The organism is Sphingomonas piscis (assembly GCF_011300455.1).
In the GTDB taxonomy this organism is placed as follows: Bacteria; Pseudomonadota; Alphaproteobacteria; order Sphingomonadales; family Sphingomonadaceae; genus Sphingomicrobium; species Sphingomicrobium piscis.
Genome location: NZ_CP049869.1, coordinates 1,528,705 through 1,572,500 on the forward strand (window position 1 = coordinate 1,528,705; position 43,796 = coordinate 1,572,500).

The 43,796-nt window shown below is 64.5% G+C and carries 46 protein-coding genes (2 of these 46 only partly in view); 35 read left to right on the forward strand and 11 right to left on the reverse strand.

Annotated features, from left to right (window positions below; translation table 11 throughout):
- Both lptC and G7077_RS07630 read right to left on the reverse strand, forming a co-directional pair.
- A protein-coding gene (gene lptC / locus G7077_RS07625) for an LPS export ABC transporter periplasmic protein LptC (protein ID WP_166411179.1) crosses the window boundary here: on the reverse strand, positions 1-567 show its 5' portion. It extends 72 nt beyond the left edge of the window; 567 of the gene's 639 nt are visible here — the first part of the coding sequence; its start codon is at positions 565-567; its stop codon lies beyond the left edge, outside the window.
- A gap of 5 nt (positions 568-572) precedes the next feature.
- A complete protein-coding gene (locus G7077_RS07630) occupies positions 573-1,196 on the reverse strand; it encodes a ribonuclease D (RefSeq protein WP_166411180.1) in 624 nt (207 codons plus the stop codon).
- Positions 1,197-1,412: 216 nt separating this feature from the next.
- Between G7077_RS07630 and G7077_RS14300 the strand changes: the two genes are divergently transcribed.
- From G7077_RS14300 to G7077_RS14140, 3 genes are all read left to right on the forward strand, one after another.
- Positions 1,413-2,246 carry a cold-shock protein gene (locus G7077_RS14300; protein ID WP_166411181.1) on the forward strand — a complete coding sequence of 278 codons (834 nt, stop codon included), beginning with the start codon at positions 1,413-1,415 and terminating at the stop codon, positions 2,244-2,246.
- An 83-nt stretch (positions 2,247-2,329) separates the two neighbouring features.
- Positions 2,330-2,692 (forward strand): GNAT family N-acetyltransferase, encoded by a 363-nt coding sequence (locus G7077_RS07640; protein WP_246167103.1) that lies wholly within the window; start codon positions 2,330-2,332, stop codon positions 2,690-2,692.
- Positions 2,689-2,868: a hypothetical protein gene (locus G7077_RS14140; RefSeq protein WP_246167104.1), complete on the forward strand. Its 180-nt coding sequence runs from the start codon at positions 2,689-2,691 to the stop codon at positions 2,866-2,868. The genes G7077_RS07640 and G7077_RS14140 overlap by 4 nt, the downstream gene beginning before the upstream one ends.
- Here G7077_RS14140 and G7077_RS07645 read toward each other — a convergent pair.
- Together G7077_RS07645 and G7077_RS07650 are read right to left on the reverse strand one after the other, a co-directional pair.
- Complete coding sequence (locus G7077_RS07645; protein ID WP_166411182.1) at positions 2,843-4,453, reverse strand: cisplatin damage response ATP-dependent DNA ligase; 1,611 nt, start codon at positions 4,451-4,453, stop codon at positions 2,843-2,845. The two genes, G7077_RS14140 and G7077_RS07645, sit on opposite strands and share 26 nt — an antisense overlap.
- Positions 4,454-4,495: 42 nt before the next feature.
- Positions 4,496-4,804, reverse strand: a complete 309-nt coding sequence (locus G7077_RS07650) for a hypothetical protein (RefSeq protein ID WP_166411183.1) — start codon at positions 4,802-4,804, stop codon at positions 4,496-4,498.
- 156 nt (positions 4,805-4,960) lie between these two features.
- Here G7077_RS07650 and rpmG point away from each other — a divergent pair, with 156 nt between their 5' ends.
- The 3 genes from rpmG (at position 4,961) to G7077_RS07665 (ending at position 6,011) form a co-directional block, all read left to right on the forward strand.
- Positions 4,961-5,128 carry a 50S ribosomal protein L33 gene (gene rpmG, locus G7077_RS07655; protein WP_037498456.1) on the forward strand — a complete coding sequence of 56 codons (168 nt, stop codon included), beginning with the start codon at positions 4,961-4,963 and terminating at the stop codon, positions 5,126-5,128.
- A 200-nt stretch (positions 5,129-5,328) separates the two neighbouring features.
- The gene (locus G7077_RS07660) at positions 5,329-5,565 is read left to right on the forward strand and encodes a choice-of-anchor E domain-containing protein (RefSeq protein WP_166411184.1); all 237 of its coding nucleotides are present in this window, start codon (positions 5,329-5,331) and stop codon (positions 5,563-5,565) included.
- Positions 5,562-6,011, forward strand: a complete 450-nt coding sequence (locus G7077_RS07665) for a PEPxxWA-CTERM sorting domain-containing protein (RefSeq protein ID WP_246167105.1) — start codon at positions 5,562-5,564, stop codon at positions 6,009-6,011. The genes G7077_RS07660 and G7077_RS07665 overlap by 4 nt, the downstream gene beginning before the upstream one ends.
- 17 nt (positions 6,012-6,028) lie before the next feature.
- Here the strand turns inward: G7077_RS07665 and G7077_RS07670 are convergent, their stop codons facing one another.
- Positions 6,029-6,415: a response regulator gene (locus G7077_RS07670; RefSeq protein WP_166412399.1), complete on the reverse strand. Its 387-nt coding sequence runs from the start codon at positions 6,413-6,415 to the stop codon at positions 6,029-6,031.
- A 48-nt stretch (positions 6,416-6,463) separates the two neighbouring features.
- On the opposite strand from G7077_RS07670, the gene G7077_RS07675 reads away from it, so the two are divergent.
- The 5 genes from G7077_RS07675 to G7077_RS07695 are packed head-to-tail and all read left to right on the forward strand — an operon-like array spanning position 6,464 to position 9,747.
- Positions 6,464-6,730, forward strand: coding sequence for a DUF3572 family protein (locus G7077_RS07675; RefSeq protein WP_166411185.1), 267 nt, complete (start codon positions 6,464-6,466; stop codon positions 6,728-6,730).
- Entirely contained in the window at positions 6,727-7,344 is a 618-nt protein-coding gene (locus tag G7077_RS07680; RefSeq protein WP_166411186.1) for an HAD family hydrolase, read from the forward strand. The genes G7077_RS07675 and G7077_RS07680 overlap by 4 nt, the downstream gene beginning before the upstream one ends.
- Positions 7,341-8,084 carry an SDR family NAD(P)-dependent oxidoreductase gene (locus G7077_RS07685; RefSeq protein ID WP_166411187.1) on the forward strand — a complete coding sequence of 248 codons (744 nt, stop codon included), beginning with the start codon at positions 7,341-7,343 and terminating at the stop codon, positions 8,082-8,084. Before G7077_RS07680 ends, G7077_RS07685 begins: the two co-directional genes overlap by 4 nt.
- 31 nt (positions 8,085-8,115) lie before the next feature.
- Positions 8,116-8,577 carry a RidA family protein gene (locus tag G7077_RS07690; RefSeq protein WP_166411188.1) on the forward strand — a complete coding sequence of 154 codons (462 nt, stop codon included), beginning with the start codon at positions 8,116-8,118 and terminating at the stop codon, positions 8,575-8,577.
- A 33-nt stretch (positions 8,578-8,610) separates the two neighbouring features.
- Entirely contained in the window at positions 8,611-9,747 is a 1,137-nt protein-coding gene (locus G7077_RS07695) for a GNAT family N-acetyltransferase (RefSeq protein ID WP_166411189.1), read from the forward strand.
- Here G7077_RS07695 and G7077_RS07700 read toward each other — a convergent pair.
- Positions 9,723-10,673 (reverse strand): isoaspartyl peptidase/L-asparaginase family protein, encoded by a 951-nt coding sequence (locus tag G7077_RS07700; RefSeq protein ID WP_246167106.1) that lies wholly within the window; start codon positions 10,671-10,673, stop codon positions 9,723-9,725. The genes G7077_RS07695 and G7077_RS07700 overlap by 25 nt on opposite strands.
- Positions 10,674-10,807: 134 nt before the next feature.
- Between G7077_RS07700 and G7077_RS07705 the strand changes: the two genes are divergently transcribed.
- From G7077_RS07705 to G7077_RS07770, 14 genes are all read left to right on the forward strand, one after another.
- Positions 10,808-11,710: an SPFH domain-containing protein gene (locus G7077_RS07705; RefSeq protein ID WP_425505273.1), complete on the forward strand. Its 903-nt coding sequence runs from the start codon at positions 10,808-10,810 to the stop codon at positions 11,708-11,710.
- Positions 11,710-11,904 (forward strand): type II toxin-antitoxin system antitoxin, encoded by a 195-nt coding sequence (locus G7077_RS07710; RefSeq protein ID WP_166411191.1) that lies wholly within the window; start codon positions 11,710-11,712, stop codon positions 11,902-11,904. Before G7077_RS07705 ends, G7077_RS07710 begins: the two co-directional genes overlap by 1 nt.
- A 44-nt stretch (positions 11,905-11,948) precedes the next feature.
- Positions 11,949-13,076 carry a flavodoxin-dependent (E)-4-hydroxy-3-methylbut-2-enyl-diphosphate synthase gene (gene ispG / locus G7077_RS07715; protein WP_166412401.1) on the forward strand — a complete coding sequence of 376 codons (1,128 nt, stop codon included), beginning with the start codon at positions 11,949-11,951 and terminating at the stop codon, positions 13,074-13,076.
- An 88-nt stretch (positions 13,077-13,164) separates the two neighbouring features.
- On the forward strand, positions 13,165-14,682 hold the full coding sequence (locus G7077_RS07720) for a UxaA family hydrolase (protein WP_206367605.1): 1,518 nt from the start codon (positions 13,165-13,167) through the stop codon (positions 14,680-14,682).
- 11 nt (positions 14,683-14,693) lie between these two features.
- Positions 14,694-15,038 (forward strand): L-rhamnose mutarotase, encoded by a 345-nt coding sequence (locus G7077_RS07725; RefSeq protein ID WP_281347023.1) that lies wholly within the window; start codon positions 14,694-14,696, stop codon positions 15,036-15,038.
- A gap of 55 nt (positions 15,039-15,093) precedes the next feature.
- A complete protein-coding gene (fucP, locus tag G7077_RS07730) occupies positions 15,094-16,350 on the forward strand; it encodes an L-fucose:H+ symporter permease (RefSeq protein ID WP_246167107.1) in 1,257 nt (418 codons plus the stop codon).
- Positions 16,347-17,177, forward strand: coding sequence for an amidohydrolase family protein (locus G7077_RS07735; RefSeq protein ID WP_166411194.1), 831 nt, complete (start codon positions 16,347-16,349; stop codon positions 17,175-17,177). Before fucP ends, G7077_RS07735 begins: the two co-directional genes overlap by 4 nt.
- 14 nt (positions 17,178-17,191) lie before the next feature.
- Positions 17,192-18,583: a mannitol dehydrogenase family protein gene (locus G7077_RS07740; protein WP_166411195.1), complete on the forward strand. Its 1,392-nt coding sequence runs from the start codon at positions 17,192-17,194 to the stop codon at positions 18,581-18,583.
- A 21-nt stretch (positions 18,584-18,604) separates the two neighbouring features.
- Positions 18,605-20,056, forward strand: a complete 1,452-nt coding sequence (gene uxaC / locus G7077_RS07745) for a glucuronate isomerase (protein ID WP_166411196.1) — start codon at positions 18,605-18,607, stop codon at positions 20,054-20,056.
- The gene (locus G7077_RS07750) at positions 20,053-21,360 is read left to right on the forward strand and encodes a serine hydrolase domain-containing protein (protein ID WP_166411197.1); all 1,308 of its coding nucleotides are present in this window, start codon (positions 20,053-20,055) and stop codon (positions 21,358-21,360) included. Before uxaC ends, G7077_RS07750 begins: the two co-directional genes overlap by 4 nt.
- Positions 21,361-21,401: 41 nt before the next feature.
- Positions 21,402-23,192: an IlvD/Edd family dehydratase gene (locus G7077_RS07755; RefSeq protein ID WP_166411198.1), complete on the forward strand. Its 1,791-nt coding sequence runs from the start codon at positions 21,402-21,404 to the stop codon at positions 23,190-23,192.
- Between the two features lie 54 nt (positions 23,193-23,246).
- A complete protein-coding gene (locus G7077_RS07760) occupies positions 23,247-23,801 on the forward strand; it encodes a retropepsin-like aspartic protease family protein (RefSeq protein ID WP_166411199.1) in 555 nt (184 codons plus the stop codon).
- Between the two features lie 26 nt (positions 23,802-23,827).
- Positions 23,828-24,730 (forward strand): DMT family transporter, encoded by a 903-nt coding sequence (locus tag G7077_RS07765; RefSeq protein WP_246167108.1) that lies wholly within the window; start codon positions 23,828-23,830, stop codon positions 24,728-24,730.
- Positions 24,730-25,044 carry a DMT family transporter gene (locus G7077_RS07770; RefSeq protein ID WP_166411200.1) on the forward strand — a complete coding sequence of 105 codons (315 nt, stop codon included), beginning with the start codon at positions 24,730-24,732 and terminating at the stop codon, positions 25,042-25,044. Before G7077_RS07765 ends, G7077_RS07770 begins: the two co-directional genes overlap by 1 nt.
- On the opposite strand, the gene G7077_RS07775 is transcribed toward G7077_RS07770, so the two are convergent.
- Entirely contained in the window at positions 25,034-26,602 is a 1,569-nt protein-coding gene (locus tag G7077_RS07775) for an amidase (protein ID WP_166411201.1), read from the reverse strand. The two genes, G7077_RS07770 and G7077_RS07775, sit on opposite strands and share 11 nt — an antisense overlap.
- Positions 26,603-26,744: 142 nt before the next feature.
- Between G7077_RS07775 and G7077_RS07780 the strand changes: the two genes are divergently transcribed.
- Positions 26,745-29,357 (forward strand): TonB-dependent receptor plug domain-containing protein, encoded by a 2,613-nt coding sequence (locus G7077_RS07780; RefSeq protein ID WP_166411202.1) that lies wholly within the window; start codon positions 26,745-26,747, stop codon positions 29,355-29,357.
- On the opposite strand, the gene ppa is transcribed toward G7077_RS07780, so the two are convergent.
- Together ppa and G7077_RS07790 are read right to left on the reverse strand one after the other, a co-directional pair.
- A complete protein-coding gene (ppa, locus tag G7077_RS07785) occupies positions 29,354-29,887 on the reverse strand; it encodes an inorganic diphosphatase (RefSeq protein WP_166411203.1) in 534 nt (177 codons plus the stop codon). The two genes, G7077_RS07780 and ppa, sit on opposite strands and share 4 nt — an antisense overlap.
- A complete protein-coding gene (locus G7077_RS07790; protein WP_166411204.1) occupies positions 29,884-31,791 on the reverse strand; it encodes a M61 family metallopeptidase in 1,908 nt (635 codons plus the stop codon). Before G7077_RS07790 ends, ppa begins: the two co-directional genes overlap by 4 nt.
- Positions 31,792-31,842: 51 nt before the next feature.
- On the opposite strand from G7077_RS07790, the gene hisS reads away from it, so the two are divergent.
- The 9 genes from hisS (at position 31,843) to G7077_RS07835 (ending at position 43,280) form a co-directional block, all read left to right on the forward strand.
- Complete coding sequence (gene hisS, locus G7077_RS07795; protein ID WP_166411205.1) at positions 31,843-33,090, forward strand: histidine--tRNA ligase; 1,248 nt, start codon at positions 31,843-31,845, stop codon at positions 33,088-33,090.
- On the forward strand, positions 33,087-34,166 hold the full coding sequence (prfA, locus tag G7077_RS07800) for a peptide chain release factor 1 (protein WP_166411206.1): 1,080 nt from the start codon (positions 33,087-33,089) through the stop codon (positions 34,164-34,166). Before hisS ends, prfA begins: the two co-directional genes overlap by 4 nt.
- Entirely contained in the window at positions 34,163-34,990 is an 828-nt protein-coding gene (gene prmC, locus G7077_RS07805; protein ID WP_166411207.1) for a peptide chain release factor N(5)-glutamine methyltransferase, read from the forward strand. Before prfA ends, prmC begins: the two co-directional genes overlap by 4 nt.
- A gap of 230 nt (positions 34,991-35,220) precedes the next feature.
- Positions 35,221-35,967 (forward strand): DUF4167 domain-containing protein, encoded by a 747-nt coding sequence (locus tag G7077_RS07810; RefSeq protein WP_166411208.1) that lies wholly within the window; start codon positions 35,221-35,223, stop codon positions 35,965-35,967.
- 81 nt (positions 35,968-36,048) lie between these two features.
- On the forward strand, positions 36,049-36,750 hold the full coding sequence (gene phoB / locus G7077_RS07815) for a phosphate regulon transcriptional regulator PhoB (RefSeq protein WP_166411209.1): 702 nt from the start codon (positions 36,049-36,051) through the stop codon (positions 36,748-36,750).
- Between the two features lie 117 nt (positions 36,751-36,867).
- Complete coding sequence (locus tag G7077_RS07820; RefSeq protein WP_166411210.1) at positions 36,868-39,570, forward strand: TonB-dependent receptor; 2,703 nt, start codon at positions 36,868-36,870, stop codon at positions 39,568-39,570.
- Positions 39,571-39,850: 280 nt separating this feature from the next.
- Positions 39,851-40,156, forward strand: a complete 306-nt coding sequence (locus G7077_RS07825; RefSeq protein ID WP_166411211.1) for a hypothetical protein — start codon at positions 39,851-39,853, stop codon at positions 40,154-40,156.
- Between the two features lie 129 nt (positions 40,157-40,285).
- Complete coding sequence (locus tag G7077_RS07830) at positions 40,286-41,773, forward strand: DUF4139 domain-containing protein (RefSeq protein ID WP_166411212.1); 1,488 nt, start codon at positions 40,286-40,288, stop codon at positions 41,771-41,773.
- A gap of 1 nt (position 41,774) precedes the next feature.
- Positions 41,775-43,280: a DUF4139 domain-containing protein gene (locus G7077_RS07835; protein ID WP_166411213.1), complete on the forward strand. Its 1,506-nt coding sequence runs from the start codon at positions 41,775-41,777 to the stop codon at positions 43,278-43,280.
- Here G7077_RS07835 and G7077_RS07840 read toward each other — a convergent pair whose 3' ends face one another.
- Positions 43,281-43,658: an acyl-CoA thioesterase gene (locus G7077_RS07840; protein WP_166411214.1), complete on the reverse strand. Its 378-nt coding sequence runs from the start codon at positions 43,656-43,658 to the stop codon at positions 43,281-43,283.
- Positions 43,655-43,796 carry the end of a hypothetical protein gene (locus G7077_RS07845; RefSeq protein WP_166411215.1) on the reverse strand. Its footprint extends 143 nt past the window's final position, so only the last 142 of its 285 coding nucleotides appear in the window; its start codon lies beyond the right edge, outside the window — the gene reads right to left on this strand; the stop codon is at positions 43,655-43,657. Before G7077_RS07845 ends, G7077_RS07840 begins: the two co-directional genes overlap by 4 nt.

A 43,796-nucleotide genomic window follows, 5' to 3' on the forward strand; every position in this document is an offset into this window, starting at 1 on the left:
AGCGCGAAGCCGGTCGGCGCGGAACTGCCCGAGAGTCATGCTGCCTTCGACCGGACCGTCGCTGACCGCCGTCCGTTCCTTCATGCTGACATGGAGATCGCGGGTCTGGATCCGGTAATCGTCCGGCCCGATCACGCGGACGGGACCGTCGACTGCAACCGTCTGCTGCTCGATATTGTAGCGGCCCTTGTTGGCGCCGATCAGCACCGGGCCTTGGGTCAGGCCCAGCCGCGCAAGCATCCCCGTGATGTCGACGATGGGCACGTTGGAACTGGGCTGAACCGCGCGATTGGCGCTGATCAGGAATTTCTGTCCCCTATTGTCCTCACCGACGTAGCGCGCCGATTCCACGCGCATCCGCTCCGGCGCATTCTCGACCTTTTTCTTGTCGAGGATGAAGCTGACGTCTCCGCTCCGGTCGAGCGGTGCAAGCGCCAGGAAAGCGACCAGTACGCCCACCGCACTCGGCAAGCCGATCTTGGCAAAGCGGACCAGCTTGTCGTGCCGGCTGCCCGGCACCGCCCAATCCTGCCGCTGCCGCCGTTCGCGGGTCGCAGCCTCAGACATAAGGGTCAGCCATCATGAGCAAAAATGTCCTGCTCGGGCCAGCCGGCAAGGTCGAGCATTGCCCGCGCCGGCAGGAAGTCGAAACAGGCCTGGGCAAGCTCCGTCCGCTCTTCGCGCTGCAGGCGCTCATCGAGCCGTTCCTTCAGCGCATGGAGGAATCGGACGTCGCTTGCCGCATATTCCTTTTGCGCGTCGCTGAGCTCGGGCGCGCCCCAGTCGCTGGTCTGCTGCTGCTTGGAGATTTCGTGGCCGAGCAATTCCTTGACCAGATCCTTGAGGCCGTGGCGGTCCGTGTAGGTGCGAACCAGGCGGCTGGCCGTGCGCGTGCAGTAAAGAGGCGCTGCCATGAAGCCGAGGTAGGCGCGCATGATCCCGATATCGAAGCGGGCGAAATGGTAGAGCTTGAGCCGGTTGGGATCCTCAAGCAGGGCGCGCAGCCGCGGCGCCGCATAAGTGCTTCCGCGGGCGAAGCGGACGAGATGCTCGTCGCCGTGGCCGTCGGACAGTTGGACGAGGCACAAGCGGTCGCGGCCGGGGATCAGGCCCATGGCCTCCGTATCGACCGCAATCGGCCCATCGGCGAACGTCACCTCCGGCCCAAGATCTTCTTCGTGCAAGTAAACTGCCATTCGCCAATACCAACCTTGTTCGGCCACCTTGATTGCGGCGCTTCTAGCCGCCGGAGCGGCGCTCCTGCCAGCCTTAGACGATGAATCACTAGAGCAGGCCCACTTTTTGCTGTAAGCGGTGAACAGTGCGTGAGCAGAATCGCGCACGACCGATTGCGCTTTCGGGCCCGGCGCGGTGGTTGTTTCGAATACGGGCACAAGGAAGTTTATACCGGCATGGGTTTCGATAGAGGGCGCAAAGGCGATCGTGGCGGTCGCGGCAGGGACAAGCGCGACGGTTTTGGCGGCGATGAGTTCGGTGGTGGTGGTTTCGGCGGCGACCGCGGCGGATTCGGCGGCGGCGGTGATCGCTTCGGCGGTGGTGGCGGCGGCTATGGCGGCGGTGGCGGCGGTGGCTTCGGCGCACCGCGCGGCGGCGGCTTTGGTGGCGGCGGCGATCGTGGCGGCTTCGGCGGCGGCGGCGGCGGTGGTTTCCGCGGCGGCGGCGGTGGCGGCGGCGGCTTTCGTGGCGGCGGCGGTGGCGGCATGCCCCCGCAGGTGGTCGGCGAAGGCAAGGGCACCGTTAAGTTCTTCAACCCGCAAAAGGGCTTCGGCTTCATCGTCCGTGAGGACGGCGGCGAAGACGTGTTCGTGCACATCTCGGCCGTCGAGCAGGCGGGTCTCACCGACCTTGCCGACGGTCAGCCGCTGGAGTTCACGCTAGTGGACCGCGGCGGCCGCATCTCGGCGACCAACCTCAAGATCGACGGCGAGCCGATGGCGGTTGAGCGCAGCGGCGGCGGCGCGGCTCCGGGTGGCCCCGGTGGTGATCGCGGCCCGCAGCGTCAGCTGACCGGTGAAAAGGCGAGCGGAACGGTTAAGTTCTTCAACGCGATGAAGGGCTTCGGCTTCATTCAGCGCGACGATGGACAGCCGGATGCATTCGTTCACATCTCGGCGGTCGAGCGTGCAGGCATGCCGACGCTCAACGAGGGCGATCGCCTGGAGTTCGAGATCGAGGTCGATCGCCGTGGCAAATATGCGGCGGTGAACCTGTCGCCGGCGCAGTAAGCTTTCGGCATTTCGGATAAGAGGCCCGCTGGAGCGATCCGGCGGGCCTTTTTTGTTGCGCTGAGTTGGTGCAGGCGGGGGGTATGAAGCTCGACCTTGCCACGCCCGCCGACATCCCCGTCCTGCACAGCCTTATCGAAAGTGCCTACCGCGGCGAAAGTGCGCGTCACGGCTGGACGCACGAAGCCGACCTGCTCGACGGGCAGCGGACGGACGAGGATGAGCTTCGAGACATGATCGGGGATCCCGCCCAGCATATCCTCATCCATCGCGGCGGCGCGGGAGCCGATGCCTGTATCGCGATTGCCGAAAAGAGCGATGGATTGGTCTACCTCGGCATGATCACGGTGGATCCGGACCGGCAGGGTGGCGGGCTTGGCAAGGCGCTGCTTCAAGGGCGGAAGATTTCGCGGTGCAGTCGCTTGGAGCATCCCGGGCGGAAATGAGCGTAATCGAGCGGCGCACCGAACTCGTGGCGTGGTACGAACGGCGGGGCTACCGTCTTACCGGCGAACGGCGGCCGTTTCCGGTCGAGGATCCGAGAGCGGGACTGCCGAGGGCGGACGACCTCGATTTCGTGGTGATGGAGAAGGCGCTCAGGTCGCCAGCTTCTGCAGGTTAGCTAGGAGATCGGCTTCGTTCGCCGGCTTGTCGTTGCGAATTCGGCTGACCCGGGGGAAGCGCATTGCCAAGCCGGATTTGTGGCGCTTGCTGGCGTGAATGGAATCGAATGCGACCTCCAGAACGAGCGACTTTTCGACCTCGCGGACGGGACCGAACCTCTTCTCCGTGTGGCTGCGGATCCAGCGATCGAGCCATTTCAGTTCCTCGTCGGTAAAACCGAAATAGGCCTTGCCGACCGGCGACAGCTCGCCGCCTTCTTCGGGCGGCGCGGTCCAGCAGCCGAAGGTGAAATCGCTGTAATAGCTCGAGCGTTTGCCGTTGCCGCGCTGGGCATACATCAGCACGCAGTCGGCGGTCAGCGGATCGCGCTTCCACTTGTACCAGAGGTTCGCCTTGCGCCCCGTGACATAGGGACTGTCGCGGCGCTTCAGCATCATGCCTTCGATGCTTTCGTCGCGGGCCTGGGCGCGGATGTCGGCGAGCTGGTCGAAGCTGTCGGCCTGGATCAGCTGCGAGAGATCGAAGCGGGCGGGGTCGAGGCGCGGCATGAAGGCTTCGAGCCGCGCGCGCCGCTCCGACCAGGGCAGCGGGCGCAGGTCGTCGTCGCCGTCGAGCAGGATGTCGTATAGGCGGACGAAGGCGGGATAATCCTGCCGCATCTTGGCGCTGACCGTCTTTCGGCCAAGCCGTTGCTGAAGCGCGTTGAAGCTCGCCGCCTCGCCGCCGTGCGACTCCATACCCTGGCCGGAGCCGCGCACCAGCAGCTCGCCATCGAGCACCGCATGCTCGTGGAAGGCCTCGGCTATGTCGGGAAAGCTTCGGGAGATGTCGTCGCCGGTGCGGCTGTAGAGGCGGGTCTCGCCGCCGGCATGGACAAGCTGGACTCGGATACCGTCCCACTTCCACTCGGCGGCATAATCGTCGAGCGAGAGCTGCGCATCCTCCAATGGGTGCGCAAGCATGAAAGGGCGGAAAACCGGCAGGTCCTTTGCGGAGGGCTGCTCGCTGCGCCCCTCCGCCCAGTCGAATAATTCCGTGTAGGGCGGCGGAATGCCGTGCCACACCTCTTCCACCGCCTCGACCTCCAAGCCGAAGGCATCGGCAAGAGCCTGCTTGGCGAGGCGGGCGTTGATGCCGACGCGAAGCTCCCCGGTGGCCAGCTTCAGCAGGGCATAACGGCCGGAAGCGTCGAGATGGTCGAGCATGCCGGCGAGAATGGCTGGGGCATCCATTCGGCCGGCGGACCGAAGCCGCTCCACCGCGGCGCTGATGGTGATGGTGCCGTCGTCGAGGTCAGGCGGCTCGCCCTCCGGCACCGGCCACAGCAAGGACACAGTCTCCGCCATGTCGCCGACGTAATCGCGGCTCATGTACAAAAGGACGGGGTCGACGCGCTGTTCGGCGATAGTACGGACGGCGACATGCTTCACCGCCGGAATGTCGATCTCGCCAGTCAGCGCGGCGAGACCATAGCCACGGTCGGGATCGGGAGTGGCGCGGAGATAGTCGCCGATGAGCTTCAGCTTGCCGTTACGCGACCGCGTGTAGACGAGCTTGTCCAGCAGCTGTGAAAAGGCGCGCATCGCTCACGATAATGCGCGAGCGGCATAACGGTGCCGAAACGCTTAGCGGAGGCGCAACGCCAGCGCCGCCAGCATGGCGGTCGTGTCGGCAGGGGAGCGACAGGCAATTGCCTCGTCGACATGCTCAAGGCAGCTGCGTACGGCCACGCGATGTCCCGGGAGCAGGGCCATCTGCGCCGAGCAACGGGCGAGCTGTTCAAGCGCGCTCATGCCGTTCACCGAGGCGATCTTTCGGATTTCATCCATTCGGGCATGAAGGTCCAAGGGGGACAGACGCGGCCCACGTTCCTGGACTTCGGCGACGCAGCGCCCGATCCGTGTCCGCGCTGCATCCAGCGATTCGCTTGTCATGCCTTTGCCCCTCTCGGTACCGATGGTGGCCCAACTAGGTTAAGGGGCTGTTACAGCTTCGCGTCGCTTGACTTTTGGAGTGGGCAGCGCCAGAGAGCGCCCGACGTGAGCGGCGCAGAGCCGCTCTTTCTTTTTGCGAATCTCAGGACTCGAACGATGGCCAAGCCGGCAACCGTCAAGATCAAGCTCGTCAGCACCGCCGACACCGGCTTCTTCTACGTGACCAAGAAGAACCCGCGCAACCAGACCGAGAAGATGTCGTTCCGCAAGTACGACCCGGTCGCGCGCAAGCACGTCGAGTTCAAGGAAGCCAAGATCAAGTAAGCTTCCAGCGGCCGCTCCACGGCCGTCTGTCAGTCTTCCCGCCGCCGACTATGGCAGCCAGTGCGCTGCGCGCCCGGTTGTGCAGTCCATCTTTGAATTGCGCGCCCCGCGCGTCGGTGCGCTGAGCGCCTTCGGGAACCAACCGCCCCTCGATCCATTTCCTGTTTAACGGCGATTAGTCGCTGAACAGGGAACAAAAAATGAAGCTGAAAATGCTTTCGGCTGCGGTGGCGCTTGCCTGCGCGGCCCCGGTCCACGCGCAAGTGCTGAGCCAGACCGTGACGTCGGACATCACCGGCGTCGCCAATCAATTTTCTGGTTTTGACAGTGCGTTGGGATCGTTAAACTCGGTTCGGTTCACGGGCACCATCAGCGATCATCGTTTTCTTGAGATTTTCTCCCCGAAGGGCCATTCGGGAGCACGAGCCAGCCGGTGACGATCACCTCGTCGGGGCTCGGCTCGATCGTCTTCCCCGATGGTACTGCCTTGGCGACGGCTCAATTATTCGGAGAAACGGTCAGCACGGCGCCAATGGCGAACGTGATGGCGGCAGGCGCTTTCGACATCTTGTTCACCAGCGGGCTTGAACGGTTTCTTGCAGGCTCTTGGGGACTGCCCTTGAACGCGATTGCTGACGTCAGCCATGCCGCAGTCTCCCCAGGCGCACAGTCCCTGTCCCTCGTCCAGCCGGGTTGTTCAGGGGGACGAGGCTGCTTGTCGTCCGGGCCAGCCTTCGAGGGGACCTTCACCTTCAACTATAATCCGGCGGTTTCATCGGTTCCCGAGCCGTCGAGCTGGGCGATGATGATCTTCGGTTTCGGCGCCGTCGGCTGGGTAGCGCGGCGTCGGCGGCGGACGGGTCCGCAGGTCCGCGTTGCCTAAACCTGGCGCGCGGGTCGTCAGACGGAAGCGGGGACCTCCGCGACGGGCACCGGATTCAACAGGGCGTCGACCTGGGACACGAACTTTACCACGGAAATCGGTTTGGACACGTAGGATTGCGCCCCGGCTTCCCGTGCGCGCTCTTCGTCGCCGACTGCCGAATAAGCGGTGACCGCCATGACGGGCACCTCTCGAAGACCCTCGTCGCTCCTGACCATCCGGATCAGTTCCAGTCCGTTGACGTGGGGAAGCTGGATGTCGGTGATGATGAGGTCGGGCAGGAATTCCCGGGCGAGGTCCAGTGCCTGTCGGCTGTCCGTCACTGCCTTGGGTTCATGTCCATGGGCGGCAAGCAGGTCGCAGAACAGCTTGATGTTCAGCGCATTGTCTTCGACAATCAGGATCTTGGCCAATCCGCGTCCTCGATCTCACCTGTTCCGCGAGCCTAAGCGATGCCGCTTGAATCACCAAATGACCCGACGACACTTGCACTCGCCGCGCTCACGGCAACGTTGAAGGACGAACGCCGAGCGCAACGGTTCCTTGAGCTGACCGGAATTGGGACGGACGAGTTGCGCTCCGGCCTCGGCAATCCGCGGCTACTGGCGGCGGTCCTGTCCTTTCTGGAGGCGCATGAGCCCGATCTGGTCGCGGTTGCGGAGGAGGTCGGGGTGAAGCCGGAAGCGTTGGTCCGCGCGCGACAGGAGCTGGAGGCATGACGCGCCCGCTCCTGATCACCGATTGCGATGAAGTGCTGCTGCACATGGTTAGCCATTTCGCGGAATGGCTGGACGAAGATCATGCGATCGACTTCGACCTGTCGAGGTCGGACTTTGCCGGGGCACTGAGCGACCGCGCCACCGGCGAGACGTTGACGACCGAGCGGGTGTGGCCTTTGCTCGACCTGTTCTTCCGCGAGGAAATGGGCCGGCAAACGGTGGTGCCGGGCGCGATCGATGCGCTGGAGCGGATCGGCGCGGTCGCAGATATCGTCATCCTCACCAACCTGATCGACGAGGCGCATCCATGGCGCGTGGAGCAACTCGCCGGTCACGGCATCGCGCACGAGGTGGTCTGCAACCAGGGCGGGAAAGGCCCGCCGGTGCGGGCGCTGGCGCGGCGTCATGACGCCGATGTGGTGGTGTTCGTTGACGATCTGCCGGTGCACCACAAATCAGTGGCCGAGCATGCGCCGGAGGTGTGGCGCCTGCACATGATCGCGGAGCCTAAGCTTGCGGTCACGACACCGCCGTCGCCGCATGCGCATGCGCGGATCGACGACTGGCCGAGCGCGTGTGAGTGGATCTTGAGCAAGTTTGAGGAAGTAAGATGAGCAAGACCATCCTGATCACCGGGGTCACCGCCGGCATCGGCCTGGCCGCCGCGCGCCGCTTCGCAGGCGAGGGGTGGCGGGTGATCGGCACCGGGAGGCGCGGGGACCGGTTGCGGGCGCTCGCCGAAGAGCTTGGCGATGTTTTCTTGCCGCTGGAGATCGACATGCGCGATCTTGATGCTCTAGGCCAGCTTGGACAGCTGAAGGCGCCGTGGGGCGAGGTCGACCTGTTGCTCAACAATGCCGGCTTTGCGCCGCCGCAAAGTGCAATGCCCGAAGGCGACTGGGGCGTGATGGGATCGGCGATCGCGACCAACATCACCGGCCTGGTGGCATTGACCAAGGCGGTGCTGCCCAAGTTGATCGAGCGCCGCGGCCACGTGGTAAACCTGGCGTCAATCGCGGCGACCTACCCCTACAAGGGCGGGGCGGTGTATGGGGGGACCAAGGCCTTCGTCCGACAGTTCTCGCTCGACCTGCGTTGCGACCTGGAAGGCACCGGCGTTCGCGTGACGTCGATCGAACCGGGCATGGTCGAGACGGAGTTCACGGTCGTGCGCACCGGCAGCCAGGAGGCGTCGGACAAGCTTTATGCGAACATGAACCCGCTGACCGCCGAGGACATCGCCGAGCAGGTGTGGTGGGTGGCAAACCTGCCGCCTCACGTGAACATCAATGCGCTTGAGATCATGCCGGTGAACCAGACCTGGGCTGGGTTTGCCGTTCATCGGGAGGGTTGATTCAAGGCTGCGCGAGTGCTTGGAGCCGCCGATGAGCATCGATCAGCGCCTTGCCGAGCTTGGCATCACCCTTCCCCAACCCGCAGCTCCGGTCGCGGCCTACGTGCCCGCTGTGGAGCATGACGGAATGCTCCACATCTCCGGTCAGATCAGCTTTGCCGAGGACGGCAGCCTGATCAAAGGACGGCTTGGCGATGACGTTGACATCGAGGCGGGGATCGCAGCGGCGCGGCGGTGCGGAATTATGCTGCTGGCGCAGATCAAGCTGGCGCTGGGTTCGCTCGACCGGGTCGAGCGTGTGGTGAAACTGGCCGTGTTCGTGAACAGCACACCCGACTTCGTCGACCAGCCCAAGGTGGCGAACGGCGCGTCCGAGCTGATGCAGGACGTATTCGGCGACGCCGGCAAGCACGCGCGCTCCGCGGTGGGTGTAGCGGTGCTTCCGCTTGGCGTCGCGGTCGAGGTGGATGCCGTGATTGCGGTGAAGCGCTGACGCCACTTCACTACGGAGCGCGTTGAGCCGACCATGGCCGACCGCGACGCCGATATCATCGTTCGAGTGGACACGGGCGTCGGTGCGGTCGACGCCGCCGACTGGGATCGGCTTGCGGGCGGGGATCCCTTCCTGCGCCATTCCTTCCTGAGCGCGCTTGAGACGTCGGGCAGTGTCGGGGGGCAGAGCGGCTGGTCGCCGGCGCCTTTACTGGTCGAGCGCGATGGCCAGCTGATCGGGGCGGCGCCGGCCTATCTCAAGAGCCACAGCCAGGGCGAATATGTGTTTGACCATGGTTGGGCCGACGCTTGGGCCCGGGCGGGCGGGCGCTACTATCCCAAGCTTCAGATTGCGGTGCCGTTCACGCCGGTACCGGGTTCGCGGTTGCTGGGCGACGCGCCGCAGCAGCTCCTTGCCGGCGCCGAGGCGCTGACGGAGCAGAACGGGCTGTCATCGGCGCACATCACCTTTATCGACGAGGATGACGCCACCCAGGCAGCGTATCGCGAATGGCTGATCCGCCACGGCATCCAGTATCATTGGTTCAATCGCGGCTACGGCAGCTTTGACGATTTCCTGGGAGCGCTGAGCAGCCGCAAGCGCAAGGTCATTCGCAAGGAGCGGCGCGAGGCGGTGACGGGGCTCGAGGTCGTGACCCTGCGCGGTGCCGAGATCAGGCCGGAACATTGGGCGGCGATGTGGGCCTTCTACCAGGACACCGGAAGCCGGAAGTGGGGCTCGCCCTACCTGACGCGGCGCTTCTTCGACCTGGCGGGCGCGGCGATGGGCGAGTCGGCGTTGCTGTTCCTGGCGCGTCGTGACGGCGAGCCGATCGCCGGTGCGCTCAACCTGATCGGTCCGGACGCGCTGTATGGGCGCTATTGGGGAACGCTTGCCGAACTGCCCTTCCTCCACTTCGAGCTCAGTTATTACCGCGCCATCGAATGGGCGATCGCAAACGGGCTGAAGACGGTGCAGGCCGGCGCGCAGGGCGAGCATAAAGTAGCGCGCGGCTATGAGCCGGTGATCACGCGATCGGCGCACTTCATCCCGAACCCGAGCTTTCGCGCGGCGGTGGCGGACTTCATCGAGCGGGAGAAGGAGGGGGTGGCGCAGGAGAGGGAGTGGATCGGGCAGAGCCTGCCCTACCGCTCCTCCGACTCCGAGTAGAGCGCCACTTTACGCCCAGTGGCGTCAGCCATCCCCCGGTACATGCCCTTCGTGTTGAAGGAGAAGACGCGCTCTCCCTTGGGTGTGACCACGATCACCCCGCCATCGCCGCCGAGGGATTTCACCTCGGCAAGCACAGCGTCGGCCGCCGTCTGCGCATCTTCGCCCTTGTGGCGGATACGGGCGCAAATCTCATGTGCGACGCCAGCGCGGATGAAATACTCGCCCCAGCCTGTGGCCGACACGGCGCAGGCACGGTCGTCGGCATAAGTGCCGGCGCCGATCACCGGACTGTCGCCGACGCGGCCCCATTTCTTGCCCATCATCCCGCCCGTCGAGGTTCCCGCAGCGACATGTCCGTGGCTGTCGAGCGCGACGGCGCCCACCGTGCCATATTTATACTCGACCGTCAGCGCGCTGAGCCTCTTTGCCTTCATCTCTTCCAGCTGCTTCTTGCGTTCGGGCAGGATGAAATAATCTTGTTCGGCCTGTTCCAGCCCCTGTTCGCGGGAGAAGCGGTCGGCGCCGGCGGCCGCGAGCATCACGTGCGGGCTCTTCTCCATCACCGCGCGAGCAAGGCGAATCGGATTCTTGGTCCCCGTCACGCCCGCGACCGCACCCGCGGCGCGTGTGCTGCCGTCCATGATCGACGCATCGAGCTCCGCCCGGCCGTCGTCCGTGATCACCGCGCCCTTGCCAGCGTTGAAATTGGGATCGTCCTCAAGCACGCGGATGGCCGCTTCGATCGCATCCAGCGCCTTGCCGCCGGACGACAGCACTTGCTCCCCCGCGGCGAGCGCCCGGTCGAGACCGGCGCGGACTGCGGCCTCCTTCTCCGGCTTGTGCCTGGCCCGCTCGATGGCGCCGGCGCCGCCATGGACCACAAGCTTCCATTCGCTCGGCGCGGCATTCGCCTGACTGCTCATCAAGAAGGCTCCAACCAATAACCATGACGTTCGCATAAGCGTCCTCCGCCCAACGCTCTAGCAGATCGTCCGGACATTCTTGACCTCCCTCTGAGTCGATATTAAAATGATATCACTTAAACAGGGAGAGAGACGTGAACGCACCTCATGTGATTGGGCTGAACCCCAGCCGCGAACGGCCGGCAAGCACGTTCAGCGGGTATGTCATGTTGATTCTTCTGCTTGGCACAGCTGGCCTCGCGGCCTTCGGCTTCTCGCAATTGGTCCAGGACCAGGCAGGTCCGGTCGCTTTTCTGGCTCTAGGAACCGGTGCGGTCCTTTCCATCCTGATCCTGTGCGGCTTCTACATGCTCCAGCCGAACCAGGCGGCGGCGATTACCTTATTCGGCGATTATCGGGGCAGCGACCGGGTCACGGGGCTGCGCTGGACCTGGCCGTGGATGATGCGGAAGAAGGTGTCCGTCCGCGCCAACAACTTCATCTCGGACCGAATCAAGGTCAACGATCTGCGCGGCAACCCGATTGAAATGGCGGCGCAGATCGTCTGGCGGGTGGTCGACACGGCGCAGGCGTTGTTCGATGTCGACGATTACCGTGCTTTCGTGAATGTGCAGGTGGAGGCGGCGATCCGCACCATCGGATCGCGCTATCCCTATGACGATTTCGAGCATCAGGAGGTGACCCTGCGCGGCAATCACGATCAGGTCGGAAGCGAGCTTCGGGCCGAATTGATCGAGCGGCTGGCCGTTGCCGGCATCACGGTCGACGAATGCGGCTTCACCCACCTCGCTTACGCGCAGGAGATTGCCGGCGCGATGCTTCGCAGGCAGCAGGCGCAGGCAGTTGTCGCCGCGCGCCAGACCTTGGTCGAAGGCGCGGTTGGGATGGTCGAAATGGCGCTGGACCAATTGTCCGCCAAGAACGTGGTCGAACTGGACGACGAGCGCCGAGCGGCGATGGTCTCCAACCTGATGGTGGTGCTGTGCGGTGAGCGCGACACCCAGCCCGTGGTCAACACCGGCACGCTTTATCAGTAATGCCGGATCGCAAGGCCTTTCCGCTGCGCGTCGACCCCGCCTTGTGGGCGGCGGTCGAACGCGCGGCGGCCTGCGACCTCCGAAGCGTCAATGCTGAGGTGGAATGCCTGCTTCGTGAGGCTTTGAAGTCGCGCGGGATCAAACTTGAGCCTCCCCAGGCGGTTAAGCGGGGTCGCCCGCCGAAAGTCGACTAAAGCCTTGCTTTGATTGAGTCGGCGGGAGCGACTATATGGCGCCCATGTCCTCCATCCGTCCGTGGCGAACCATCGATCGCCGTCTTTCGCGCCAGATCATGGTCGGCAACGTGCCGGTCGGCGGCGACGCCCCGGTCACCGTCCAGACGATGACCAACACGCCGACGGCCGATGCCAATGCGACCATCAGCCAGATCCGGCGCTGCGAGGAAGCGGGCGCCGACATCATCCGCGTGTCCTGCCCCGACGTCGAGAGCACGACGGCGCTGCGCGAGATCGTTCGGGCGGCGAACGTGCCGATCGTTGCCGACATCCACTTCCACTATAAGCGTGCACTGGAGGCGGCCGACGCAGGCGCCGCGTGCCTGCGGATCAATCCTGGCAACATCGGCTCGGCCGACCGGGTGCGCGAAGTGGTGACGGCCGCAAAGGCGAACGGCTGCGCGATTAGGATCGGGGTCAATGCCGGTAGCTTGGAGAAGGACCTGCTCGAGAAGTATGGCGAGCCTTGTCCCGAAGCGCTGGTGGAAAGCGCGCTCGACCATATCCGCATTCTCGAGGACCACGACTTCCGCAACTACAAGGTCGCGGTGAAGGCGTCGGACGTGTTCCTTGCAGTCGCCGCCTATCAGGCGCTGGCCGAAGCGGTTGACTGTCCCCTGCACCTCGGCATCACCGAAGCGGGCGGGTTGCTCGGCGGCACGGTCAAGTCGTCCATCGGTATCGGCTCGCTCCTGTGGTTCGGCATCGGGGACACCATCCGCGTTTCTCTGTCGGCAGAGCCGGAAGAGGAAGTGCGGGTCGGGTTCGAAATCCTGAAGTCGCTGGGCATCCGCAACCGCGGGGTGCGAGTCGTGTCCTGCCCAAGCTGCGCGCGGCAAGGCTTCGACGTCATCCGCACGGTGGAGGCGCTGGAAAGCAGGCTTCAGCACATCCGCACGCCCATGTCGCTGTCGGTGCTCGGCTGTGTCGTCAATGGACCGGGCGAGGCGCGCGAGACGGACATCGGCATTACCGGCGGGGGAAATGGCAAGCATATGGTTTATCTGTCGGGCGTCACCGACCACCATGTGCAGGACGCCGACATGATCGACCACATCGTCCGGCTGGTCGAGGCAAAGGCAGCGGAGATCGAGGCCGCCAACGCAAGTGCAGCGTCCGTCGCCGCCTGACGCCGCTTTTAAATCAGACAAATTGCTGTAGCGTTCGCCTCCGTACCGAACCGGGGAACGGCGACGCTTGGAGTGTGAGACGGCGGACATGAGTGCGACGGATAACAAGCTGGCCGAGCCGCGCGCGCTGAAGCTTCACCCGGACGACGACGTGCTCGTGCTGTTGTCGCCGCTCGAGCAGGGCGACGAGGTCGACGGGGTCCGCGCCGCACAAGCCATTCCTCAAGGCCACAAGCTGGCAGTGAGAGACATCGCCGCCGGCGACAAGGTGCACAAGTTCGGTCAGGTCATCGGCACGGCAACGCGGCCGATCGCCCGGGGCGAACAGGTGCACGATCATAATCTGACGGTGGGAAGCTTTGAGCGGGTGGTCGACCGTGTGCCGCCGCCAAACGATCTGCCGTCAGCGACCGGCGCCACCTTCAAGGGCTTCGTGCGCGCTGACGGCCGGGTGGGAACCCGCAATTTCATCGGCGTGCTGACCAGCGTTAACTGCTCGGCGACCGTCGCCCGGCGGATCGCCGACAGCTTTGCCGATCAAAGGTTCGGAAGCGTGGACGGGGTTGCCGCCTTCACCCATTCGAGCGGCTGCGGCATGTCGGGAACCGGCGAAGGCATCGACACTCTGGAGCGAACGCTTGCGGGCTATGCCACGCACCCGAACTTTGGGGGCATCCTCCTGATCGGACTTGGCTGCGAGGTCGCCCAGATCGGGACCTTGCTCGATCGCTTCGGCCTGGCGCCCGGACCGCGCCTGCGTACCATGACCATCCAGGAAGCCGGCGGCACGGCAAAGGCGATCGATCGCGGCCGGCAGCTGGTTCGCGAGCTTATCGAGGAAGCTCAGGCCGATACCCGCGTGGATGTATCGGCATCGCACCTGACGCTTGGTCTGCAATGCGGCGGCTCCGACAGCTGGTCGGGGGTCACGGCGAACCCTGCCCTTGGCGTTGCGGCGGACCTGCTGATCGCCGATGGCGGGACGGCAATCCTGTCCGAAACCCCGGAAATCTCGGGTGCGGAAAATTTGCTCCTCCGCCGCGCCGTCTCGCAAGACGTAGCTGAAAAACTCCTGCAGCGGCTCGCCTGGTGGGACGATTACGCGGCGAAGAACGGCGCCCAACTCAACAACAATCCCTCACCCGGCAACAAGGCCGGCGGGCTGACGACCATCTACGAAAAATCGCTCGGCGCCATTGCCAAGGCGGGGCGGTCGCCGCTGGTCGACGTCGCGCTTTATGCCGAACGGGTTCGCGCCAAGGGATTGGTTTTTATGGACTCGCCGGGCTTTGACCCCTGCTCTGCGACCGGGCAGATCGCCTCGGGCGCCAACATCCTTGCGTTTACGACCGGCCGCGGCTCCGTGTTCGGCTCCAAGCCCACGCCCTGCATCAAGCTTGCCTCCAATGCGGCACTCGCCGCTAACATGGACGACGACATGGATGTGGATTGCTCGCCCATCCTCGACGGCGCGTCCATCGAGGAAGCGGGGCGTCAGATCTACGAGCGCCTGCTCGATCTCGCGTCGGGGCAGCAGAGCAAATCGGAGGCGCTGGGCTTTGGCGACAGCGAGTTCGTGCCGTGGAACATCGGGGCGTGGATGTGAGCGGGCGAAGGTTGTGCTTCGCCCTTGACCTCGACGAGGATCCTGATCTGATCGCGCAATATCGCCGCTGGCATCGAGCGGGCGGCGTTCCCGAGGGTGTCATTCGGGCAATCCGGCAGGCGGGGATCGACGCCATGGAGATTTGGCTGACCGGCAACCGGCTTTTCATGGTCATGGAAGTTGCGGAGGGGTTCGACCTGGCAGCCAAAACCCAAGCCGACGCCAGCGACCCGGACGTGCGTGCCTGGGAGGAACTGATGTGGCGCTTCCAGCGGCCGCTGCCCTGGGCCGAGCCCGGGGAGAAATGGGTGGCGGCGGAACGCATTTTCGATCTGGGCCAGCAGCCGGGCAAGTGAACGATCGTGCCGGAAAGGTGCGGCGGAGAGGGGAAGAGGGATGGAAGAGGACGGAATGAAGCGGACGGCGCTTGCGCCTTTGGTGCTGATCGTCAGTCTGTTCTTTCTGTGGGGCGTGGCGAACAACCTTAACGACGTCCTCATCAAGCAATTCACCAAGGCATTCGTCCTCACCGACCTTCAGGCGGGCTTGATCCAGTTCGCCTTCTACCTCGGCTACTTTTTGATGGCGCTGCCCGCCGGCCTGTTCATGCGGCGCTTCGGCTACAAAGCGGCGGTCGTCGTGGGCCTCAGCCTGTACGGGCTCGGCGCCTTGCTCTTCTACCCGGCGGCGCAGATTGCGACTTATGGGATGTTCCTTGTTGCCCTGTTCGTGATCGCGAGCGGGCTCGGCTTCCTTGAGACGGCTGCGAACCCGCTCATCACCGTGCTAGGGGACAGCCGCAAGTCGGAGCAAAGGCTGAACATCGCCCAGTCGTTCAACCCGCCGGGCGCAATCGCCGGCTTGCTGATCGGAAAATATTGGATCCTCTCCGGCATCGAGCATTCAGAAGCGACGCTGGCCGGGATGCCGGCGGCGGAGAAAGCGGCGTTCTATGCTCGCGAAACGCAGGCCGCGACGGGCCCTTATGTCGCGCTCGGCCTCTTTGTGCTCGCCTGGGCGGCATTGGTGGCACTGACGCGTTTTCCCGCAGCGGCAACGGCCCAGCCGCGCAACGAGGGAGAAGCGCTGCCGTGGAGTGAGGCGCTCGTCGGCCTGGCCAGGAACAAGCGCCTGATCTTCGCCGTGCTGGCGCAATTCTTCTACGTCGGCGCACAAGTCGGGGTGTGGAGCTTCACGATCCGCTATGCCCAGGAAGCCACCGGCATGGGCGAGCGCGATGCCGCCGATTGGGTGATCGCGGCACTAATCCTGTTCATGATCGGCCGCTTCATCGGTTCGGCCTTGATGTCGAGGGTCAATCCGGCGCGGCTAATGGCGATGTTCGCACTCGCCTGTTTGGCGCTGGCGGTCGTCGCTGCCTTCGCGCAGGGCTACGCGGGGCTGGTCGCGCTGACGGGTATCAGCTTCTTCATGTCGATCATGTTCCCGACCATCTTCGCAATCGGCGTCAAGGATCTCGGCCCCTACACCCAGACCGGATCCTCGCTGATCATCATGGCAATCGTCGGTGGCGCGCTGATGCCGTTGGCCATGGGCTGGGTATCCACGGTCTACGGATCGATGCACCTGGCGATCCTGGTCCCTGCCGTCTGCTTCGGCGTCATTCTCGCCTTTTCGCTTTCCAACGCGAGGGCTGAGGAGGCGTGATCGACGCACATCAACATTATTGGCAAATCGGTAAGAATGGACATGAGTGGCCGACCGCGGACATGGCGACGATTCATCGTGACTACCTGCCCGATGACTGGGCGGCCGTCGCAGCGCCGTTGGGGATAGGCGGCTCGATTGCGGTTCAGTCGCAAGCAAACGACGCTGATACCGACTGGCTGTTGACCTTGGCGCAAGGGACGCCGTCAATTCTCGGCGTCGTGGGCTGGACCGAACTCAAGGCGCCAGATGCGGCGGCCGCCGTCCGGGCGTTGGCGGCTCGTCCCAAGCTCAAGGGCTTGCGCCCGATGCTGCAGAACCTTGCCGACGACAACTGGATCGCCGACCCGGCGCTCGATCCGGCGATTGCGGCAATGGTGGAGTGCCGCTTGCGGTTCGACGCCCTGGTATTCACCCGCCATCTCCCGCCCCTGCGCCGGTTCGCCGAGCGCTGGTCCGACCTGCCGATCGTCGTCGATCATGGCGCCAAGCCGCCCATCGCGGCCCGAGAGATCGACGAGTGGCGGCGGGAAATGACGTCATTGGCAGCCCTTCCGAACGTATGCTGCAAGCTGTCGGGCTTGTTTACGGAAATGAGCGCCGGGCAGCCCCGCTTCGATGTTCAACCATACATTCACTTCCTCTTAGGGACCTTCGGGCCGAACCGACTGATGTGGGGCAGTGACTGGCCTGTGCTGCTGCTGGCCGGCGAATATCGCGAATGGTTCGATACCGCAGCGGCGATGACAGGCCTTGATCGGGCAGGCCAAGCCATGCTGTTCGGCGGCACTGCTGCGCGCTTCTATGGCGTTGCAGACTCTGATTAGAACGAGGACCACGCTTGACCCCTCCAGCCTATCGCGCGCGGCTGACCACCGGCATCGTTCATTTCGGGCCGGGCGCATTCCACCGGGCGCACCAGGCCCACTACGTCGATCGCTTGCTGGAGCATGATCCGCGGTGGGGTATCGCGGCGGTGTCGCTGCGGTCGGCGGGAACGGTCGAGGGACTGCGCCGTCAGGACGGCCTCTACACGCTTGCCGTGCTCGATGCGGAGACCAGCTACCGAACGATCGGTGCGCACAACCGTTTTCTCGGGCCGGGCGAGGGCGCTGCGGTGCGGCAGTTGCTCGGTGATCCGGCAATCCGCATCGTTTCCAGCACGGTCACCGAGAAAGGCTATTGCCTGGCCGGTGACGGAACGCTCGACCGGTCTCACCCGGACATCGTCCACGATCTTGCCACCCCCGACGACCCCGTCAGCATCGTCTCATGGATTGCGCTTGGACTGGGCGATCGCCGTCGCGCCGGGACACCGGCATTCAGCACCCTGTGCTGCGACAATATGGTTGCGAACGGCAGCAAGCTGGGCCGCGCCGTTGAAGACTTTGCGCGCGAGATCGACCCGGACCTGGCCCGCTGGATCGAAGGCGAGGCGCGCTTCCCCAACACGATGGTGGATTCGATCACGCCGGCGACGGACGACCGTTTGCGGGCGATGGTTCGCGAGGCGAGCGGTAGTGATGATGCCATCCCGGTTGCGCGCGAGGCGTTCACGCAGTGGGTAATCGAAGATTCGCTGCAGCAGGGCGCGGAGCAACTTCGCGGCGCCGGTGTGACCTTCGCGGGCGACGTGGCGGCGTGGGAGAAAGCGAAACTGCGCATCCTCAACGGCGCACATTCGACGCTGGCCTATGTCGGTTCGCTGATCGGCCACGCGACCGTGTACGACGCGATGTGCGATGCCCCGCTGGCGAGTTTCGTCGAGCGGCTGATCAACGATGACATCATCCCCGGCCTCCAACCCTCGCCCATCGACCTTCGCGCCTACGCCGGCGAGATTCTGCAGCGATTCCGCAATCCTGCGATCGAGCACAAATTGTCGCAGATCGCCTGGGATGGATCGCAGAAGCTGCCTTATCGTTTGCTGGACACGACGGCCGCCGCGCTGAACAGCGGGCGCAGCGTCAAGGGGCTGGCAATCCCTGTGGCAGCATGGATGCACTTCATACGCCGCCGTGCCGACGAGGGCCAGGAGATCGTCGATCCGCTCCGCGACCTGTTGGTGGCGGCGGCACGGTCGGAGGATCCGGTGACGGCTTTCCTCTCATTGCGGCAGATTTTTCCCGCCAGGCTCACGGACGATGCGCTCTACGCCGTGGAGGTTCGCTCGGCTTGGAACGCGATCGGCCAACGGGGACCGGAGGCGGCGATCGCGCTTGCGCAGGCCTAGAGCCAGCGATAGCCGTGCGGCATGACGCGGCGCTTATCACTCGATCCCGAACGACTCTTTCCCTCCGATCCAGTTACCCGCGGGATCGCGCGCAGCTTGTATGCCCAGGTAGCGGGGCTTCCGATCGTCAGCCCCCACGGGCACACGGACCCGGCATGGTTCGCGACCAATGCGAACTGGAATAATGCAACCGAACTGCTGCTGGCACCGGACCATTATGTATTCCGGATGCTTTACAGCCAGGGTGTTCCTCTCGATGCGCTCGGCGTTCCGAGCCGGGAAGGGCCTTCGCGGGCTGAGCCGCTGGCCGCGTGGCGCCTGCTTGCAGATCATTATCATCTGTTTCGCGGAACGCCGTCGCGCATGTGGCTCGACCATGTGTTCGCCGAGGTCTTCAAGATCCCGGTGCGGCTGGAGCCAGACACGGCCGAATATTATTACGAGACGATCAACGCCGCGCTGGCCACGCCAGAGTTCAAGCCGCGCGCACTGATGGAACGCTTCAACATCGAGTTCCTGGCGACCACGGAGGGCGCCGACGATCCGCTGACGCACCATGCCGCCATTCGCTCGTCCGGCTGGAAGGGCAGGGTTGTCACGACGTATCGTCCGGACAGCGTCATCGACGTGGAGCATGAAGCGTTCACCGGCGCGATGCAGCGGTTCGCCGAGCTGACCGGTGAGGATGTTCATAGCTGGGCCGGCTATCTCAACGCGCACCGCAAGCGCCGGTCGGACTTCCGCGCGGCGGGGGCGACGGCGACCGATCATGGCTTTGCCACAGCCCAGACAGCCAACCTGTCTCACGTCGAGGCAGAGGCCTTGTTCGGCCGCATCGTGGGCGGCACTTGGTCACCACAGGACGCCGAACTGTTCCGCGCGCAGATGCTGACCGAAATGGCGATGATGTCGGTCGAGGACGGGATGACGATGCAGATCCATCCCGGCTCCTTCCGCAACCACAATCAGGGATTGTTCGACCGGTTCGGCCGCGACAAGGGCGCCGACATCCCGATGCGGGTGGACTATGTCCACGCGTTGAAGCCGATGCTGGACGTGGTCGGCAACGAGCCCGACCTTACCATCATCCTCTTCACGCTCGATGAAAGCACCTATGCGCGGGAGCTTGCGCCGCTGGCGGGGCATTATCCCTGCCTTCGCCTGGGGCCGGCCTGGTGGTTCCATGACTCGCCGGAGGGCATGCGCCGCTTCCGCGAGATGACGACGGAAACGGCGGGCTTCTACAACACCGTCGGCTTCAACGACGACACCCGCGCCTTTCTGTCGATCCCCGCACGGCACGATGTCGCTCGTCGGGTCGACTGCGCGTTCCTCGCACGGTTGGTCGCGGAAGGACGTGTGGAAGACTGGGAGGCGGCGGAGCTTGCGGTCGATCTAACCTACAATCTCGTTCGCCGCGCGTACCGCATCGACGAAGCGCCAGGTTCGGCGGCGAAAGGAGTCACGTCATGACCCGCAGCATCCTGCTTCTGCTATCAGCGATCGGCCTTGCTATGCCAGCGTCGGCGCACGACGCGCCAGTGGTCCGCTACACACCTTATTCGCTGACCACGGCAGCGGCGCCTGAAGAAGCCGGCTTCGACTCGCAGAGATTGCGACGGCTGCGTGACTATGTTGGGGCAATGGTCGACAAGGGCGTGTTCGCCGGCGCGACCACCCTGCTGGCGCGCCGCGGCAAGATCGTCACCTTCGACACGTTCGGGCGGCAGGAAGTGGGCGGGACGCCGATGCGGCGCGACACCATCTTCCGCATCTATTCGATGACGAAACCGATCACCGGCGTCGCGCTGATGATGCTGTTCGAGGAAGGCAAGTTCCGCCTCGACGATCCGATCAGCATGCACCTGCCGGAATTCAAGGATCTGAAGGTCATCACCGGCTTCGATGGTGCAGGTCGGCCGATCCTGGAAGATGCCAAGCGGCCGCCGACGATCCGCGAGCTGATGGATCATAACGCCGGCTACGGTTACGGGCTTTCCGCCGACAGTCCGACCGACAAATTGTACCGCGCCAATGCCGCGCTGGTGGCGCCAAGCATGGATGAGTTCGTCCGCCGCGCGTCACGGCTGCCGCTGATCTTCCAACCGGGAAGCGACTACAGCTACTCTCTGTCGGTTGACATCCAGGGCGCGTTGGTCGCCAAACTGTCGGGCAGGCGCTTCGGTGACTTCCTGGAGCAGCGGCTGTTCCGGCCGCTCAAGATGACGGACACCGCTTTCTTCGTGCCGCGCGACAAACTTGGCCGGCTGGCGGGCTTCTACAATGGGGTGAAGGACGGGAAGATCCAGCCGGCAGCGACCGTGTTCGGCTGGCCCAAGCCCGATTCGACGGTGCGTCCCGGCTTCGAGTCCGGCGGCGCCGGGCTCTATTCGACGACGATGGATTATGCCCGCTTCTGCCAGATGCTGCTGAACGGCGGCGAGCTGGACGGGGTTCGCATCCTGTCGCCCGCTACCGTTGCGCTGATGAGCCGCAATCACCTCCCGGACGCGGTGCTTGCCAAGGGCTCGGGCGGGTTCAGCCGGGCGCAGGGCTTCGGGCTCGACGTTCAGGTAGTCGCGGATCCCGTTCGCCAGGGCGGACTGATGGGCGAGGGGACCTACAGCTGGGGCGGCGCGGCGGGCACCTGGTTCTGGGTCGATCCGACCAACGAGGTGATCTTTGTCGGCATGGTCCAGCGCTTCGATTATTGGCAGCCCGACCACCCGAACCGTATGGCGTCGCCGCTCGTTTATCAGGCATTGGTCAGACCTTAAGCGTTGCATGGCGGCGGCTTTGGGAATAGCCGAGCAGGCCTATGACCGACACGCCCAAGCTCCGCAGCCGCGCCTGGTTCGACAACCCGGACAATATCGACATGACCGCGCTCTACCTGGAGCGCTACCTGAACTACGGACTGTCTCTCGAGGAGCTTCGAAGCGGCAAGCCGATCATCGGCATAGCGCAAACCGGAAGCGACCTCAGCCCGTGTAACCGGCATCACCTGGTGCTGTCGCAGCGGGTGCGCGAGGGCATCCGCGAAGCGGGCGGGATCGCGATCGAATTTCCGATCCACAACATTCAGGAAACGGGCAAGCGCCCGACGCCTGGGCTGGACCGTAATCTTACCTATCTGACGTTGGTCGAAACTGTGTTCGGTTACCCGATCGACGGCGTGGTGCTGACGATCGGCTGCGACAAGACGACGCCCGCCTGCCTGATGGGCGCGGCGACCGTGAACATCCCCGCGATCGCCTTGTCGGTCGGGCCGATGCTGAACGGCTGGCACAAGGGCGAGCGGACCGGGTCGGGCACCATCGTCTGGAAAGCGCGGCAGATGCTTGCGGCCGGCGAGATCGACGACATGGAATTCATCCGCCTGGTGGCTTCGTCGGCACCGTCGACCGGCTGGTGCAACACGATGGGCACTGCGACGACCATGAACAGCCTGGCGGAAGCGCTAGGCATGTCGTTGCCCGGGTCGGCCGCGATCCCCGCGCCTTACCGCGACCGCCAGGAAAATGCGTATCGTACCGGCCTTCGGATCGTCGAGATGGTCAAGGAGGATTTGCGTCCCGACAAGATCATGACCCGCGATGCGTTCATCAACGCGATCGTGGTCAATTCGGCGATCGGCGGGTCCACCAACGCGCCCATCCACTTGCAAGCGATCGCGCGCCACATGGGCGTCGAGCTTGATGTCACCGACTGGCAGAAGTTCGGGCTGGACGTGCCACTGCTCGTGAACCTGCAGCCGGCGGGCGAATATCTCGGGGAAGATTACTACCGCGCCGGTGGCGTCCCGGCAGTGGTCGCGGAACTGATGCGCAACGGGCTGATCCGTGAGGATGCGCTGACGGTGAACGGCAAGTCGATCGGCGACAACTGCCGTGACGTCGAGATCGAGGATCCCAAGGTCATCAAGACCTTCGCCGATCCGCTGCAGAACAAGGCCGGCTTCCTGGTGCTGACCGGCAACCTGTTCAATTCGGCGGTGATGAAGACCAGCGTGATCTCCGAGGAGTTCCGCGACCGCTACCTCAACAATCCCGACGATCCCGATGCATTCGAAGGTCCCGTGGTCGTGTTCGACGGACCCGAGGATTACCACCACAAGATCGACGATCCGTCGCTCGAAATTACCGACCGCACCTTGCTGGTGATGCGCGGGGCCGGCGCGGTCGGCTATCCGGGCGCGGCTGAAGTCGTGAACATGCGGGCGCCGGACTACCTCATCAAGGCAGGCGTGACCTCGTTGCCCTGCATTGGCGACGGGCGGCAGTCGGGAACGTCTGGGTCGCCCTCGATCCTCAACGCCTCGCCGGAAGCGGCGGTCGGCGGCGGGCTGGCCCTGTTGAGGACGGGCGACATCGTCCGCATCGACCTTCGCCAGGGACGCGCCGACATCAAGATCTCCGACGAGGAGCTGGCGCAGCGTCGCCGCGATCTCGAGGCGGCGGGCGGCTACAAATATCCTGCTTCGCAGACCCCGTGGCAGGAAATCCAGCGCTCGCTGGTTGGCCAGCTGGAAAGCGGCGCAATTCTGGAAGGCGCGGAAAAATATCAGCGCATCGACCAGACCATGGGCCTGCCGCGCGACAGCCATTAGCGAGATCACCAAGGGCTTAGCAAAGGATTCACCTCGCCGCGCTACGGCGAGGCGATGCAGAAGCTCGTTCTCCTGATCCTCGGCGGCAGCGTTGCCGTTGGTGCGCTGATGCCTGCCGACCCGACGGCCCAGCGTCCGGCAAGTCCGGCAGGTGCGCGCATCGGGACGGCGCCACCCCTGCTGACTGTCGAGCCCGGACTTGAGCAGGACCAGAGTCAGCAGGCGCGTCACGTGGTTCAGACGGGCACCGGTGCCGTAACTCTGGAGCGTGCGGGCGACGGCCACTTCTATGCAGAGGCGCAGGTCAACGGCATGCCCATCCGCTTCCTGATCGACACGGGTGCGACCGGCATCGCGCTGACCCGGGAAGACGCGCAGCGTGCCCAGGTCCAGCTTGACCCGCGAATGGACGAGATTGTCGGAACGGGCGCATCCGGCGACGTGAAGGGCCAATTCGTGACCCTGGACCGCGTGAGCCTCGGACCCAAGGACGTTCAGGGCGTCGACGCCGCAGTGCTGAGCGGCGGCCGTCAGTCACTGCTCGGACAGAGCTTCCTTGCGGAATTCGGATCGGTCTCGATCGAAGGCGACAGGATGGTGCTGCGCTAGGGGGCGCATCTCGCTATGCAGCGCCGGTGACTCCGGCAAGACATGACTCGCTGACCGCCTTTCTGGTTGGAATGAGCGGCATCGCGCTCTTTTCCGGCATGGATGCCGTGATGAAGGGGCTGGTTCTCGCGATCGGCACCTTTGCCACCATGTTCTGGCGCAACCTCATCGGGATCGGGTTGTCCGGCTCCTTTTACCTGCGCCCGGGGATGCCGGCGCCGTCGGCATCGACGCTTCGACTGCACATTGCGCGCGGCGTCCTAAGCACGCTGATGGGTTTTCTGTTCTTCTGGGCGCTTGGGCGGGTGCCGCTGGCGCAGGCCATTGCCTTGTCCTTTATCGCACCCTTGATCGCACTCTTTCTCGCGGCGGCACTTCTGCATGAAGAGGTTGGTCGCCGAACGGTGATCGCCTCGCTCGCGGCCTTCGCAGGCGTGGTCGTGATCTTCGTTGGTCAAGCCCGTGCCGACCTCGGGCGCGAAGCGTTGCTCGGGTCGCTGGCCGTGCTCGGATCGGCCGTCTGTTACGCGGTCAACATCATCATGATGCGCAAGCAGAGCCTTGTCGCGTCGCCTGCGGAAGCCGCATTCTTCCAAGCCACCGTGGTGACTGCGACACTCGCTTGTTTCATCCCGATCGCCGGCATCGCCGTCCCGCCGTTGAACCAGTGGCCTTGGCTGGTTCTAGCCGCCATTCTTGCGGTTGCCTCCTCGTCGCTCCTGACCTGGGCCTATGCGCGGGCGGAGGCCAGCTATCTGGCGGCAACGGAATATACGGCGTTTCTTTGGGCCTCCCTGTTCGGCTGGCTTATCTATCGTGAGGCGGTGTCGCTATTCACGGTCGCCGGTGCGGCGCTGATCGTTGGTGGCTGCATCGCCGGCGCACGACGCCCCGGTGAATCTGCACCCAGACTGGAGGCTGCAATCTAATGGCCTGGTTATTGCTGATGATCGGCGGACTGTTCGAGGTGGGCTTCACCACGAGCCTTCGCTTCGTCGAGGGCTTTCGCAACCTGCCATGGACCCTGGCATTTCTCGTATCGGTGACAATCAGCATGGCCCTGCTGGAGATTGCGTCGCGGTCGATCCCGATGGGCACGGCTTACGCCGTGTGGGGCGGCATCGGTGCGGTCGGAACCGTGATCGTCGGCATGATCTGGTTCGGGGAGCCGGCGACGACGATCCGGCTCCTCCTCATCATCACCATCGTCGCCGCGATCGGCGCGCTGCGAGTTACCGGCTGACCGCCGGGCGCAAGTGGGGCGCCACCTCCGGCGATTCCTCAATGAAGCGCAGGAAGCGAGGACCCGGAAGCGGCCCGCGCGTCTGTTCATAGGCATAGCCGAGCGACAGGAGCATCGCCTCGCTCCACTTCGGGCCGAGGAAGCTGAGCCCGACGGGAAGGCCTCTCACCTGACCCATCGGCACAGTAAGGTGCGGATAGCCGGAAACCGCCGCCAGGCTGCCCGCGCCGCCGCCCGAGATCTGGTCACCGTTGACGGCGTCGATCTTCCATGCCGGCGGCATGGTCGGACCTACCAGCGCGTCAAGCCGGTGCGTCTTCAGCAGACGGTCGATCCCGTTTGGACCGGCGGCGCGGAAGCTCGTCTCGCGCGCCTTTTTGTACTCGGGATCCGATAGGCCCTTGGTTTCCTCCGCCTGCTCGAACGTCTCCTGTGCAAACAGCGGCATCTCCGTGGCGGCATGTGCCTTGTTGAAGGCGATCACGTCGGCGAGCGTGCGGACCGGAATGGGAGCCGGGCTGCTTTTCAGGTAATCGTTGAGGCCGGCTTTCAGCTCGGTGAGCAGAACGCTGAATTCATTGCCGCCAATGGCCTTGTCGTCGAACTCCTTGATCTCCACCAGCGTTGCGCCCCGTGCCTTGAGCACGGTCAGCGCCGCTTCCAGCAATGCGTCGGTACCGAAGCCCGAGGCGAAGCGCATGACGCCGATGCGCTTGCCCGCAAGGGCATTCGGGTCGAGACCGGCGGCATAGTCCCGCTTTCGCGAGTCCGCCTCGCGGGTTGCGGGATCGGCAGGATCGCTGCCGGCGATTGCAGTCAGAAGCTCCGCGGCTTCGCGCACAGTCGTCGTCATCGGCCCGGCCGTGTCCTGGCTGGCGCTGATCGGGATGATATGCGTTCGGCTGACGAGACCGACGGTCGGCTTCAGGCCTACGATGCCGTTGATCGACGCCGGGCAGGTGATGGAGCCATCCGTTTCCGTACCGATGGCGTAGCGGGCCAGGCCTGCGGCGACGGCGGCGCCGCTCCCGCTCGACGAGCCGCAGCTGTTTCGGTCCAGTGCGTAGGGATTGCGGGTCTGGCCCCCGACCGCGCTCCAGCCGGAGATCGAACGTGAAGAGCGGATGTTGGCCCATTCGCTGAGGTTGGTCTTGCCGAGGATCACCGCACCTGCGGTCCGAAGCCGCGTGACCAGCGGCGCATCGCGATTGGTCACGTTGTTCGCCAGTGCGAGGCTACCCGCCGTGGTCGGCAAAGGGCCGGCAACCTCAATATTGTCCTTGATCAGCACCGGCTTGCCGGCAAGCGGTCCCTTCAGCCCCGCCGCGGCGATGCGGCTGGCCTGTTCAACCGCAGTTGGATCGACGGCGATCACCGAGCCGATCGCCGGGTCCAACTCGGCGATGCGCTGCAACGCGGCCTCGGTCTCCGTGGAAAGCGGTGTGTTCCAAGTAGCGACGCCGGCGACAGGCATGGCGGGCGGTTCGGGTGGCGGAACGGCGACGCAAGCGCCTAAACTCGCCGAACCGAGCAAAGAGAAAAGCAACCGTCCCGTCATGAGCGCCTCCGTATCGGCCCAGCTTGGCAGTGCGCGGCACCAAGCGCCAGCCACCGCCGTTGGTCGGTGTAAGAATGTCGCTGGTGGAGTGAACCGGCCGCTGTAATCCGGCGTTCACCTGCTTCCTGCAAGCGGGAGGACCATGACTGATACGAAACGGCTTCTCATCGGAGCATTGCTGGCGGGCGTCAGCCTCGTTCCGCACACAGCGGCAGCGCAAACCTCGGGTTCTTCTTCGCAACCGGCGCCGAGCACTGGTATGCAGGGCGCGCCCCCAGTCGCAGCCGTCGAAGATGAAGATGCTGTGGCAGAGGATGAAATCGTCGTCATCGGCCGCCGTGACCCGAATGCGGTGATCGGCGACATCCCGGCGGAAAATCAACTCAGCCCCGCCGACATCCGTGCAACGGGCGCGACAAGTGTTACCGAGTTGCTGGAGGCAATCGCCCCGCAGACCGCAAGCTCGCGTGGGCGAGGCGGCGGCCAGCCCGTCATCCTGCTCAACGGCAGGCGCACATCGGGTTTCCGCGAGGTTCGCGACCTTCCACCGGAAGCGATCCTGCGGGTCGACATTCTGCCCGAAGAAGTGGCGCTGAAATATGGCTATCGCGCGGACCAGCGCGTCGTGAACTTCGTTCTTCGCCCCCGCTTCCGCTCGACCACCGCACAGATCGAGGGCGGTGTTCCGACGGCTGGCGGATATACAGAGAGTGAGGCCGACCTCACTCGCCTGATGATTGGCGAGAATAGCCGTACGACCATCAACCTTCATGCCGAGCGCAGCGGCGCCTTGTTGGAAAGCGAACGAGAAATCGCCTTCGAGACGGACAGCAGCGACGAGGTCGATCCTCGAGGCTTTCGCACCCTAACCGGGCCGCGTCGATTAGTGCGCGCAACCGGCACCTTGAACCGAAACCTCATCAAGGACGTGTCATCGACATTCTCCGGTCAGGTGCAATATTCGGACGGGCAGTCGCTGCTTGGTCCTTCGCTTTTCTCCATCGGCGACCCGCTGGCGCGCGACACCGATACTTTGTCCGGCGAGGCCGGATTCGCGTTCAACGGCAACAAGGACCGGTGGCGTTGGTCGCTGACCGGCGAATATTCGCTTTCACGTTCGAACACCGACACCGACCGAGAAAATGTGGCGCTCGGTCTGGTGAGTGACCGGGCGCGGACGATCACGCGGAATGGCGAGATCGACCTGCTACTGAACGGGCCGCTGGTGAGCCTGCCCGCCGGAACCGGAAACGTCAGCCTTCGTGTCGGCGCCGATACACAGAGCCTGGATGGCAAGGCGACGCGGTTCGGGGTCACAAGCGAAACGGATCTGGGCAGGCGTGAAGTCGATGCGTCGGTCAACGTCGATCTTCCGATTGCCCGCCGCGACGAGTTCCTAGGCGCGATCGGCAACCTGACACTCAACGCCAATGCCGAGGTGGAGCGGTTGAGCGACTTCGGCACGCTGACGACCTGGGGCGCTGGCGCTTACTGGTCGCCGATCCGTGAGGTCAACCTGATCACCTCCTTCACCCAGGAAGAAGGCGCGCCGAGCCTGGCGCAGCTCGGCAACCCCATTCTGTCCACGCCCAACTCGCGAATCTTCGACTTCGTGACCGGGCGCGATGCGACGGTGGAGCTGATCAGCGGCGGCAACCCGGATTTGGACTCCGACCGACGGCGCGTCTTCAAATTCGGTGGCACGATCAAGCCGCTGGAAGGGACGGATCTCGAGCTTAGGGCGGATTACACGCACTCGAAAGTTCGCAATCCCATCTCGAACTTTCCCGGGATCACGGCAGCGATCGAGGCTGCCTTCCCCGACCGGTTCACCCGTGATGCCGACGGCAATCTGATCCGCGCCGATCTGCGGCCGGTGAATACGGAAAGCTATGAGCGGAGCGAGATCCGCTGGGGGTTCAACTTCTCCAAGCCGCTGACCTCAGCCAGGCCGTCGCAAGCCCAGATCGAGCAGTTTCGCCGCCGCGCGGCGGAGAGCGGTCAGCCGTTGCCTCCATTCCCGCAAGGGGGCGGTGGAGGCGCCGGTCCGACCGGCGGCCGCGGTGCGGACCGTGCAGGCGGCGGTGGCGGTGGCTTCGGACGCGGCGGCGGAGGCGGCGGGTTCGGCGGCTTTGGCGGTGGGCGCCAGGGCGGGCGGTTGCAGCTGTCCGTGTTTCATACCGTTCTGCTGAAGGACACGGCGTTGATCGCCGAAGGTCTTCCCGCGCTGGACTATCTTGGTGGCTTCGCGCCGGAAGGCGGGCTTGGCCGGCCGCAGCATCGAATCGAAGCCAACGGCGGCTACTTCAACAACGGGCTAGGCTTCCGCCTCGCCGCGAATTGGCAGAGCGGCAGCCTCGTGACCGGCGGGCAATCGGGAACGCTTCGCTTCAGCCCGCTGACAAAGGTGAACGCCAACCTGTTCGCCAACCTCGGGCAGCGCTTCGACCTGGTCGCGAAGTATCCGTGGCTGCGGGGAACGCAGGTTCGACTCTCCGTCGACAACATCTTCGACAGCAAGCAGAACGTCCGGGATGGGCTTCGGCTGATCCCGATCAATTATCAGCCCGATCTGCTCGACCCCCAGGGCCGGGTAGTTAAGCTGTCGCTGCGCAAGCAGTTCCTGCCGCCGCCGAGCTTCTTCCGTCGGAACGGCGGGCAACAGCCGGGCGAAGGCAGCCGGGCAGCCCCGGCGCCGCAGCCCGCCCCGCCGACGACGGGGCCTGCGGCCGCAGCACCACCGGCCGGCGGCTAAGCTTTGTTCGACGCCCGTTCGAGCCCGTCGCGGATGACCTTCAGGGCGTCTTCACGCCCGCCCCAGTGCCCGACGCGCACCCACTTTTCCGGCTCCAGGTCCTTATAGTGGGTGAAGAAGTGGGCGATCTGGTCCTGCACGATCTGCGGCAGGTCGGTGCCTTCGTGAACGTCCGCGTAATAAGGTGACGTCTTCACTTCCGGCACGGCCAGCAATTTCTCGTCGCCCCCGGCCTCGTCCTCAAGGAAGAGCACGGCGATGGGGCGAGCGCGAACGACGCAACCCGGCATGAACGGCCAGCGGGCCATCACCAGGCAGTCGAGCGGATCGCCATCGTCGCCCAGGGTGTGCGGGATGAAGCCGTAGTTTGCCGGATACCGCATCGGCGTGTGAAGGATACGATCGACGAAGATCGCCCCCGAATGCTTGTCGAGCTCATATTTGATCGGCTCACCGCCGATCGGCACTTCGATGACGACATTCACGCTTTCCGGCGGGTTCGATCCCGCCGGGACAAGGTCCAGGTTCATTTCGGCTCCAGCAAGATGTCGAGCGGACCTTTGCCCGCCCCCGTTTTGACGAGGCGCGGGTAGCGCAGTCCGCCGCGATATTGAAGCTCGACGGTGCGTACCGCATCGCCCCGCTTCACGATCATGCGGATCGGGGTGCCGCTCTTGCCCTTTGTGATCGCATCCTTGAGCCAGTCCGCCGAATAGGAACGGTCGCCGACTGCAAGGATCTGGTCGCCGGTCCGCAGCCCCTGTTTAAAGGCCAGAGAGTCCCATACGACCGCGCCAATGCGGCCCTCCTTGGCGACGCTGAAGCCCAGCGAATAAGCGAAGCTGTCCGCTTCCCTTAGCTTGTCGCGCTGCTTGAAGATGTCGGTCGGCTCTTCGGTGAAGCGAAGCTCGTACCCCGATAGCGTGAAGCCGTTCAGCGGTGCCCGCTGCGTCGGCTGGTCGACCCGCTCGCGGAAGAAGCCTGCCCAATCGTACGGGTAGATGGACTGGAACGTCGCGATGACGTCTTCGCGGGTGTAGGGCAGCACGCCCCAGTCGCCGTCGCGAACGCCGAAGAAGGCGCGGGCGAAATCGTCAATGCCGCGCCGGTTGTTGGTGCCGCGGCGGATGATCGCGTCCGCCTCGATCCAGATCAGCATGCCTTCGGTGTAATATTCCTCACTGCGCTGATAGCTGCCCCAAGGCTCCGGCAGACGGCCCTGGATGATCGGGTCGTTGACCGTGTCCTGCAGCGGGCGCCAGGTGCGGCCGGGCAGGTTGTCGAGGTTGGCGGCCGTGATGGCGAGATTGTCGAGCACCTCCTGCTTGCTGCTCATGCCCGAGCGCGCTTCGATGACGGTGCCCCAGAATTGGGTCTGGCCTTCGTAGACCCACAGCAGGCTGTTGCGCATCGGCATGCGGAAATCGGGCGTGAACAGGTCCGCAGGGCGGCGGAACTTGCCGTCCCAGCTGTGCACGAACTCGTGCGGAAACACGTTCCGGTCGAAGAAATGACCTTTGTAGTCCGTAAAGTAGCCCGGGTCCGTCGAGATTTCGGTGCTGCGATGATGTTCCAGCCCGATGCCGCCGAGCTGGTCGCTGATGGCGTTCAGGAAGTCATAATGGTCGAAGTGCTTCGCGCCGAAGGTCTTGATCGTCTGGTCGACCATCTTGGCATGTTTGGCGATCACATCGGCCGGGGCAACCAGCTCCTTGGCGTCCTCGGCGACCGTCACGAGTGACACGTTGTGGCCGAGATTGTCGCGGCGGAAGTAGCGGCCGGCCATCACAGGCGAATCCTGCAGCGTCTCGTAGCTGACCTGGCCGTAGGTGATCCGGTTGCCCTCGGTCGCGGTCGGCCGAAGCGCCGTACCTGCCTGCCATCCCTGCGGAACGGTCAAGGTGGCGACGATCGGAATCTGCCGCGTGTAATAACCCGCCGGGTAGAGCGATACATGTTCCCATTGCAGGTTCACGATGTTGGGCGTGACCATGATCCGGCCCTGGTTCGGCTGGGTCGGAGACAGGAACTGGAACCGGGCTTCGACCGACTGCACACCCGCAGGCACGTCGATAGTGTAGCCGAAGCTTTCCACCGGATCGCGGATCCAGGGGATGCGCTGACCGTTCGCGTAAAACTCGAGGCCGGCAACCTTGCTCGGCAGCCCGTCCGGATCGTGGTGACCGGGCAGCCATTCCGGGAGCAGCAGGGTCATTCGCCCAGCATTGGCTACCGGGATGATCTCGCGAACCTTGAAGATGCCGCGCCCGACGTCCGTAACGTCGACATCGAGGCGGATCGTTCCGGGATAAGGGACGTCACGTGCTGCCGGGATGGTGTCGACTATCGGCAACGGCTGCGGTGCGCTGTTCTGGGCGGCGATGAACAGCGGTGCCGCGAAAAGGAGCGCGGCTGCCCGAAGAGAGGTATGCATATGGCCTGCCTAGCGTTTCGCCCGGCGGCCCGCTAGTGCGCTGCGGCAGCGATGGGCCAGAACAGCAGCATTCAACCGATCCGAGGCATGCAAAGCCTGCTCGGCGACGAAGCCGAGCGGATGCATCATGTTGTCCGGACCTTCGACAGAGTCCGGGCACTGTTCGGCTTTCGCCGGGTCGAGGTGCCGGTGCTGGAGCCGACGGCGGTGTTCGCCCGCTCCCTCGGCGAGACCACCGACGTTGTTTCCAAGGAGATGTACACGTTTGAGGACCGCGGCGGCGACAGCGTCACGTTGCGGCCGGAACTGACCGCCGGCATCGCTCGGGCCTATGTCAGCGAAGGCTGGCAGCAATATGCGCCGCTCAAGGTCGCCTCGCATGGGCCGGCGTTTCGCTATGAGCGGCCGCAAAAAGGGCGGTTCCGGCAGTTTCACCAGCTCGACGCCGAGGTGATCGGCGCCGCCGAGCCGCTGGCCGACATCGAACTGCTCTGCTTCGCCGATCAGCTGCTTCGTGAGCTTGGCCTTGATGAAGGCGTGACGCTGCAGCTCAATACCCTCGGTGACCCTGAAACGCGGACGGCATGGCGCACGGCTCTGGTTGACTATTTCTCGGGTCACCGCGGTGACCTGTCCGAAGAAAGCCGCGAACGGCTTGAGCGCAACCCGCTCCGGATCTTGGACAGCAAAAATGTCGGCGACCAGAAGATTGCCGCCGACGCGCCGACGATCGACGATTGCTTGACGCCGCAAGCAAGCGACTTCTTCGCCGAGGTGACTGCCGGGCTGGACTCGGCGGGTGTGCGCTGGACGCGCAATCCACGGCTCGTGCGCGGCCTCGACTATTATCGACACACCGCCTTCGAGTTCGTGACCGACCGGCTTGGTGCTCAGGGAACGGTGCTTGGCGGCGGCCGCTATGATGGACTGATCGAGAATCTTGGCGGACCGCACACGCCGGCTGTCGGATGGGCGGCCGGAATCGAGCGTTTGGCAATGATGATCGATGCCGCACCCGCCGAGCGGATGGATGCCATGCTGGTGCCGCTTGGCGAGCGGGCCGAGCGCGAAGCCATCGGGCTGCTGAATGTCTTGCGGCAGGCTGGCGTTGCCGCCGACATGGCCTATCGTGGCAACATGAAGAAGAGGCTGAGCCGCGCCAATGCGGCAGGCGCACGGTTCGCGGTTGTGCTTGGCGACGACGAACTGGATCGGGGTGAGGTGCAGCTCAAGGATCTGGCCAGCGGCGCGCAGAGCGCCGTCGCACTGGACAGTTTGGCCGAAGCGCTGATTGCATGACCCGTATTTCGTCGGAACGGATCGCCTCCATCGAGGCGCGCAAGCATGACCTTGCCCGGGCAATGGCGGAGCCGAACCTTTCGCCGGACGAATTCGTCCGCTTGTCCAAGGAATATGCGGCGGTCGAGCCGGTAGCGGCGGCGGCACGCGAAGTCCGGCGATTGCGGGCGGAGCGCGAAAGCCTGACCGCAATGACCAAGGACGCGGACGACGAGCTGCGCGAAATCGCCGCCGAAGAACTGCAGGTCATCGAGACCAAGCTGCCGGAGGCGGAGCGCGCGCTCGCCATTCAGCTTCTGCCCAAGGATTCGGCGGACGAACGCGCGGCGATGCTGGAAGTACGGGCCGGGACGGGCGGCGATGAGGCGGCGCTGTTCGGCGGCGATCTCCTGCGCATGTACCAGCGTTATGCCGAGGAGCAGGGTTGGCGCTTCGAGCTCATCTCCGCCTCCGCTTCCGACGTCGGTGGTTACAAGGAAGCGGTGGCGTCGATTTCCGGCGCGGGCGTCTTTGCGCGGTTAAAGTTTGAAAGCGGCGTGCACCGGGTGCAGCGGGTACCCGCGACGGAGAGCGGTGGCCGGATTCACACGTCGGCGGCAACCGTCGCGGTTTTGCCCGAGGCGGAAGAAGTGGACGTCCAGATCGATGACAAGGATCTTCGGATCGACGTTTATCGCTCATCCGGGCCCGGCGGCCAGTCGGTCAATACCACCGACAGCGCGGTGCGCATTACCCACCTTCCCTCCGGACTGGTGGTGATCCAGCAGGACGAGAAGTCGCAGCACAAGAACAAGGCCAAGGCGTTGAAGGTTCTTCGGACCCGCTTGTTCGAACTGGAGCGCGAGCGGCTTGCAAGCGAGCGCGCAGGCGCGCGCAAATCAATGGTCGGATCGGGTGACCGGTCGGAGCGAATCCGGACGTATAACTTCCCGCAGGGACGAGTCACCGATCACCGGATCAACCTGACGCTCCACAAGCTTGATGCGATCCTGGAGGGTCCGGGGTTGGACGAACTGATCACCGCGCTCATCGCGGAAGACGAAGCCGAACGGCTCGCGGGCCTCGAAGAAGCGTGAAGACTTTCGCACGGGCGCTCAGTGAAGCGGCCCGAAAGATTTCCGATAGCAGCGATACCGCGCGCCTCGATGCCGAGCTGCTGCTCGCCGAAGCTTTGGGGATCGATCGGGATCGCCTGCTGCTCTCGCCACCGGAACGGGACGTTCCCGACCGCTTCTGGACGATGGTGGAACGCCGGACGGCTGGCGAACCGATGTCCTACATCACCGGTCGCCGCGCCTTCTGGAACGTCGAGCTCCACGTCGGGCCGGGCGTGCTCATCCCGCGGCCCGATACCGAGGTCCTGATCACTTCGGCGCTGGAGCATTTCGAGGGGACCGCGGGACCGGCGCGAATTCTCGACCTCGGCACGGGCCCTGGCACCCTGTTGCTCGCAGCCCTCGACATCTGGCCGAAGGCAACCGGTCTCGGAATCGATCAGTCGCGGCGCGCCATGTCCTACGCGGCCGCCAATGCCCGGCGTCTGGGTCTGGAGCCACGAGCGGAGTTCCGGCTCGGTAATTGGGCGGACGGCGTCGATGAGGTTTTCGACCTGGTGCTGTGCAATCCACCGTACGTGCCTGAGCAGGCCGTGACCGGCCCAGGGGTCAAGGAGCATGAGCCGCATGAGGCGTTGTTCGCCGGACCCGATGGGCTGGATTGCATCCGCGCGGTTGCGCCCGACTTTCCGAGCCTGATCGCCCGCGCGGGCCTTGGAGCGGTGGAAATCGGCTTCGACCAGGGCGGACCGGCAAGCGAGATCCTCGCCCGCGATGGTCTCCGCGCCCGATTGGCTCAGGATCTCGGCGGGCGCGACCGCGCGGTCCTGCTGAGCTGGGCTTGAACGAAAAGGCTTGGCAGGCGCCGTCGCACCCACTACATCGATGTGCAGGGCAGGCCGCTTCGAAAGCATCCAAGCGCACCCTTCCCAACCCCCGACGCAATCGGCCGTTCGTCTGGCGCTATGAAATGGCGCAGACCGGAACGAAAGGGTCATAGCCGCGCAATGGTGCGCCGCTCTGACCGGCTACGGCCCAAAGGGGGCAGCTTCTTCTTGTTTAGAAGGAAGTGGATTTGATCAATAACCGACAGGGCGGACGCAGGCGCGGACGTGGGGGACAGCGAAACCCGAACATGGGCGGGCGGCCCGATGGCAATCGCCAGGACAACCGTCAGCGCGGTAATGCGGCGCAGCTTCTTGAAAAGTACAAGAATCTTGCGCGTGACTCGCAGCTTGCCGGCGACCGGGTGCAGACCGAATATTATCTGCAGTTTGCCGACCATTATTTCCGCGTGCTGAGCGAAAGTCGGGCGCGGTTCGAGGATCAGCGCCGTCCCCGTGACGACGAGTTCGACGACGAGGACGAAGGCGAGGAGATGGAGGGCGCCGAAGGCTCCGACGACGAGCAGGGCGACGAAGCGCCGCGCTACGAGCGTCAGGACAATCGCGACCGTCAGCGCAACCGGCGCTTTGCTCGTGACGAACGGGGCGGCGACGAGCGTCCGTCGTCCGAGGAGCGCCCGGAGCGGACGGAACGTGTCGAGCGCGCAGAGCGGCCTGAGCGCGCTGAACGTCCGGAGCGCGCTGAACGTTCGGAGCGTGCCGACCGCGCCGAATCGCGTCCGCGGCGCAACGGTGCGCTGAGCATCAACGGCGGCGCCAACGACACGGATTCCTCCGGCATTTCGCTGGAAGTGCTTCCGCCGGCCATCGGCCCGGTCGAAGCCGTCGCCGATGAGGGCGAGGTGGAGCGTCCCCGTCGTCGCACGCGCCGCCCGCGGGTCGCCGGCAACGAAGACGATATCGCCCCAGCGGCATGATTTATTGATGCGCCCACCCTCCGCGGGTCGGGCGCGTCATAAAATTGTCACGGCCATGTCTTAGGCGGCGGAAGAACGCCTATGTCATCACGCCATCAACCCGCCCTCCTCCTTGTCGAGGACGATCGCAGGCTCGCGGACCTGCTTATCTGGCATTTCGAACGCGAGGGGTACGACATCACGCGTACCGCCGATGGCGAGGAAGCCTTGCTGCTTGCGCAGGAACAGGCCCCGGACATCGTCATTCTCGATTGGATGATCGAAGGCGTCTCCGGCATCGAGGTGTGCCGCCGGCTGCGTCGCCGCCCCGAAACAGCGAACGTCCCGATCATCATGCTCACCGCCCGCGGCGAGGAAAGCGACCGGATCCGCGGGCTGGAAACCGGCGCCGACGATTATGTCACCAAGCCATTCAGCCCCCGCGAGCTGGTGGCCCGCGTCAATGCCGTGCTTCGCCGCGTCCGTCCCGCACTGGCCGGCGAGCGGCTGGACTATGCCGACCTCGAAATGGACGTCGGTGCCCACAAGGTGCGCCGTAGCGGCAAGCCTGTCGCGCTGGGCCCAACCGAGTTCCGTCTGCTGCGCTTCTTCCTTGAGCATCCCGGGCGGGTCTTCTCGCGCGAGCGATTGCTCGATGCCGTCTGGTCGCACGACCCCGACATCGATGTCCGCACGGTCGACGTTCATGTCCGCCGGCTTCGCAAGGCGCTGAACGACGACGGCGGCGCCGACTTGATTCGCACTGTAAGGGCCGCCGGTTACGCCCTCGATGCCGAGGGCTGAAGCTCTAAACCGGTTGTCTTAATTTCGTAGCAAAGCCGAAACGAAGGAGTCTCGGCAGCTTCGTAATTGCCCCTGCGGAAGGCCACTCGGAACGGCCTCGAAGGGGAAAGATCGAACATGTTTACTTCTGATGCGCGGGCAGCTGCCCCCGCAGCCGCTGGCCGCAAGCTGCTGGCCATTCTCCTCTGCTCCGCCGCGACGCCGGCTTTCGGCCAGGCAGGGACAACCCTGCCGCCGCAGGAGGGGGCCACCACAAGCACTGCGCCGACCACAGACTCGCCCCTTCCGCCGGCCTCTGGTTCCGCCGATCCCGAGACCGTCACTCCCGTTGTCGCGGATGCGCCTGCCGCTCCGCAGGCGGGCGCATCGGGCGTCGGCCTGGGCGATATCATCGTCACCGCGACCAAGCGCGAGACGAATCTTCAGCGCACGCCGATCGCCATCTCGGTCGTTAACGCCCAAGCCCTCGAAGACCGGTCAGTACAAAGCTTGCTGGATCTCGGTGACGGCTCGGTTCCGGGCCTTCGCGTCGCCACCTTCGAATCGCGCCAGTCCGCCGTTACCATTGGTATCCGCGGCATCGTTCCGCTCGACGCCAACCAGCCAGCCCGCGAGCAGGGCGTCGGCGTCTATCTCGACGGCGTCTATCTCGGCCGCCAGCAGGGTCTCGGCGCCGCGCTTCTCGACGTTGAGCGCATCGAGGTCCTGAAGGGGCCGCAGGGCACCCTGTTCGGCCGTAACACGTCCGGTGGCGCGGTCTCGATGGTGACGAAGGCGCCGACCGGCGAGTTCGGCATTCGCGGCGGCCTCGGCGTCGGCAACTACGACTCCTTCAACGGTAATGCCCATATCGACTTCCCGGCGGTCGGACCCTTTTCGTTCAAGCTGGATCTCGCCGCTGATTACCGCGGACCAGTGACGAAGAACCCGATGCCGGGTGAAAAGGGCTGGGGCTATTACGACCGGCAGGGCTTGCAGGCGAAGTTGCGTTTCCGTCCGGTCCCGGACTTCACCGCCGACCTGTCGTTCGACATCGGCAAGGACAAGTCGACGCCGTTCTACAGCCAGCTGATCAACTTCAACCCGAACAATTACCCGCTCGCCACCCTGACCGGTTCGCTGCCCTCGAATCGCGTCCGGCCGCTGCCGCCCCTGGTGGTGATCGAAGGCGACGAGTTGCAGAAGGTTGCGGACATCGGCGTTCCGCAGCGCCCGTCGGTGGACAAGACCCGCGGTTTGTCGCTGAACATGCGCTGGAACCTGTCCGATTGGCTTGAGCTCCGCTCCATTTCGGCGTGGCGCAAGGTCAGCGTCGACCAGTGGGACAATGCCGGTGGCGCCCACCGTCCCCCGGTGTTCTCGCCCAATGGCCTGTTCAGCCGCTATTCGCTCTCCTACCTTGAGCAGCGTCAGTACAGCCAGGAGTTCCAGGCGGTCGGCACGCTGGCCGATCAACTCGATTATGTCGCCGGCCTCTATTACTTCGACGAAAAGGCGTTCGAGGAAGCGGCAACCCCGAACTCGCTCCGCTGGAACGCAACCGGGACTGCTTATACCGTAATCGATTCCTGCACCGGCTCGAGCGGTTTCGGCTGGGATCGGGAGTGCCGCTTCATCGACCGCGGCAGCCGAGTGCGATCGAAGAGCCGGGCAGCTTACGGGCAGGTCACCTGGACTCCGCCGGCGGCGGACCAGTTCCACCTGACGTTGGGCGGCCGCTACACAAGGGACACCAAGGACGGCGTCCTGTACCTGACCAACAATGCGCCCTCCCGTTGTCCGCCGACCTTGGCGACGGCGCCGCTTTGTACGCTTGATCTAAAAACCTCGCGGTTCAACCCGCTTGTCACCTTGGCCTATGACGCCACACCCGGCGTTCACCTCTATGCCAAATATGCAACCGGCTACCGTTCGGGTGGCGCCAGTTCGCGGTCGGTCACCTATCGCGAATTCGGGCCAGAGGACGTCAAGAGCTACGAACTGGGTGCCAAGACCGAGCTGTTCGGCCGCCGCTTGCGGGTGAACGGGGCCGCGTTCGTGATGAACCGTGAGGGCAGCCAGGTCGACTTCTCGAGCGTCGTTCCGACGGCGGCGGGCAACCGCAACACGCTGGAAACGATCAATGCGCCGGGGACGACCAAGATCCGGGGCGTCGAGATCGACTTCCTGGCTCGGGTCACCGACAATCTGCAGCTGAGCGGCGCTTATGCCTACACCTACACCAAGGTGCCGGACACGCCCGATCCGTTCCGTCCGGGCAATCCGCTGGTGCCTGCCTTTATCGTTTACACGCCGCGCAACGTTGCCAACGGCGCCATCGATTATGAAATGCCGCTCAACTGGAACGAGGCAAGCCTCCGCTTCCATGTCGACGGCAATTATAATCAGGCAACTCAGTCGTTCGCGGAATATGCGACGAAGAACGACAGCAGCTTTCTCGTGAATGCCCGCGTGTCGTTGGCTGATGTTGCGTTCGGAAACAGCAGCTATACCTTTGCCCTCTGGTCGCGGAACCTATTTGACAACCAGTATATTTTCCGCCGGGACCCGCTGACGAGCCTTCCCAATCCGCTGACGGGCGCCGTCAACGCGATCACCGGGGAATATGCGAACTTCGGGATGCCGCGGACGTTCGGTGCCGAACTCTCGTTCAAGTTCCGCGCGCCGAGGCCGACCGTGATGAAAGCGGCAGCGCCGCTGCCGCCGCCCCTCCCCGCGACTCAAACCTGCCCTGATGGGTCGGTTGTGGATGCCGGCGCGGGCTGTCCGGTGACCCCGCCGCCTCCCCCAACAGCCGAACCGGCGGGCGAGCGCGGCTAGATCGCAAGCTTAAACGAAAAGCTTGGAAGGCGGCGGAACTCAGTTCCGTCGCCTTTTTCCATTCAGCTTCAAAGGATTAGCGCGACCGGACTTCTAGCCCACCTCGCCGTCATGCAGAGCATAACGACCTTTTATGACAGTTTTGTTACAAGCTGCTGATTTTGTTGCATTTTCTGTGCAAAAGGCGTACCGGTCTCAATGGATTGAGGGAGAGGTCATGATGGGTCGATATTCTGTTCTTATGCCGTCGGCTGCTTTGTTGATTGCTGCCGTTCCGGCAATGGCGCAGCCTGCAGTCAAGGACGATCCCGCGCCGGGCGCGGCCTCTTTGCTTCGCGCGGATGGGGCAACGGCGGAGCAGGAAATCCGGCAGGCCGCGGTGTCCAAATATGATCCTGCCCGTGCGATCAACCTTGGCGTTGCGCTCGCGCTCAAGGGCGACAACGACAATGCGGCGAAGCAATTCCGGCGCGCGCTCACGGCCGACGAAGTTCAGGTCACCGTTGCCAACGGCCGCACCGAATCGTCACACGATGTCGCGGCCAAGGCGCTTGCTGCGTTGGAGTCCGGCAACTTCCCGCGCTGACGCTTGGCCTGCAACAATCGATGCGGCTCCCCTCACCGGGAGCCGTTTTCGTTTCGCTTGAACCGCCCGCTTGACCGCCTGGATATAATGTAACATTCTCTCGTCGACTTGACAGGGCGAGGGGATGTGATGCGGACGATGATTCTCCTGTGTTCAGCGCTCGTCGGCGCGCCTTTGTTCGCGCAAGCGGCGGTCCCCTTGCCATCACAGACGGCGCAGGGCGATGTCGCCGTCACCATCTACAACAACAATCGAGCGCTGATCGAAGACAAGCGCTTGATCGACTTGCCCCGCGGCCGGAGCCGGCAGGAGTTCCGTGACGTGTCGGCGCAGATCGAGCCGGCGACGGTGACGCTGAGCGGCCGCGGCATCGGAATTGTCGAGCAGAACTTCGACTTCGACCTGCTGTCCCCAAGCGCCTTGATGCAGAAAGCGGTTGGACAGGAAGTCACCCTTGTTCGCACCAACCCGGGCACCGGTGCGGAAACACGCGAGCGGGCACGAATCCTGGCGGTGAACGGCGGCGTGGTCATGCAGATCGGCGACCGTATCGAGGTGCTTCGCGACGACGGTATCCCTGCTCGCGTGATCTTTGACCGGGTGCCGCCGACGCTCCGCCCCCGGCCCACGCTGTCGATCACCGTTGATGCGGCCAACGGCGGCCGGCAGCCGGTATCCCTGACCTATCTGACGCCGGGCCTTGGCTGGGCCGCCGATTACGTCGCCCTCTTCGACGAGGGCAACGGACGGATGGACGTGCAGGGCTGGATCACCCTCACGAACAATAGCGGCACGCCCTATGTGAACGCCTCGACCATGCTGGTTGCCGGAAGCGTCGGCAGCGCCCGTGGCGATTATAACGAATACTCCCCGCCGCCACCGCCGCCGCCATTGCGGCGCGCCGGGACGGAAACGGCGGCTCGCGAACGACTTGCCGACTTCTACCTCTATCCGCTGCCCGAACGGACCACGATTGCCGACAAGCAGACCAAGCAGGTCAGCTTTCTCGATGTGAAAGGCGCGCCGGCAAGTCGAGGCTATGAATATCGCAACGGCTGGCTCCAGACTGCCGATCAGCCAGTCAGCGCCAACAGCATCCTGCGTTTCTCCAGCTCGCGGGAGCAAGGCCTTGGAGATGCGCTGCCCGCCGGCACCGTCCGCGTCTACCAGCGCGATGCGCGCGGTAATCCCCAGTTCGTCGGCGAGCACCGGATCGGGCATACGCCGATGGGTTCGGACATCGGCTTGGCGACGGGCCAGGCCTTCGACATCAAGGTCCGGCCGATCGTCGACAGCCGCGAAACCATCACCGAGGAGCAATGGAAGACGACGGAGCGCTTCCGGATCCGCAACTCGCTAGGCCAGTCGGTGAGCGGTGAGCGCGACTCATTGACGCAGAAGACCTTTTATCGAACGCGCATGCGTTACATCGTGACGAATGCGAGCCCGCGTGCGGTGACCGTAGATCTGACACAAAGCGGGCTGTCGTGGGACACGCGGATCAGCCAGGAAAGTTTACCGTCGGAGAAGCTGAGCGCCGATCAGGTCCGCTGGCGCGTTCCCGTCCCGGCGAATGCCGAGACGGTGGTCACGGCTACTTTCGACACGCGCTATTAAAATGATGCGGCGCTTCGCCATGCTGATGGCGCTTGCATTGTCCGGTACGGCAAGCGCGCAGCCGGTCGTCACCTCCGCCGGGCCGGACAAGGTTGCCGTCACCGTCTACCGCGACCCGGCGCGCGGCACCCGCCAGTTCGACCTTGGCTGGCTACAGGGCTATGCTTTGGTGAGCGAGACCCGGCGAGTCACTCTGCCGGCCGGCGAGAGTGAAGTCCGCTTCGAGGGCGTGACCGCCGGGATCGTTCCGCAGAGCGCGATCGTTACCGGACTTGGCGAGGCCGTGATCGAGAAAAACCGCGATGCGCGTCTGCTTTCTCCCGGCACCTTGCTTGCCGCCAACCTCGGTCAGCGCCTGCTCCTTCGCCGCACGTCCAAGGCCACCGGCCAAGTGCGGGAGCAGGAGGCGGTGTTGCGAGCAACGGAGGACGGTGTCGTGCTTCAAACCGCACAAGGATTTGAGGCGCTTCGTTGCTCAGGCATCAACGAGACTTTGCTGGCCCGCGACGTCCCGCTGGGGTTGTCGGCCAAGCCGACCCTGTCCGTCAGGGTTCGAAGCCCCCAGTCGGTCGAGCGCGACGTTACCTTGTCCTACATCAGCAACAACTTCGACTGGCAGGCCAATTACGTTGGAGAGCTGTCGTCGGACGGTCGCAAGCTCAGCCTGTTCGCCTGGCTGACGATTGCCAACGGCGACGACACCGGCCTTGCCGATGCGGCAACCCAGGCGGTCGCCGGCAAGCTCAACCGGGAATATGTCTGGGTCAGCCGCGGGGAAGCTACGCCGATACGACTGAACTGCTGGCCAAGCGGGACTACCGGCGATCGCGGGGATGAGCTGCAGGAGAGCGACGAGATCATTGTCACCGGCAGGCGGATTCAGCTTGCTGTGCCGAGGGCGGTTTCGGCGCCGGCCCCTCCCCCGCCGCCATCACCCGAGCGCGACGTGATGGCCGAGGAAGAGCGCCTCGGCGACGTTCGCCTCTACCGTGTTCCCATCGAGGTCACCGTTGCGGCCCATTCTCAGAAGCAGGTCGCCTTTATGCGGCAACCGGCGGTGCAGGTGGAAAGCCTTCTCCGGCTTCGTCCCGATCGCGGCGACTTCGATCGCCCCATCCCGCGCCTACTGGTGACCCGCAACGAGAGGAGCAAAGGCCTCGGCCTTCCCCTGCCCGCGGGTAGTCTGACGCTGTTCGGAACGCGGGAGGGTCGGCGGATACTGATCGGCGAGGGCCGAATCGATGATCATACCACCGGCGAGAAGGTCGAAGTCACGGTGGCGAGCAGCACCGCCATCTGGGCGCGTCAGCGCGCTGTGCCGGATGAAGAAGGAGGCGGCTACCGCCTGACGCTCACCAACGACCTTTCGACGGCCCAAATGGCTGAGGTCGAACTGCCGCTCGGCACGAAAGCTGTGAAAGTTGGGAAGCTGACAAAGCGGGACGGTTGGATGCTGTGGCGCGTGCGCTTGCCCGCCAACGGGTCCCGCGAGCTCCGTTACAAATAACTATTGCGGATCGACCGCGCGCGGACGGTGAGTCTCGTCCAACGCGACGAAGGTGAACAGGCCTTCCGTCACCTTGATCTCGGTCTTTCCGCGATCTCGGTGGGCGATCACTTCGATCCTCACGCCCATGGAGGTGCGCCCGACCCGCTCAACATGGGCGAATACGGAAATAAGGTCCCGCAGGTTGATCGGCTGAATGAACTCCATTCGCTCGATCGCAACCGTGGCCACAGGCCCGTTCGCCCGGCGTGCAGCGACGATGCCGCCGGCAATGTCCATCTGGCTCAGGACCCAACCACCAAAGATGTGGCCGTTGGCGTTGATGTCGCCCGGACCGGGAACGACCCGCAGGATTGGCACACGCTCGAATTCGGTCACACCTGTCCCTCGTCATCGCTTCGACGAACCTGATCGTCGTGGCCGCTCTTGGAGCTTAGAAACACCAAAGTCATCAGTGCCGTCCCAAGCAGCACCGTGAATGCGACGCCCAGTGCCGTCGCGATCACCATGTGAATC

Coding starts and splice junctions, on each gene's coding strand:
- G7077_RS07750 (WP_166411197.1), top strand. CDS start 20,053: ATGACCCGCAGCATCCTGCTTCTGCTATCAGCGATCGGCCTTGCTATG.
- G7077_RS07770 (WP_166411200.1), top strand. CDS start 24,730: ATGGCCTGGTTATTGCTGATGATCGGCGGACTGTTCGAGGTGGGCTTC.
- G7077_RS07755 (WP_166411198.1), top strand. CDS start 21,402: ATGACCGACACGCCCAAGCTCCGCAGCCGCGCCTGGTTCGACAACCCG.
- G7077_RS07640 (WP_246167103.1), top strand. CDS start 2,330: ATGAAGCTCGACCTTGCCACGCCCGCCGACATCCCCGTCCTGCACAGC.
- G7077_RS07690 (WP_166411188.1), top strand. CDS start 8,116: ATGAGCATCGATCAGCGCCTTGCCGAGCTTGGCATCACCCTTCCCCAA.
- G7077_RS07710 (WP_166411191.1), top strand. CDS start 11,710: ATGCCGGATCGCAAGGCCTTTCCGCTGCGCGTCGACCCCGCCTTGTGG.
- G7077_RS07685 (WP_166411187.1), top strand. CDS start 7,341: ATGAGCAAGACCATCCTGATCACCGGGGTCACCGCCGGCATCGGCCTG.
- G7077_RS07645 (WP_166411182.1), bottom strand. CDS start 4,453: ATGCGCGCCTTTTCACAGCTGCTGGACAAGCTCGTCTACACGCGGTCG.
- G7077_RS14300 (WP_166411181.1), top strand. CDS start 1,413: ATGGGTTTCGATAGAGGGCGCAAAGGCGATCGTGGCGGTCGCGGCAGG.
- prfA (WP_166411206.1), top strand. CDS start 33,087: ATGACCCGTATTTCGTCGGAACGGATCGCCTCCATCGAGGCGCGCAAG.
- G7077_RS07650 (WP_166411183.1), bottom strand. CDS start 4,804: ATGACAAGCGAATCGCTGGATGCAGCGCGGACACGGATCGGGCGCTGC.
- G7077_RS07720 (WP_206367605.1), top strand. CDS start 13,165: ATGAGTGCGACGGATAACAAGCTGGCCGAGCCGCGCGCGCTGAAGCTT.
- G7077_RS07825 (WP_166411211.1), top strand. CDS start 39,851: ATGGCGCAGCCTGCAGTCAAGGACGATCCCGCGCCGGGCGCGGCCTCT.
- phoB (WP_166411209.1), top strand. CDS start 36,049: ATGTCATCACGCCATCAACCCGCCCTCCTCCTTGTCGAGGACGATCGC.
- ppa (WP_166411203.1), bottom strand. CDS start 29,887: ATGAACCTGGACCTTGTCCCGGCGGGATCGAACCCGCCGGAAAGCGTG.
- G7077_RS07820 (WP_166411210.1), top strand. CDS start 36,868: ATGTTTACTTCTGATGCGCGGGCAGCTGCCCCCGCAGCCGCTGGCCGC.
- hisS (WP_166411205.1), top strand. CDS start 31,843: ATGGGCCAGAACAGCAGCATTCAACCGATCCGAGGCATGCAAAGCCTG.
- G7077_RS07760 (WP_166411199.1), top strand. CDS start 23,247: ATGCAGAAGCTCGTTCTCCTGATCCTCGGCGGCAGCGTTGCCGTTGGT.
- G7077_RS07835 (WP_166411213.1), top strand. CDS start 41,775: ATGATGCGGCGCTTCGCCATGCTGATGGCGCTTGCATTGTCCGGTACG.
- G7077_RS07775 (WP_166411201.1), bottom strand. CDS start 26,602: ATGACGGGACGGTTGCTTTTCTCTTTGCTCGGTTCGGCGAGTTTAGGC.
- G7077_RS07700 (WP_246167106.1), bottom strand. CDS start 10,673: ATGAGCAGTCAGGCGAATGCCGCGCCGAGCGAATGGAAGCTTGTGGTC.
- G7077_RS07780 (WP_166411202.1), top strand. CDS start 26,745: ATGACTGATACGAAACGGCTTCTCATCGGAGCATTGCTGGCGGGCGTC.
- G7077_RS07790 (WP_166411204.1), bottom strand. CDS start 31,791: ATGCATACCTCTCTTCGGGCAGCCGCGCTCCTTTTCGCGGCACCGCTG.
- G7077_RS07660 (WP_166411184.1), top strand. CDS start 5,329: ATGAAGCTGAAAATGCTTTCGGCTGCGGTGGCGCTTGCCTGCGCGGCC.
- G7077_RS07680 (WP_166411186.1), top strand. CDS start 6,727: ATGACGCGCCCGCTCCTGATCACCGATTGCGATGAAGTGCTGCTGCAC.
- G7077_RS07830 (WP_166411212.1), top strand. CDS start 40,286: ATGCGGACGATGATTCTCCTGTGTTCAGCGCTCGTCGGCGCGCCTTTG.
- G7077_RS07675 (WP_166411185.1), top strand. CDS start 6,464: ATGCCGCTTGAATCACCAAATGACCCGACGACACTTGCACTCGCCGCG.
- rpmG (WP_037498456.1), top strand. CDS start 4,961: ATGGCCAAGCCGGCAACCGTCAAGATCAAGCTCGTCAGCACCGCCGAC.
- ispG (WP_166412401.1), top strand. CDS start 11,949: ATGTCCTCCATCCGTCCGTGGCGAACCATCGATCGCCGTCTTTCGCGC.
- fucP (WP_246167107.1), top strand. CDS start 15,094: ATGAAGCGGACGGCGCTTGCGCCTTTGGTGCTGATCGTCAGTCTGTTC.
- G7077_RS14140 (WP_246167104.1), top strand. CDS start 2,689: ATGAGCGTAATCGAGCGGCGCACCGAACTCGTGGCGTGGTACGAACGG.
- G7077_RS07695 (WP_166411189.1), top strand. CDS start 8,611: ATGGCCGACCGCGACGCCGATATCATCGTTCGAGTGGACACGGGCGTC.
- G7077_RS07630 (WP_166411180.1), bottom strand. CDS start 1,196: ATGGCAGTTTACTTGCACGAAGAAGATCTTGGGCCGGAGGTGACGTTC.
- uxaC (WP_166411196.1), top strand. CDS start 18,605: ATGACGCGGCGCTTATCACTCGATCCCGAACGACTCTTTCCCTCCGAT.